The organism is Hyphomonas sp. CY54-11-8 (assembly GCF_000682735.1).
Taxonomy (GTDB): domain Bacteria; phylum Pseudomonadota; class Alphaproteobacteria; order Caulobacterales; family Hyphomonadaceae; genus Hyphomonas.
Genome location: NZ_AWFD01000001.1, coordinates 1 through 53830 on the forward strand (window position 1 = coordinate 1; position 53830 = coordinate 53830).

At 62.5% G+C, this 53830-nt stretch carries 64 protein-coding genes (1 of these 64 cut by a window edge); 37 read left to right on the top strand and 27 right to left on the bottom strand.

Annotated features, from left to right (window positions below; genetic code table 11):
- Nucleotides 1-229: 229 nt before the first annotated feature.
- Nucleotides 230-985 carry a glycosyltransferase family 2 protein gene (locus HY17_RS00005; RefSeq protein WP_034762171.1) on the bottom strand — a complete coding sequence of 252 codons (756 nt, stop codon included), beginning with the start codon at nt 983-985 and terminating at the stop codon, nt 230-232.
- Between the two features lie 58 nt (nt 986-1043).
- On the opposite strand from HY17_RS00005, the gene HY17_RS00010 reads away from it, so the two are divergent.
- Nucleotides 1044-1370: a DUF6614 family protein gene (locus HY17_RS00010; protein WP_034760833.1), complete on the top strand. Its 327-nt coding sequence runs from the start codon at nt 1044-1046 to the stop codon at nt 1368-1370.
- A 6-nt stretch (nt 1371-1376) separates the two neighbouring features.
- Here the strand turns inward: HY17_RS00010 and HY17_RS20340 are convergent, their stop codons facing one another.
- The 4 genes from HY17_RS20340 to HY17_RS00030 all read right to left on the bottom strand — a co-directional run bounded on the left by HY17_RS20340 (nt 1377) and on the right by HY17_RS00030 (nt 3547).
- Entirely contained in the window at nt 1377-1808 is a 432-nt protein-coding gene (locus HY17_RS20340; protein WP_051599444.1) for a hypothetical protein, read from the bottom strand.
- A gap of 91 nt (nt 1809-1899) precedes the next feature.
- Nucleotides 1900-2427: a hypothetical protein gene (locus tag HY17_RS00020; RefSeq protein WP_034760835.1), complete on the bottom strand. Its 528-nt coding sequence runs from the start codon at nt 2425-2427 to the stop codon at nt 1900-1902.
- 72 nt (nt 2428-2499) lie between these two features.
- Entirely contained in the window at nt 2500-2904 is a 405-nt protein-coding gene (locus tag HY17_RS00025) for a hypothetical protein (protein WP_034760838.1), read from the bottom strand.
- A gap of 73 nt (nt 2905-2977) precedes the next feature.
- A complete protein-coding gene (locus HY17_RS00030; protein WP_034760842.1) occupies nt 2978-3547 on the bottom strand; it encodes a TMEM165/GDT1 family protein in 570 nt (189 codons plus the stop codon).
- Between the two features lie 296 nt (nt 3548-3843).
- Between HY17_RS00030 and HY17_RS00035 the strand changes: the two genes are divergently transcribed.
- The 4 genes from HY17_RS00035 to rplS are packed head-to-tail and all read left to right on the top strand — an operon-like array spanning nt 3844 to nt 6076.
- Complete coding sequence (locus HY17_RS00035) at nt 3844-4425, top strand: TetR/AcrR family transcriptional regulator (protein WP_034760845.1); 582 nt, start codon at nt 3844-3846, stop codon at nt 4423-4425.
- 33 nt (nt 4426-4458) lie between these two features.
- Nucleotides 4459-4746 carry a YciI family protein gene (locus HY17_RS00040; RefSeq protein ID WP_034760854.1) on the top strand — a complete coding sequence of 96 codons (288 nt, stop codon included), beginning with the start codon at nt 4459-4461 and terminating at the stop codon, nt 4744-4746.
- A gap of 60 nt (nt 4747-4806) precedes the next feature.
- On the top strand, nt 4807-5532 hold the full coding sequence (gene trmD, locus HY17_RS00045) for a tRNA (guanosine(37)-N1)-methyltransferase TrmD (RefSeq protein WP_034760856.1): 726 nt from the start codon (nt 4807-4809) through the stop codon (nt 5530-5532).
- Nucleotides 5519-6076: a 50S ribosomal protein L19 gene (gene rplS / locus HY17_RS20660; RefSeq protein WP_034760858.1), complete on the top strand. Its 558-nt coding sequence runs from the start codon at nt 5519-5521 to the stop codon at nt 6074-6076. Before trmD ends, rplS begins: the two co-directional genes overlap by 14 nt.
- Nucleotides 6077-6154: 78 nt before the next feature.
- Here the strand turns inward: rplS and HY17_RS00055 are convergent, their stop codons facing one another.
- Nucleotides 6155-7066: a LysR family transcriptional regulator gene (locus HY17_RS00055; protein ID WP_197020203.1), complete on the bottom strand. Its 912-nt coding sequence runs from the start codon at nt 7064-7066 to the stop codon at nt 6155-6157.
- Between the two features lie 91 nt (nt 7067-7157).
- Here HY17_RS00055 and HY17_RS00060 point away from each other — a divergent pair, with 91 nt between their 5' ends.
- The 3 genes from HY17_RS00060 (at nt 7158) to leuC (ending at nt 11707) form a co-directional block, all read left to right on the top strand.
- Nucleotides 7158-8162: an NAD-dependent epimerase/dehydratase family protein gene (locus tag HY17_RS00060; protein ID WP_034760860.1), complete on the top strand. Its 1005-nt coding sequence runs from the start codon at nt 7158-7160 to the stop codon at nt 8160-8162.
- Nucleotides 8163-8204: 42 nt separating this feature from the next.
- Complete coding sequence (locus tag HY17_RS00065) at nt 8205-10205, top strand: PAS domain-containing hybrid sensor histidine kinase/response regulator (RefSeq protein ID WP_051599446.1); 2001 nt, start codon at nt 8205-8207, stop codon at nt 10203-10205.
- Between the two features lie 104 nt (nt 10206-10309).
- Entirely contained in the window at nt 10310-11707 is a 1398-nt protein-coding gene (gene leuC, locus HY17_RS00070) for a 3-isopropylmalate dehydratase large subunit (RefSeq protein ID WP_034760863.1), read from the top strand.
- Here the strand turns inward: leuC and HY17_RS00075 are convergent.
- Nucleotides 11704-12054 (bottom strand): DUF3147 family protein, encoded by a 351-nt coding sequence (locus HY17_RS00075; RefSeq protein ID WP_034760865.1) that lies wholly within the window; start codon nt 12052-12054, stop codon nt 11704-11706. The genes leuC and HY17_RS00075 overlap by 4 nt on opposite strands.
- Before the next feature lie 165 nt (nt 12055-12219).
- Here HY17_RS00075 and cysK point away from each other — a divergent pair, with 165 nt between their 5' ends.
- From cysK to HY17_RS00140, 13 genes are all read left to right on the top strand, one after another.
- Nucleotides 12220-13206, top strand: a complete 987-nt coding sequence (gene cysK / locus HY17_RS00080) for a cysteine synthase A (protein ID WP_034762183.1) — start codon at nt 12220-12222, stop codon at nt 13204-13206.
- Between the two features lie 12 nt (nt 13207-13218).
- On the top strand, nt 13219-14271 hold the full coding sequence (locus HY17_RS00085; RefSeq protein ID WP_034760867.1) for an AraC family transcriptional regulator: 1053 nt from the start codon (nt 13219-13221) through the stop codon (nt 14269-14271).
- Nucleotides 14272-14378: 107 nt separating this feature from the next.
- A complete protein-coding gene (locus HY17_RS00090; RefSeq protein WP_051599448.1) occupies nt 14379-15209 on the top strand; it encodes a sterol desaturase family protein in 831 nt (276 codons plus the stop codon).
- A 71-nt stretch (nt 15210-15280) separates the two neighbouring features.
- Nucleotides 15281-15763 (top strand): hypothetical protein, encoded by a 483-nt coding sequence (locus HY17_RS00095; RefSeq protein ID WP_034760869.1) that lies wholly within the window; start codon nt 15281-15283, stop codon nt 15761-15763.
- Nucleotides 15760-16614: a VOC family protein gene (locus tag HY17_RS00100; protein ID WP_034760871.1), complete on the top strand. Its 855-nt coding sequence runs from the start codon at nt 15760-15762 to the stop codon at nt 16612-16614. The genes HY17_RS00095 and HY17_RS00100 overlap by 4 nt, the downstream gene beginning before the upstream one ends.
- Nucleotides 16615-16624: 10 nt before the next feature.
- On the top strand, nt 16625-17254 hold the full coding sequence (gene leuD, locus HY17_RS00105; protein ID WP_034760874.1) for a 3-isopropylmalate dehydratase small subunit: 630 nt from the start codon (nt 16625-16627) through the stop codon (nt 17252-17254).
- Between the two features lie 31 nt (nt 17255-17285).
- Complete coding sequence (locus tag HY17_RS00110; RefSeq protein ID WP_034760877.1) at nt 17286-17471, top strand: hypothetical protein; 186 nt, start codon at nt 17286-17288, stop codon at nt 17469-17471.
- Complete coding sequence (locus HY17_RS00115) at nt 17468-17764, top strand: putative quinol monooxygenase (RefSeq protein ID WP_034760880.1); 297 nt, start codon at nt 17468-17470, stop codon at nt 17762-17764. The genes HY17_RS00110 and HY17_RS00115 overlap by 4 nt, the downstream gene beginning before the upstream one ends.
- Before the next feature lie 97 nt (nt 17765-17861).
- The gene (locus HY17_RS00120; protein ID WP_034760883.1) at nt 17862-18146 is read left to right on the top strand and encodes a hypothetical protein; all 285 of its coding nucleotides are present in this window, start codon (nt 17862-17864) and stop codon (nt 18144-18146) included.
- Nucleotides 18147-18167: 21 nt separating this feature from the next.
- On the top strand, nt 18168-18476 hold the full coding sequence (locus tag HY17_RS00125) for a hypothetical protein (protein WP_034760885.1): 309 nt from the start codon (nt 18168-18170) through the stop codon (nt 18474-18476).
- A gap of 120 nt (nt 18477-18596) precedes the next feature.
- On the top strand, nt 18597-19649 hold the full coding sequence (leuB, locus tag HY17_RS00130) for a 3-isopropylmalate dehydrogenase (protein WP_034760888.1): 1053 nt from the start codon (nt 18597-18599) through the stop codon (nt 19647-19649).
- Between the two features lie 78 nt (nt 19650-19727).
- Complete coding sequence (locus HY17_RS00135; protein ID WP_034760891.1) at nt 19728-20924, top strand: amidohydrolase family protein; 1197 nt, start codon at nt 19728-19730, stop codon at nt 20922-20924.
- Nucleotides 20925-20966: 42 nt separating this feature from the next.
- Nucleotides 20967-21521 carry a hypothetical protein gene (locus tag HY17_RS00140; protein ID WP_034760894.1) on the top strand — a complete coding sequence of 185 codons (555 nt, stop codon included), beginning with the start codon at nt 20967-20969 and terminating at the stop codon, nt 21519-21521.
- A gap of 12 nt (nt 21522-21533) precedes the next feature.
- On the opposite strand, the gene HY17_RS00145 is transcribed toward HY17_RS00140, so the two are convergent.
- Nucleotides 21534-21905 (bottom strand): nuclear transport factor 2 family protein, encoded by a 372-nt coding sequence (locus HY17_RS00145; protein WP_034760896.1) that lies wholly within the window; start codon nt 21903-21905, stop codon nt 21534-21536.
- Nucleotides 21906-22039: 134 nt separating this feature from the next.
- On the opposite strand from HY17_RS00145, the gene HY17_RS00150 reads away from it, so the two are divergent.
- Nucleotides 22040-23083 carry an aspartate-semialdehyde dehydrogenase gene (locus tag HY17_RS00150; protein ID WP_034760899.1) on the top strand — a complete coding sequence of 348 codons (1044 nt, stop codon included), beginning with the start codon at nt 22040-22042 and terminating at the stop codon, nt 23081-23083.
- Here the strand turns inward: HY17_RS00150 and HY17_RS19040 are convergent.
- A complete protein-coding gene (locus HY17_RS19040; protein WP_051599450.1) occupies nt 23080-24459 on the bottom strand; it encodes a mechanosensitive ion channel family protein in 1380 nt (459 codons plus the stop codon). The genes HY17_RS00150 and HY17_RS19040 overlap by 4 nt on opposite strands.
- Nucleotides 24460-24587: 128 nt before the next feature.
- On the opposite strand from HY17_RS19040, the gene rarD reads away from it, so the two are divergent.
- A complete protein-coding gene (gene rarD, locus HY17_RS00160; protein ID WP_034760901.1) occupies nt 24588-25496 on the top strand; it encodes an EamA family transporter RarD in 909 nt (302 codons plus the stop codon).
- 133 nt (nt 25497-25629) lie between these two features.
- On the opposite strand, the gene HY17_RS00165 is transcribed toward rarD, so the two are convergent.
- Genes HY17_RS00165 through HY17_RS00175 form a run of 3 tightly spaced genes read right to left on the bottom strand, consistent with a single transcriptional unit; the run spans nt 25630 to nt 27890 of the window.
- Nucleotides 25630-26247, bottom strand: a complete 618-nt coding sequence (locus HY17_RS00165) for a LysE family translocator (protein ID WP_034760904.1) — start codon at nt 26245-26247, stop codon at nt 25630-25632.
- Nucleotide 26248: 1 nt separating this feature from the next.
- The gene (locus tag HY17_RS00170; RefSeq protein ID WP_034760907.1) at nt 26249-27352 is read right to left on the bottom strand and encodes a serine hydrolase domain-containing protein; all 1104 of its coding nucleotides are present in this window, start codon (nt 27350-27352) and stop codon (nt 26249-26251) included.
- 16 nt (nt 27353-27368) lie between these two features.
- Nucleotides 27369-27890: a hypothetical protein gene (locus HY17_RS00175; RefSeq protein ID WP_034760910.1), complete on the bottom strand. Its 522-nt coding sequence runs from the start codon at nt 27888-27890 to the stop codon at nt 27369-27371.
- A 130-nt stretch (nt 27891-28020) separates the two neighbouring features.
- Between HY17_RS00175 and HY17_RS00180 the strand changes: the two genes are divergently transcribed.
- The 7 genes from HY17_RS00180 to HY17_RS00210 all read left to right on the top strand — a co-directional run bounded on the left by HY17_RS00180 (nt 28021) and on the right by HY17_RS00210 (nt 33536).
- Nucleotides 28021-28908: a CoA ester lyase gene (locus HY17_RS00180; protein WP_034760913.1), complete on the top strand. Its 888-nt coding sequence runs from the start codon at nt 28021-28023 to the stop codon at nt 28906-28908.
- A gap of 20 nt (nt 28909-28928) precedes the next feature.
- Nucleotides 28929-29276, top strand: coding sequence for an arsenate reductase family protein (locus tag HY17_RS00185; RefSeq protein ID WP_034760916.1), 348 nt, complete (start codon nt 28929-28931; stop codon nt 29274-29276).
- Between the two features lie 92 nt (nt 29277-29368).
- Complete coding sequence (locus HY17_RS00190) at nt 29369-29635, top strand: hypothetical protein (RefSeq protein WP_034760919.1); 267 nt, start codon at nt 29369-29371, stop codon at nt 29633-29635.
- Between the two features lie 30 nt (nt 29636-29665).
- The gene (locus tag HY17_RS00195; protein WP_034760921.1) at nt 29666-30724 is read left to right on the top strand and encodes a MaoC family dehydratase; all 1059 of its coding nucleotides are present in this window, start codon (nt 29666-29668) and stop codon (nt 30722-30724) included.
- Between the two features lie 37 nt (nt 30725-30761).
- On the top strand, nt 30762-31178 hold the full coding sequence (locus HY17_RS00200) for a hypothetical protein (protein ID WP_139068788.1): 417 nt from the start codon (nt 30762-30764) through the stop codon (nt 31176-31178).
- A 51-nt stretch (nt 31179-31229) separates the two neighbouring features.
- Complete coding sequence (dapF, locus tag HY17_RS00205) at nt 31230-32039, top strand: diaminopimelate epimerase (RefSeq protein WP_034760927.1); 810 nt, start codon at nt 31230-31232, stop codon at nt 32037-32039.
- A 186-nt stretch (nt 32040-32225) separates the two neighbouring features.
- Entirely contained in the window at nt 32226-33536 is a 1311-nt protein-coding gene (locus HY17_RS00210) for an acyltransferase (protein ID WP_155843495.1), read from the top strand.
- A 135-nt stretch (nt 33537-33671) separates the two neighbouring features.
- Here HY17_RS00210 and HY17_RS00215 read toward each other — a convergent pair whose 3' ends face one another.
- Nucleotides 33672-34037, bottom strand: a complete 366-nt coding sequence (locus HY17_RS00215) for a GNAT family N-acetyltransferase (protein WP_081812900.1) — start codon at nt 34035-34037, stop codon at nt 33672-33674.
- A gap of 197 nt (nt 34038-34234) precedes the next feature.
- Here HY17_RS00215 and mtaB point away from each other — a divergent pair, with 197 nt between their 5' ends.
- Together mtaB and ftsY are read left to right on the top strand one after the other, a co-directional pair.
- Nucleotides 34235-35512, top strand: coding sequence for a tRNA (N(6)-L-threonylcarbamoyladenosine(37)-C(2))-methylthiotransferase MtaB (gene mtaB / locus HY17_RS00220; protein WP_034760933.1), 1278 nt, complete (start codon nt 34235-34237; stop codon nt 35510-35512).
- Nucleotides 35509-36894: a signal recognition particle-docking protein FtsY gene (gene ftsY / locus HY17_RS00225; protein ID WP_034760935.1), complete on the top strand. Its 1386-nt coding sequence runs from the start codon at nt 35509-35511 to the stop codon at nt 36892-36894. The genes mtaB and ftsY overlap by 4 nt, the downstream gene beginning before the upstream one ends.
- Nucleotides 36895-36899: 5 nt before the next feature.
- On the opposite strand, the gene HY17_RS00230 is transcribed toward ftsY, so the two are convergent.
- The 3 genes from HY17_RS00230 to HY17_RS00240 form a co-directional block, all read right to left on the bottom strand.
- The gene (locus HY17_RS00230; RefSeq protein ID WP_034760937.1) at nt 36900-37115 is read right to left on the bottom strand and encodes a helix-turn-helix transcriptional regulator; all 216 of its coding nucleotides are present in this window, start codon (nt 37113-37115) and stop codon (nt 36900-36902) included.
- Nucleotides 37116-37123: 8 nt separating this feature from the next.
- Complete coding sequence (locus HY17_RS00235) at nt 37124-37531, bottom strand: hypothetical protein (protein ID WP_034760938.1); 408 nt, start codon at nt 37529-37531, stop codon at nt 37124-37126.
- 79 nt (nt 37532-37610) lie between these two features.
- Nucleotides 37611-39350 (bottom strand): amidohydrolase family protein, encoded by a 1740-nt coding sequence (locus tag HY17_RS00240; RefSeq protein WP_034760940.1) that lies wholly within the window; start codon nt 39348-39350, stop codon nt 37611-37613.
- A gap of 98 nt (nt 39351-39448) precedes the next feature.
- On the opposite strand from HY17_RS00240, the gene HY17_RS00245 reads away from it, so the two are divergent.
- Nucleotides 39449-40351 (top strand): DMT family transporter, encoded by a 903-nt coding sequence (locus HY17_RS00245; RefSeq protein WP_233348549.1) that lies wholly within the window; start codon nt 39449-39451, stop codon nt 40349-40351.
- A gap of 57 nt (nt 40352-40408) precedes the next feature.
- Nucleotides 40409-41086 (top strand): inner membrane-spanning protein YciB, encoded by a 678-nt coding sequence (locus HY17_RS00250; protein ID WP_081812901.1) that lies wholly within the window; start codon nt 40409-40411, stop codon nt 41084-41086.
- A gap of 5 nt (nt 41087-41091) precedes the next feature.
- Here the strand turns inward: HY17_RS00250 and HY17_RS00255 are convergent, their stop codons facing one another.
- Nucleotides 41092-41643 (bottom strand): NUDIX domain-containing protein, encoded by a 552-nt coding sequence (locus HY17_RS00255; RefSeq protein ID WP_034760942.1) that lies wholly within the window; start codon nt 41641-41643, stop codon nt 41092-41094.
- A 124-nt stretch (nt 41644-41767) separates the two neighbouring features.
- On the opposite strand from HY17_RS00255, the gene HY17_RS00260 reads away from it, so the two are divergent.
- Entirely contained in the window at nt 41768-42493 is a 726-nt protein-coding gene (locus HY17_RS00260) for a MarR family winged helix-turn-helix transcriptional regulator (protein ID WP_051599456.1), read from the top strand.
- A gap of 15 nt (nt 42494-42508) precedes the next feature.
- Here HY17_RS00260 and HY17_RS00265 read toward each other — a convergent pair whose 3' ends face one another.
- The 5 genes from HY17_RS00265 to ccmA are packed head-to-tail and all read right to left on the bottom strand — an operon-like array spanning nt 42509 to nt 45184.
- Nucleotides 42509-43030, bottom strand: a complete 522-nt coding sequence (locus tag HY17_RS00265) for a redoxin family protein (protein WP_034760944.1) — start codon at nt 43028-43030, stop codon at nt 42509-42511.
- Entirely contained in the window at nt 43027-43191 is a 165-nt protein-coding gene (gene ccmD / locus HY17_RS19790) for a heme exporter protein CcmD (RefSeq protein WP_065382773.1), read from the bottom strand. Before ccmD ends, HY17_RS00265 begins: the two co-directional genes overlap by 4 nt.
- Before the next feature lie 6 nt (nt 43192-43197).
- Nucleotides 43198-43929, bottom strand: a complete 732-nt coding sequence (ccmC, locus tag HY17_RS00270; RefSeq protein WP_034760946.1) for a heme ABC transporter permease CcmC — start codon at nt 43927-43929, stop codon at nt 43198-43200.
- Between the two features lie 20 nt (nt 43930-43949).
- A complete protein-coding gene (gene ccmB / locus HY17_RS00275; protein WP_034760948.1) occupies nt 43950-44615 on the bottom strand; it encodes a heme exporter protein CcmB in 666 nt (221 codons plus the stop codon).
- A complete protein-coding gene (ccmA, locus tag HY17_RS00280) occupies nt 44612-45184 on the bottom strand; it encodes a heme ABC exporter ATP-binding protein CcmA (protein ID WP_233348553.1) in 573 nt (190 codons plus the stop codon). The genes ccmB and ccmA overlap by 4 nt, the downstream gene beginning before the upstream one ends.
- A 239-nt stretch (nt 45185-45423) precedes the next feature.
- On the opposite strand from ccmA, the gene acnA reads away from it, so the two are divergent.
- Together acnA and HY17_RS00290 are read left to right on the top strand one after the other, a co-directional pair.
- Nucleotides 45424-48111 carry an aconitate hydratase AcnA gene (gene acnA, locus HY17_RS00285; protein ID WP_034760950.1) on the top strand — a complete coding sequence of 896 codons (2688 nt, stop codon included), beginning with the start codon at nt 45424-45426 and terminating at the stop codon, nt 48109-48111.
- Nucleotides 48112-48231: 120 nt separating this feature from the next.
- Nucleotides 48232-48894: a DUF1223 domain-containing protein gene (locus HY17_RS00290; protein ID WP_051599459.1), complete on the top strand. Its 663-nt coding sequence runs from the start codon at nt 48232-48234 to the stop codon at nt 48892-48894.
- A gap of 15 nt (nt 48895-48909) precedes the next feature.
- On the opposite strand, the gene HY17_RS00295 is transcribed toward HY17_RS00290, so the two are convergent.
- From HY17_RS00295 to HY17_RS00315, 5 genes are all read right to left on the bottom strand, one after another.
- On the bottom strand, nt 48910-49962 hold the full coding sequence (locus HY17_RS00295; protein ID WP_034760952.1) for a DUF4340 domain-containing protein: 1053 nt from the start codon (nt 49960-49962) through the stop codon (nt 48910-48912).
- Nucleotides 49959-51857, bottom strand: coding sequence for a Gldg family protein (locus HY17_RS00300; protein ID WP_034760954.1), 1899 nt, complete (start codon nt 51855-51857; stop codon nt 49959-49961). The genes HY17_RS00295 and HY17_RS00300 overlap by 4 nt, the downstream gene beginning before the upstream one ends.
- A 1-nt stretch (nt 51858) precedes the next feature.
- Nucleotides 51859-52617, bottom strand: a complete 759-nt coding sequence (locus HY17_RS00305) for an ABC transporter permease (protein WP_233348555.1) — start codon at nt 52615-52617, stop codon at nt 51859-51861.
- Nucleotides 52614-53345, bottom strand: a complete 732-nt coding sequence (locus HY17_RS00310; protein ID WP_034760956.1) for an ABC transporter ATP-binding protein — start codon at nt 53343-53345, stop codon at nt 52614-52616. Before HY17_RS00310 ends, HY17_RS00305 begins: the two co-directional genes overlap by 4 nt.
- A gap of 97 nt (nt 53346-53442) precedes the next feature.
- Nucleotides 53443-53830, bottom strand: partial view of a creatininase family protein gene (locus HY17_RS00315; protein WP_034760958.1) — the 3' portion only. Its footprint extends 368 nt past the window's final position; only the last 388 of its 756 coding nucleotides appear in the window; the start codon falls outside the window, past its right edge; it ends in the stop codon at nt 53443-53445.

Sequence of the window (53830 nt, forward strand, 5' to 3'; positions counted from 1 at the left end):
AGAGCACCGGCTTCGCAACCGGTGTCGCGCCCGGCCCCTCCGCCGCCGCCTCGTGCCAGCACGCCGCGCCCGGCCCCTCAGGCCGCGCCAAAACGGGACACACGCCCGCCGGCCCTGCGCAGTTCAGGCCGCCCGACGCGGACGCAGGACTAAAGCCTGAAAGGCAATGAAGAACACCATGTAGGGACCGTTTATACGACGAGTCCGGCTGGCTCGGTTTGCCCTCGGCTTAACGCTTGTCCGCGCGCGGGTCGTTCCATTCGGCAGCGATGCCATAGCCGCCCCGGCGGACCAGCCAGAACATGCCGATCAGGTCGAAGATCCCTGCGCCAAGCCGCCCGAGGAAACCGTATTTGGATTCCCCGGCCAGGCGCCGGCGGTCGTTGACCAGCTCCTCGCGCACATCCCAGCCCGCGCGTTTGACCAGCGCCGGCAGGAAGCGGTGCATGGAGGCAAAATAGGGCAGGTCCCGGAAGGCCGCCGTACGGATCAGTTTCCAGCCGCAGCCCGTGTCTGTCGCGTCATCTTGCAGGACGAAGCGACGCACGCCGTTGGCGACGCGTGACTGGACCCATTTGAAGCCGGAATCGTTCCGGCTGTTGCGCTTGCCTGCGATGAGGCCGAGCTGGCCCGGTGCGCCCGGTGCGACAATCGCCTTCCACAGGCGGGCCGTATCTCCGGGGTCGTTCTGGCCATCTCCATCCAGAAGTTGGACCCATTCGCCGCGTACAGATTTCAGACCCGTGAAAAGTGCAGCGGATTTCCCGCGCCGCCGAATGTGGCTGAATACAAAAACCGTATCCGGGTGTTTTGCCTTCGCTTCTGCGAGCTCTGCGCCCGTCGCGTCCGACGACTGGTCGTTCACGCAGATGATTTCGAACGGAATACCGGCCAGCTGTTCATGCACCTCGTCGATCACAGGATGCACGTTTCCGGCTTCATTGAAGAAGGGAATGATGACAGAGAGGGCGGGGGTCGCGGCCATATCCTTTCCCGTATAGAAGACTGCGCCTTCCGGCAAACTTATATGCGAGTGATTTGCAATGGATATCTATCACATCTGGTTCGATCTGAAGCCGGGCACCGACGAGCGGGCTTTCGCAAAGGCGCTGCACGCCTTCCTCGACCGGATGAAGTCAGACGGCCGGATCGAGGCCTGGCGGATGATGCGCTGCAAGCTGGGCCTGCGCCCCGATGCGATCCGCGAGTTCCACATCATGATCGAGACGCGTGACCTCGCCCAGCTGGACGAGGCCTTCCGCGCGGCGGCAGCGCGGGAAGGGGAGATCGACGAACTCCACTTCTCCGCCAACGCCATGGTGACGAACGTCAAATTCGGCCTGTTCCGCGACTGGCCGGATTGGGTCTGACGTCTATCAGGCCGGTGCGTAATTGTTCCGTGCCGAAGCGGACAGGACCGTGGCGACATCCGTGCCGGTGTTCAGGTACTGCCGTTCCACCTGCGACAGCTCGAACGGGGCATTCTCGCCATAATGCTTCTGCCAGATCCGGTCCAGTTCCGGTTTGGTCAGTTCAGCGACTTTCTTATCCTCGATGATGTCAGACGCATCGGCCCGGCGGCCGGGCAGGTAGATCGTGTCATTTCCGAAGTCGACCGCAAAGGCGATGATTCCGGGAATCAGGAAGAGCAGGAGCCCGATACCGTCCAGCATCACGATGCTCGGGTCGAGACGCCCGCGGCCTTGCCCCTTGCGTTCCGGATAAAGCAGCGTGCCGCACCCGGTCAGGCTCGCGGCGAGCAGGGTGGCGGATGCCCCGGTGAGGAGCTGGCGTTTGTGTTTGTCCATTTGGGTACCCCTTCTGGTGGCGGCGTACCGCCCTTGGAACCTCAGCCTGAAACGCGCGGGGTAAGAATTGGTTTCGTCCGGCGGAAAGATTTTATGGTTTTCCGGTTGGCTTGCCTGTTGACGGATCAGTCTCCTTGCCCATCCCGGCAATCGCCTCGATGGCTTCCCACTCCGCAACGATCTCGTCGACATAGGCGACGAAGCTTTTGGCGTAGAAAGGTTTGGAGTCCTTCCACCAGTCACGGATGGCGGCGGAGTCGAGGCTGTCACGCAGGCGGGCTTCGGTGCCGCCCCATAATTCTTCCTCGAACACGCCGAAACGTCTGTGCGTGTGCAGAACTTCATAATGGCGGAAACTCGCGGACAGGAAGTTTGTCGCCCGGAGGCGCTCCGGCCGGGACCAGCTTTCCGGCGCGCCCTCCCTGGTGATCAGTTCGGCCAAGTCCGGATTTTCGATGATCCGGCCAAGATTGGTGGACATCATCTGAGCCGAGGTCTGCGCCGCGGCCATCCGCGTCAGCTCCGCATTTTGCTTCAGCTGGATACCAATAAAGACCAGCGTCAGCACAACGGCGGCGGACGCCAGGATATTGGCGATGGTGGCGATGGTGTCGAGCATGGAACGATCCTCCCCAGGACTTGGAGCCATCAAGCGCCAGCCCCGGGGAAAAATCAATTCGGCCGGAAAGGTTCAGGCGGCCTGTGCGTCCGCCGCTTCGTCGGAATAGACATCGTGGCGCAGGCTGGCGCGGATCGCGTTCAGCATCATCAGGCCAAGCCCGAAATAGGCTGCCATCCACGCAAGACGAAATGCGCCGTCATGCAGGCCGCGCATCGTGGCGAGCACGAGCAGTGCCATCAGCAGGATCGAGCTGACAAGGCCGCGGCCAGACCAGACCCGCCATGCGAGGACCAGGATGAGCGAGGTCTCAAGCCCCGTCGTTGCCAGCTGGAAACTTGCCGGGAAGACGGAGGCGGTTCCCAGAAGCCCTTCGAGGAAGAGAATGCCGGCAAAGACAATTCCGGCAATCGCGCCGCCCCGCGCCAGACGCATCACATCCCTGAGGGAGGTGATCTCTGGAAACAATCTGTTCATCCTGATTTCCCCACCGCGTGACTCTACACTTCTACTTTTGATTTCATTGCAGATTCTGTCAATGGCAGTTTGGTCACACCCAGCCCGCTGTCTGGGCCGCCAGCCACACGCCGATGACAATGAACAAGGCCGCCGCAATGAAGCGGACGATATTCAGCGGCACGCGCTCGATCAGTTCATGCCCGAGGAACACGGCCGGCACGTTGGCCAGCATCATGCCCAGCGTCGTGCCGGCGGTGACCCAGACGATCTGGTCGAAACGGGCACCGAGCGCGATGGTCGCGAGCTGCGTCTTGTCACCCATCTCGACGAGGAAGAAGGCGATCAGCGTGGCAATGAAGGCGCCGAAGCGGGTCGGCTTGTCGTCGAGATCGTCCAGCTGGTCCGGGATCAGGGTCCAGAAGCCCATGATCACGAAGGACGCGGCGATGATGTAGCGGAACCATTCGCCGTCCAGAATATTGGCGACACTTGCGCCGACGAGGGCCGCCAGGAAATGGTTCGCCAGCGTCGCCACAAGAATGCCGAGGATGATCGGCAGGGGCGTACGGAAACGGGTTGCCAGAAGAATGGCGAGCAGCTGCGTCTTGTCGCCGATTTCGGCCAGCGCAACGACAGCGGTGGATGTGAACAGGGCTTCCATAAGGGTCAGGTCTCCATGCCGGGCCTTGTTCGAGTCCAACGACATCGCTCCCCACGCCCGGCAAGGCAGGAGGCGACGTCATTGGTCTCGCCCGGACGGTCATGACCGCCCCTTCCGCACCACGGCCCCTCAGCCGAGTATGTTGACACGGAAGCCCGCCTTTCGGCGGCTGGCTACTCCCCAGATGACGAGGTCCGCATAGACGCGATCGGCAGTGGAGGCAAGCGCTTGACGTATTAGGGCAAGTGTCCTAGGAGACTTTCTCGGACAATTGTCCTAATCACGAGGATCTCTATATGGCAGCCACGGACACAAGAGCGCAGATCGTGGAGGCGGCGGACCAGCTGTTCTATGAGCGCGGGTTCGAGCACACCTCGTTCGCGGACATCGCAGCACAGGTGCAGATCTCTCGCGGCAATTTTTATTACCACTTCCGGACCAAGGACGAGATACTGGACGCGGTCATCCGCCAGCGGCTGGAAAACACGCAGGCCATGCTGGACGATTGGGAAGCCGAAGGTGCCGGGCCAGCGGAGCGGATCACGAGCTTCATCCAGATCCTGATCGTGAACCAGTCGAAGATCATGGCGTTCGGCTGCCCGGTCGGGACGCTGACCAGCGAACTCGCCAAGCTCGGCCATCCCTCGCAGGCCGGGGCGGCGGGACTTTTCTCATTGTTTCGGCACTGGCTCGCGCGCCAGTTTGCCCTGATGGGTCATGAAGCGGCCGATGCCGACCGGCTGGCGCTACACCTGCTCGCGCGCAGTCAGGGCGTCGCGACGCTGGCAAGCGCTTTGCGCGATCCGGCGTTCGTCGAAGGGGAGGTGCAGGAGATGTGCAGCTGGCTCGCGGCGCAGACGTCGAGCTGCCTCCAGTAGTTCCAATCCTCTGCATTAAGAAGGACTCGCCCGATGTATGTTGTTTTGCTGAAATTCTCCGGCAACAAGCCGAAAGCGCCTGAATTCATGGACGGGCACAATGCCTGGATCCGGGACGGCTTCGAGGCAGGCGTGTTCCTCGCGGTCGGTTCCCTGCAGCCGAATGCAGGCGGCGGCATACTCGCCCACAACACGACCCGCGAGGCTCTGGACGCGCGTATCGCGGCAGACCCGTTCGTGGCCGAAGACGTGGTGACGGCCGAGGTGCTGGAGATCACGCCCGCACGGACGGACCCCCGCCTCGATTTCCTGAAGGCCTGATCGGCTCCTCTCTGGCGACGCCGAGGTGACGGGACCCTGCAGCTGCGCTAAAGGCAGCCCATGTTCGAGACGAGTTTCATCACATTGTTTCCGGAGGCCTTTCCGGGGCCGCTGGGCGTATCCATCCTGGAGCGCGCCCGCAAGGAAGGCATCTGGGACTGGGAAACCATACAGCTGCGCGATTTCGGTATCGGCAAGCACCGCAATGTCGATGCGCCGCCGACTGGGGGCGGGGCGGGCATGGTGCTGCGCCCGGATGTGGCCGCGGCCGCGCTGGACAGCATCGTCGCCACGAACAAGCACCTCATTTATCTCTCCCCGCGCGGGAAGCCGTTCACGCAGGCGATGGCCCATGAATTTGCTGCCAGCCCGGGGCTGGTCATGTTCTGCGGACGGTTCGAGGGCCTCGACCAGCGGGTCATCGAAACCCATGGCCTGGAAGAGGTCTCGATGGGCGATTTCGTTCTCGCCGGCGGGGAAGTGGCGGCCATGGCGCTGACCGAGGCGGTTGTGCGCCTGCTGCCCGGCGTGGCCGGCAATGCGGACTCTTTAAGTGAGGAGTCCTTCGAGAATGGTCTTCTGGAACATGACCAGTATACGATGCCCAGACAGTGGGGCCCGTACGGGACTCCGGATGTCTTGCTGTCCGGCGATCACAAACGCATCGCAGAATGGCGTTTGAACAGCGCAAAGGCGTTGACAAAACAACGCCGCCCCGATTTATACGCCGCTTACTCCGAAACCCACGATATCCAAGCGCCGGAGACAGGCGATGAACATTATTGAACAGCTGGACGCAGAAGAAGTTTCCCGCGTCCTCGGCGGCAAAGAAATCCCGGCTTTCTCGCCCGGCGACACGCTGGCCGTGAACGTCCGCATTACGGAAGGCGACCGTGAGCGCGTGCAACGCTTTGAAGGCGTGTGCATTGCTCGTTCGGGCGCTGGCGTGAACGAGAGCTTCACGGTCCGCAAGATCTCTTTCGGTGAAGGTGTGGAACGCGTGTTCCCGCTGGTTTCGCCGATGATCGAGTCGATCGAAGTGAAGCGTAAGGGCCGCGTTCGCCGCGCCAAGCTCTACTACCTGCGCGGTCTGCGCGGTAAGGGTGCCCGTATCGCTGAGCGGACCACCGGCCACGGCATCGAGCAGGTCGAGATTGCTGTCTCGAAAACCGAGCGCCGCCGCCAGAAGGATGCCGAAAAGGTTGCCCGCAAAGAAGCCGCTGCCAAAGAGCGCGAAGCTGCTGCCAAGGCGAAAGCCGAAGCAGAGGCCGCTGCTGCCGCCGAAGCTGAAGCCGCTGCAGAAGCTGCAGAGGGCGGCGCTGAGGAATAGTCCTCTTCTGGCCCAGATCTGCTATTGGCAGATGACAAGCGCCCCTGCCGAAAGGCGGGGGCGTTTTCATTTCAGGTATCAATGGAAGCCAAGGCTCGCCTTCGCATGGGCGGACATATCGGTGACGAGGCGGTCGAAGACGAGCCGCATGCGGCGATTGCCGCGCAGATCCTCATGCATCGTGATCCACGTCTCCAGAAAAAAACTCATTTCTTTCGGGAAGAGGCGGACGAGGTCCGGACAGCTCCGGGCGAGGTTCGTCTGGCAGATGCCGATGCCGAAGCCCGCGCGGATCGCGGCGAGCTGGGCGACGTCGTTGTCCGTGCGAAAGGCGAAAATCTCCCGCTTCAGCGGCATGCCGATGTTCTGCAGCGCCTGAAGGCCCGCCGTCTGCCGGTCGAAGCCGACAATGGCGTGATCCTGCAGAGCATCGATGGACTCGGGACGCCCTCGCCGGGCGAGATAATCCTTGTGGGCATACATGGCGAGCTGGATGTCGCCGGCCTTCTGCGCCACCAGCGCGCCCTGGGCGGGCCGGACCATGCGCACGGCGATGTCGGCATCGCGGCGCAAGAGGTCTGACGTTTCGTTCGTCGCGACGAGCTCGAAGTCGATCCCGGGATGATCTGCGCCGATCCGGGTGAGGGTGGGTGGCAGGACTTCCACGCCGATGACCTGGCTCGCACTCAGGCGCACGGTGCCAGCAATGTCCCCGTCTGCGCCTGAGGCGGCTCGCATCATGGCCGCGGCGGAGGCTTCCATGGCCAGTGCATGGGGGACGAGCGATCCGGCCAGATCTGTCGGGGAAAGGCCGTGCGGAGACCGGATGAACAGGGCGCCGCTATCCAGCGCCTCTTCCAGCAGGGTGATGTGGCGGGCGATCGTCGGCTGGGTCAGGCCGCTGGCCCGGGCCGCGGCCGACAGGCTGCCGGTGCGCCAGACACCGAGGAAAGACCGGCAATGGTCCCAGGAGAGGGCGATGTGTTCCACTATTTTTCTATAGCCGATGCAGAATTTATCGCAATTTTCTTTAGCTCCAATCGTAGGCATTTCTACGGGACAGACGCAAAGGAGATGTCCCATGAACCGCTCACGCACAGCTCTCGTCCTCGGCGCCACAGGCGGGGCCGGGTATGAAATCGCCGAAGCCCTCCGCCGCCGGGGCTGGCAAATCCGGGCGCTCAGCCGCCGGCCGGATTATGGCCAGACGCTGCTGCCCTATGCCGACTGGCTGAAGGGCGATGCGATGAATGCGGCCGACGTGGCTGAAGCCGCAATCAACACCGACCTGATCGTTCATGCCGTGAACCCGCCGGGCTACCGCAACTGGCGTGGCCTCGCCCTGCCGATGCTGGACAATACGATCGCCGCCGCGAAGGCCTCGGGCGCGCGGATCATGTTCCCGGGCACGATATATAATTACGGGCCGGATGCCTTCCCGTTGCTCAAGGAAACCGATCCGCAAAACCCGCGCACCCGTAAAGGCGCGATCCGGGTGGAGATGGAAGAACGACTGGAACGGGCTGCCGGGCAGGGGACGCGGGTCCTGATCGTGCGGGCGGGCGACTTTTTCGGGCCGCACAGCACAGGCAATTCCTGGTTCTCGGAAGGCCTCGTGAAACCCGGTCAGCCGGTGAAATCCGTTACCTGGCCCGGGCGGAAAGGGGTGGGCCATGCCTGGGCCTATCTGCCGGACTATGGCGAGGCGGTTGCTGCTCTGATCGAGCAGGACACCGAACTCACCGCTTTCGAGAATTTTCATTTCGCGGGTCACTGGTTCGAGGACGGACACGACTTTGCAGAAGAAGTGCGCCTTGCAGCCGGCGCGCCGGATGCGCCGATCCGGGACTTGCCGTGGCCGGTCCTGCAGTTGTTGTCGCCATTCGTGCGCCTGTTCAGGGAGCTCGCGGAGATGAAATATCTCTGGGATGTCCCCGTCCGCCTCGACAATACGAAACTGGTACAGCGGCTTCGCGCCGAACCGCACACGCCGATCAGGGCTGCCTTGCACACGACGCTCGATGCGATGGGATGCCTGCCCGAGACGATCCGGAGACAGAGCGAACTCAACTTAAGGGATTGTTGAGGGGTCTATGGTCTTCTCCCCTCGGTGGAGGAGCGTCGGACGATGACCGGTGGCGGCAAGCTTGAATTGCTGATGGAGGTGCTGAACCTCCTGCCCAATCCTGTTTCCGTCAAGAATGCGAACCATGACTGGGTCGAGGTCAATGACGCGTTCTGCCGGTTTGTCGGTCTGCCGCGCGAAGACCTGATCGGGCAGCCGGATCGTGAAGTCTTCCCGAACGAACAGGCCGACATCTTCCGGGAAATCGATGACCGTGTTCTGGAAACCCGTACCCAGATTGTGACGACGGAACAGATCTCCAATGCCGCGGGAGATCTGCGCTGGGTCGAATCATCGACATCCTTTTTCCAAGATGCTGCAGGCAGCGCCTTTATCGTGAGTATCCTGACGGATGTCACAGAGCTGAAGAAGCAGGAAGCGGAGCTGGAGGACGCCCGCAAGACGGCGCTGAATGCGTCAAAATCGAAAACGGAATTCCTCGCTAATATGAGCCATGAAATCCGTACGCCCATGAATGGCGTCCTCGGCATGTCGCAGGTCTTGCGCCGGACGACACTCGATGGCGAACAGGTCGAGATCGTCGAAATGATCGAACGGTCCGGCGAAGCCCTGCTCACCGTGATCAATGACATTCTCGACTTTTCCAAGATCGAAGCCGGGAAGCTGGCGATCGATTCAGAACCTTTCTCCCTCTCTGCGGTACTGGACGATGTTGCCGCGCTGCTCGGCTCCGGCGCGAACGAGAAGGGGATCGAGCTGATCACCGACATCAGCCGCGACGTGCCCGATGAAGTGGTCGGCGATGCGGGCCGGATACGCCAGATCCTGACCAATCTTGTGGGCAATGCGATCAAGTTCACGACCGAAGGCCATATCCTCGTCCGCATCGCCGGGTCCGGCGAGAATGGCTACGCTCATCTGGCGATCACGGTGGACGATACCGGCATCGGCATTCCGGAAGACAAGTTGGAGACAGTGTTCCACCAGTTCGAACAGGCGGACGCCTCCGCCACGCGCCGCTTTGGTGGCACAGGCCTTGGCCTTTCGATCTGCCGCAGCCTGGTCGAAGCCATGGCCGGGCAAATCGGTGTGACCTCGACCTTTGGTGTCGGGTCCACCTTCCGGGTCGAGTTGACGTTGCCAATTGCCGATGATGAGCCGCGCCTGTTCCTGGAACCGGTGGAGCGGCCGGATCTCGGCCATGTCCGTGCGCTGGTGATCGACGATATTTCGCTGAACTGCCGGATCTCGGCCAGCCAGCTCGCCCTTTACGGTATCCGGTCAGACCATGAGACCGATCCGCGCGAAGGCCTGCGGCGCCTCGCCGATGCACATAATCGCCGGGAACCTTATGACCTGCTGGTGCTGGACTATCAGATGCCCGGGATCGACGGCCTGCGTGTCGCAAGAATGATCCGCTCCAAGCCAGCCTTCAATCGATTGAAGATCGTGGTCGTGTCCTCGGTGGATTCCCAGGACGCGAAAGACGCTTTCCTGGAAGCGGGGGTCAACGCATTCCTGGTCAAGCCCTTGCGCAGCGGCGCGCTGGGCGAGGCGGTCAGCGCCGTGATCGGAAAGGCCCCGCGGCCCGCCCCGGTGAAAACACCAAAGCCGAAGCCTGTGGCGGCTCCGATACCGGCGCGCGCCTCCGCAGGGCGCATCCTGATTGCCGAGGACAATGAGGTGAACCAGCGGGTGATGGCCGGACTGCTGAACGGGTCCGGCTATGAGCTGCACTTCGCGGCCAATGGGGAGATTGCCGTCGACCTCTTCCGCCAGAACGCCTACGCCATTGTGCTGATGGATGTGTCCATGCCGGTCATGGACGGGCTGGCGGCGACAAGGGTGATCCGGGATTTCGAGGCGTCCGGCGGCAGGGCCCCCACGCCGATTATTGCCGTGACGGCGCATGCCATGACCGAGGAACGGCGGGATTTCCTGTCTCGCGGGGTGGATGCGGTGCTGACCAAGCCGGTCGACAAGGCCGAATTGCTGGAAGCGGTGCAGGAATGGACCGGGCGGCCCGTCCGCAGGGTTGCCTGAACTGCCATCTGACACATTGACGCGATGCCTTGTGTGTTGCACGAGACGCGCTGGCGCGCGCGTTCACGCGCAATATTTTTCTACAAGCAGGGAATTTTCGGCCCATGGCAGGCAAGACACTCTACGACAAGATTTGGGATGCGCATCTGGTGCACACCGATGAGGCGTCGGGGGAAAGCCTACTCTATATCGACCTGCACCTGATCCACGAAGTGACCACGCCGCAGGCTTTCGCCGGGCTGAAGGCTGCCGGGCGCGGTGTGCGCCGTCCGGACCTGACCCTCGCCACGCCGGACCACAACACACCGACCGAGAACCAGGCCGCGGGCCTCGCCGGGGTGAAAGACCCGGAGGCCCGCAACCAGCTCGAAACGCTGATGCGCAATGTGGAAGAGTACAAGATCGAGATCTTCCCGATGGGCGATATCCGCAACGGCATCGTCCACGTGATCGGGCCGGAGCAGGGCCGCACCCAGCCGGGCATGACGATTGTTTGCGGCGACAGCCACACCTCCACGCATGGTGCATTCGGTGCACTCGCGCACGGCATCGGCACGTCAGAAGTGGAACACGTTCTGGCGACGCAAACGCTTCGTGCCCGGAAGATGCAGAACATGGCGATCGAAGTGACCGGCAAGCTGAAGCCGGGCGTGACCGCCAAGGACCTCGCGCTGCACATCATTGCGAAGATCGGCACAGCCGGCGGCACGGGCTGCGTGATGGAGTATCGCGGTGAAGCGATCCAGGGCCTGACCATGGAAGGGCGCATGACGTTGTGCAACCTGTCCATCGAGGGCGGCGCGCGCGCGGGCCTCGTCGCGCCGGACGAGAAGACATTCGCCTATATCAAGGGTCGCCCGTCCGCGCCGAAGGGCGGGGCATGGGAAGTGGCGGAAAGCTACTGGAATACGCTCTACACGGATGAAGACGCCGTGTTCGACCATGTCGTCGAAATCAATGCCGAAGACGTTGAGCCCACCGTCACCTGGGGCACCAGCCCGGAGCAGGGCATTCCGGTCTCCGGCATCATTCCGAAGCCGGAAGACTTTACCGATCCGGTGAAAGCCGCCGCGTGTGAGCGCGCGCTGGACTATATGGGCCTTGAAGGCGGCGTGCCGATCGCGGGCACGCCGGTGCAGCGCGTCTTTATCGGCTCGTGCACCAATTCCCGCATCGAAGACCTGCGCGCCGCGGCAGAAGTCGCCAAGGGCAATCAGGTGGCCGAAGGCGTGCGTGCCATGGTCGTGCCGGGCTCCGGTCTCGTCCGTGCGCAGGCGGAGGAAGAAGGCCTCGACCAGATCCTGATCGAAGCAGGTTTCGAGTGGCGCGAACCGGGCTGCTCCATGTGCCTCGGCATGAACCCGGACATCCTGTCGCCGGGCGAACGTTGCGCGTCGACGTCGAACCGCAACTTCGAAGGCCGCCAGGGCCGCGGCGGCCGCACGCACCTGATGAGCCCGGCCCTTGCCGCGAAAGCCGCAATCACGGGTGTGATCGGCTAGAGCCGGAGGCCGAAGCGCGGGCCGATCCAGCTCATCAGAAGGTAGAGCGCGACGGTCAGGATACAGCCTGCACTGAGCGCCAGCCAGAATGGCCAGCCCTGTTTCAGCAGGGCAGGGATAAACAGGAACATCGGAAGGCTGGGCAGGACATACCAGAATGTGGCGGAGGAATGTTCGGCCATGTTGTGGACATCGGGCTTGTCGCGCCAGAGCCAGATCATTCCCAGAACAGAGACCAGCGGAAGGGAGGCGACCAGCGCGCCGGCACCGGGATACCGCTTGGATATTTCCGATACGATCGCAACGATGATTCCTGAGATCAGCGCTTTCAGAAGTAGATAGGCCATGCGCCTTTGTTCCCATGCGTTGAATGTGTCATGCAATATGCTGCGTTTCATCAGGCCCGTCCAAGTGCCCGTTCGCCTTCCATACCCGAATACTTAAACCGAGCTTTCAGTTGCTTCACGGCCTCGGCGGGCGGATAGTCCCGCAAAACCATGAAGGAGGACGTGATGGCTGGAACTGTTAAACTGCCCGGCGGGGTGACGCTGGATGGCCCGCGCGGGCGCACTTACGCATCCATTCTCGAAACCGTCGGCTCGACACCGTTGGTCGCCGCACCGAAATTTGCGGCAGACGCGGGCATCAAGGCCAACCTCCTCTTCAAGTGCGAGTTCTTCAATCCACTCGCCAGCGTGAAGGACCGGATCGGCCTGAACATGATCCTGGAGCTGGAAGCCGCCGGAAAGATCACGCCTGGAAAATCCGTGCTGGTCGAGCCGACGTCCGGCAATACAGGCATCGGCCTTGCCTTCGTGGCGGCCAATCGCGGCTATCGCCTGATCCTGACCATGCCGGAATCCATGTCGATCGAGCGCCGGCGCATGCTGGCCTTCCTCGGCGCGGAACTGGAACTGACGCCGAAGGAGAAAGGCGTGAACGGCGCCATCGCCAAGGCGGAGGAACTGGTCGCCTCCATTCCGGACGCCGTCATGCCCAGCCAGTTCGACAATCCCACCAATCCGGCGATCCACGAGAAGACGACTGCCGAGGAAATCTGGGTGGATACCGATGGCGCCGTCGATGCGGTGATTTCCGGCATCGGCACCGGCGGCACGATGACCGGCTGCGCCCGCGTACTGAAGGCAAAGAAGCCGGGCCTCAAAATGTTCGCGGTGGAGCCGGAAGACAGCCCGGTCCTCTCTGGCGGTGAACCTGGCCCGCACATGATCCAGGGGATCGGCGCTGGCTTCATTCCCGGCAATGCCGACACGAGCATGATCGACGAAGTGGTGCAGGTCTCGAATGCCGATGCGATGGCGAACGCGCGGACGCTTGCCAAACTCGAAGGCATCCCGGGTGGCATCTCCTCCGGCGCGGCGGCGACGGCGGCCATCAAGGTCGGCAGCCGGGAGGACATGGCCGGCAAGACGCTGGTCGTGATCCTGCCGAGCTTTGCGGAGCGTTACGTCTCGACGGCCCTGTTTGAAGGGCTGTAATCCCGCACGCGTATGCTGCTCATCGACGTTCTGCTTCGATACCCGGCTGTTGCGGTCCTTCTGGTGCTTGCGGCGCTATGCATTCGGGACGGAGGCGGACGGGTACAGGCCTGGCTGGGCGCCGGGTTGACCGTCAGCCTGGCAGCGATGCTGATTGGCACCGCGCCGTCCATCCTGCAACCCTCGTTTCCGGCGCTTGTTGTCGTCCGCCTGATAGACATGCCGAACATGCTGCTCCTATGGCTGTTCGGTCGATCCCTGTTTGATGACGATTTCCGCATCCGCCCCACCGACTGGGGTGTCGCCGCTTGCTACCTGGCGCTGTGGCTGGTCCTCAGACTGTCAGACCTGGGCCTGATCCCGCCAAGGCCTGACTGGATGCCGCTGGGTACCAATCTGTTCTCCGCAGGCCTCGCGCTGCACCTCGTCTGGACGGCGCTTGCGGGACGGGGGGATGATCTCGTGGAAGCCCGGCGGTCCATGCGCCTCTGGTTCGTGATTGCGCTGGCCGGGGCGGCCGGGCTCAACATTTTTGGCGAGGCGCTGTTCAGCCGCGCGCATGACGGGGCGGTTTCGACATTCCGGTCGGCGCTGGTCCTGATCGTGGCGCTCTGGGGCCTGTTCTGGATGACGCGGCTGAGAGCGGAAGTCCTGCTGTTCCAGCCTGCGCCAAAACCTGCGCCGCCGTCCCCTGTCTCGCCGAAGGATGCGGCGCTGCTGGCACGACTGACCCGGTTGATGGAAGAGGATGAGGCCTATACCGAACAAGGCCTCACGATTGGCGCGCTAGCCGAGCGGGCAGGTGTGCCGGAGCACCAATTGCGGGCGCTCATCAATCGCGGCCTGGGTCACCGGAACTTCGCCGCCTTCCTGAACGGCTACCGAATCGCGCTGGCGAAGCGAAAACTGTCCGATCCGGACCTGGCACGCATTCCGGTTCTGACAATCGCCATGGATTCCGGTTTTGCCTCGCTTGCGCCCTTCAATCGGGCCTTCCGGACGATGGAGGGTGTGACGCCGACGGAATATCGCGACGCGGCGCTCGCCAAAGCCGGTCAGAACTGAAAAAACCGGCGCGATTTCGAATTCGATCAGGCTTTTCCAGTCTCGCGGAGACGTAAGGTACCCAAACGCACCATCCTGCGGTCACTTCAGATCTTGAGGAGACCGACATGGATTGGAGTACATTCACGTTTGATCATTTCTTGCAGCGGGCCGGGCACGGCATCGAGTTCGAGATATTCCGCTACTTGCTCGGCACGATGTCGACCTTCGTCATCATCTGGCTCGGCCTGTCACACCTGTTGCGCTACCGGAAGATCCGGAAACCCACCCCGCGCGCCCGCCAGATTCGCAGCGAACTGTTCTGGTCCGCCATGACGGTGCTGGTCTTTGTCGGCATGGACATCATTATCTTTGATGCCTCCGAGCTCGGCATTTTCCAGAAGTATGACGACGTCGCCAAATATGGCTGGGTGTGGTTCTTCGTGTCGATCCCGGTGATGATCATCGCGCACGATACGTGGTTCTACTGGGCGCACCGGTTCATGCACCTGCCGCGCTTCTACAAGCTGTTCCATATGCGGCATCACCGGTCGCACAATCCGACACCGTTCACGGCCTATTCCTTCGCGCCGCTTGAAGCCGTGGTGGAATACGCTTTCGTGCCGGTCGGCCTGATGCTGATCCCGATCCACAACACGGCCTTCTACATCGTGATGATGGTCATGATCTTCAAAAACGCGACGGCCCATTGCGGCTATGAACTGATGCCGAAATCCTGGGCCCGCCTGCCGATGCTGGGCTGGCTGACGTCAGTCACCCATCACGACATGCACCATGAGCGCGCCAGCGGGAACTACGGATTCTACTTCACCTGGTGGGACCGCTGGATGGGCACCGAACACAAGAACTATCTCGAACGCTTCGAGACTGCCGGTGACTGGGCCCGCAAGGCGGACGCGAAGCTCGCGGCCGGCCCGGCCCTTGTCCCGGCGGAATAACGGGCCTCCCCTTGTCTCCGGCGGGGTTTTGTAGAACCCATCTTCAGGATCCCGCCGGAGAGTGTTTTCGTTTGGCCGCCCTGCACACCATCGCCCTTTTCGTCCTCGGCCTCGTCATGCTGGCGATGGCCGCAGGACTCGACGCGATGATCCGGCTGGACGTGTCTGGCTGGGTGCAGTTGCTACTGGCCGGGTTCGGCGTCTATCTCGTGGTCATGTCGTGGTTCTCGCTGCGGTTCGACCGGCGCCGGGTATATGTTCTGGAGACCGGGACGCCCCAGACCGTGCAGTTCGAGATCAACCGGACATCCGACGGGGAGTCGGCGGCGTTCCTGGCGGAAGTGAAAATCGGCGAAGACGTCTGGATCACGCCGCTGCGCATTTCGCGTCGGGTACGGAAGCTGCGCAAGCAGGGCGAACTGGAAGGCGAAGCCTGGCTAGACGGGGAAGGGCGGCTTGTGGCGCTCGCCCATGAGGGCGAACAGCTCCGTGTCATGCCGTTTCCGCGCCGCAAGCGCTTTGGAAGAAAAGACAGAAAGAAGAAAAAGACATGAGCCAGCTCGTCACCGGTCTCGACCATATCGTTCTCGTCGTGCCCGAGATCGACTCCGGCGCGGCGGTTTATGAAAGCCTGCTCGGCCGTCCGCCGGTCTGGCGTGCCATCGCCGAAGGCGGCGCCGCGACGGCGATCTTCAAGGTGGCCAACACCAGCCTCGAACTGATGGCGCCTGCCGGAGAGGGGCCGGTGGCCGACCGGTTGCGGGAGATCATCGAGGCAGAGGGCCCCGGTCTGAAGACGCTGGCCTTCGGCACGGCTGACATTGAGGCCGCGCATCACAAGCTTACCCGCCGGGGCATGCTGCCGACCGAGATTGCGCCGGGCGAGAGCACAAATACGCTGGATGGGGCCACCCGCCGCTGGAAACGTTTCCGCTGCGCGGCCGACCAGACCGCCGGCGTGAAAACCTTCCTGATCCAGCCTGAAACGCCCCTGCCGCCGCAGGTCGATCCGGAAGGCGCGGTCGTCTCGCTCGATCATATCGTCATCGATACGCCGAACCCGGACCGGGCGCTCGGTCTTTATGGCGCACGCCTCGGTCTCGACCTTGCGCTCGACCGCAATGCTCCGCAATGGAAGACGCGCTTCCTGTTCTTCCGCACCGGCGGGCTGACCTTCGAAGTGATCCACCGCCTTGGCGAGACGCACGATCCGGTCGGGCCAGACAGGATCTGGGGCCTGACCTGGGAAGTGGCCGATCTCACCGCGGCGCATGCGCGCCTCACCGACATGGGCTTCAACGTTTCGGAACTGCGCAAGGGCCGCAAACCCGGCTCCAGCGTCTTTACCGTGCGGGATGGCACAATGGGCGTTCCGACGCTTTTCATTGCGCATGAGCCGAAGTAAGAACGCCGCCATGACACCGTTTACTGAAATCACCGGAACCGCTGCGCCGCTGCTCGAAAAGGGCAAGCTCATGTCCAATGTCGACACGGACATGATCATCCCGAAACAGTTCCTGAAAACAACCGAGCGGACCGGCCTGTCGAAAGGCCTGTTCTACGAGTTGAAAACGCTGGCCGATGGCTCCCCGAAACCGGATTTCGTGCTCAACAAGCCGGAATTTTCGAAAGCAGGCATCCTGATTGCGGGTGAGAATTTTGGTTGTGGGTCTTCCCGCGAGCATGCGCCATGGGCGCTGGCGGACCAGGGCATCTCGGTCATCATCGCACCGAGCTTTGCCGATATCTTCCACAATAATTGCTACAAGAACGGCATCCTGCCTGTCCGCCTGCCGGTGGATGTGTGCGAAAAACTCGCGCAACAGGCTGGCGGGTCCAACCACATCTTCTCGGTGGACCTTGAAACGCAGACGGTGACGGCGCCTGATGGCGAGACCTACAATTTTGATGTCGATCCTGGCCGCAAGTCCAATCTGCTGCAGGGCCTCGACGAGATTGGCGCCTCGCTGAAGGCTGAAAGCGACATCAGCAGCTACGAGGCGACCCGCAAGGTCTCCACCCCGTGGCTTGAGCCGGCGGGCTGAGACCCGGCCGGCATTCGAGAAGGGAAACCCGATGCCGGACAGACTGAAACCGATCTTCCTCGTGCTGGGCCTGGCGGGTCTCGGTGCCTGCCACAATGATCCGTTCTCGATAAAGCCGGAAGTGAACGTGACCCTGCCGGACAAGCCGCCGGCAGACGCCACGGCGCCTGAAGACGACGGTGCCTCAGCCCCCGAAGAAAGCGAGCCGGACGCATGATCATCATCGAAGGCACTGTGAGAGTTCCGCCCGAGCGGATTGAAGCTGCCCGTCCGGCCATGGAAACCATGATCCGTGCCAGCCGCGCGGAGGACGGCTGTCTCGACTATGCCTACAGTCTCGATGTGCTGGATCCGGGGCTCGTCCGGGTGACGGAGCGCTGGGAAAGCCGGGAAGCGCTGAAAGCACATTTCGACACGCCGCACATGGCTGCCTGGCGCGCCGAATTTGCCGGTCTCGGGATTACGGACCGGTCCTTACGCCTCTACGAATCCGAGCCGGAACCCATTTGACGCTTCGCGCTTTGGTTGTAGGAAAATGTGACCACGCGGCCATTGCGCCGGGCGCAGGCAGCGGCTACGCATATCGCCCAACAATAAGGATTTGTGCATGAAACGCGTTCTCTGTCTCTCCGCGCTTGGTCTGGCTGCGTTGGCAACAGCCTGCTCGACACCAGCTGCAACCACACAAACGGCTGCCGCCAATGTCGGCCCCAATGGCGAACCGCTCGTCTGCCGCAACATCAAGGTCACCGGTACCCGCTTCCCGCAAAAGGAATGCAAGACCGCTGAGGCCTGGGAGCAGTATGACGCATACACCAATGGCAATGCCAAGGAATCCACGGACAAGTTCCAGCGCATTCAGTCCGGCGCCTCGACCAACGCCGGCGGCTGATACCTGAAGAGAGGGCAAGCAATGAAACACCTTTCAACCGGGCTATCGTCACTTGCCCTGTTCTTCTCGATCGCGGGATGCACGACACCCGTTGCCGGGAGCCCGTCTGATGAAGCTTCCGCGGCCAAGATCGTGACGGCGGAAGGCGAAGACGTCATCTGCCGCAGCATTCCGGTGACCGGCACGCGTTTCCCGGAAAAGATCTGCAAGACGCAGGCAGCCTGGGACGCCTTTGACGATTACACGAACGACAGTGCCAAAGAGCAGACGGACAAGTTCCAGCGTCTGAACTCAGGCTGCTCAACACAGGCGCAGGGAAGCTGCAGCTGAGCTGATCCTTGCTGCGGCGCCTGATCCGGGGCCTGTCTGCGTCAAAAACCATGGGTGACAGCGCGGCCCTGCGGGGGTAGAGCCGCACCCATCGGTTTTGCGTAGCATACAGGCCTGAACATGCATCAGACACTCCTCTTGCTCCCGGGTGACGGGATTGGACCAGAAGTCATCGCCGAAGTCCGCCGCGTGGTGGAAGTCGTCGCGCCTGACCTCAAGCTGGAAGAAGGCCTGGTCGGCGGTGCCTCCATCGATGCGCATGGCGACCCGCTGACGGAAGACACGCTGGCGCATGCACGCCATGCCAGTGCGGTCCTGCTGGGCGCCGTCGGCGGTCCGAAATGGGTCGGCGCTGCGCGGGACAAGCGCCCGGAAGCGGGCCTGCTGGCCCTGCGCAAAGGCCTCGACGTGTTCGCAAATTTGCGTCCGGCCTTTTGCTTCCCGGCGCTTGTGGAAGCTTCCAGCCTGAAGCGCGACGTTGTCGAGGGTCTCGACCTTATGATCGTCCGCGAGCTGACGGGCGGGGTCTATTTTGGCCAGCCGCGCGGCATCGATGAAACCAGCGGCATCCGCCGGGGCTATGACACGGCGGTCTATACCCACCCTGAAATCGAGCGCGTGGCGCAGGTCGCTTTCGAGATCGCCCGCGGGCGTCAGGGCAAGGTCTGCTCGGTCGAGAAGTCGAACGTCATGGAATCCGGCCTGTTCTGGCGTCAGGAAGTCACGCTCGCCCATGCCGAAATGGGCGCGGGCGTGGACCTCAGCCACATGTATGCCGATGCCTGCGCGATGGAACTTGTGCGGGCCCCGAAACAGTTCGACGTGATCCTCGCGGACAATCTCTTCGGCGACATCCTGTCGGACGAAGCCGCCATGCTGACCGGGTCCATCGGCATGCTGCCGTCCGCGTCGCTTGGCGCACCGGGGACACCGGGCCTGTATGAGCCGGTGCATGGTTCGGCGCCGGACATTGCCGGGCAGGGCATTGCCAATCCGTGCGCGGCCATCCTGTCGCTGGAAATGGCACTGCGCTGGTCGCTCGGCCGGGAGAAAACGGCGGATATCCTGTTCGCGGCCGTCGGCAAGGCGCTCGATCAGGGCGCCCGCACGAAAGACCTTGGCGGCAGCCTCACGACCCGCGAAATGGCGGACACCATCATTGCCGCGCTCTGACGGGCTGACCTAAGGGAAAGATTGCCCGTCTTCTTTCTGCGTGAGAGCATTCCCCCAAAAACATGAGGGAGGAATGCCATGTCATACGCCGATGGACGTCTGATCCACGATGCCGACAGCCATTTGATGGAGCCTGTCGATTGTCTCGATCCGTATTTTGAAAAGAAGCTGCTGGACCGGTTCCTGGCCGTGCCGCGCGTGAAGGAACTGCGGACCGCGGCGAAGTCGGACTGGATCCGGGAACGGCTGGACCTGCAACAGGATGCGGCGTTCCGGGCGGAGGCGGACGACAATATCCTTTTGCGGAAGAATTACGATGCGCATGGCGCCTGGCTCCGGCAGGACCGGCCGCACACGCTAGACAAGCTCGGCTTCGCCAGCCAGCTCGTTTTCACCACACATTGCCTCGGTAATTTCGGCCTCGATCAGGGCGACGACATGGAGCTCTGTTATGCCGCTGCTGATGCGCATAACCGGATGATGACGGACTTCTGCAGCATCGACCGCCGCCTTCTGGCTGTTGCCTATGTGCCGCTGGAGGATTTCGACCGCTCGCTCACCACGGCTAAGCTCGCCATCGAACTTGGCGCAAAGGCGCTGATGGTGCCGAGCCGCTGCCCGCAGCATCACTCGCCGAGCCATGTCGCGCTCGATCCGGTCTGGGCGCTGGCGCAGGAGGCGGGCCTTCCGGTCGTGCTCCATGTCGGCGGCGAGACGAAACTCAATCCGATGTACAAAGAAAACGGCCTGCCGCCGGTGCCGGATTTCCATGGCGGCGACGACAATTTCACCTCTGTCTCCTATATGCCGATCCCCGAAGCGGCGATGCAGACGCTGGCAACGCTGATCTTCGACGGCGTTTTTGACCGGTTCCCGGACCTGAAATGGGGCGCCATCGAACTTGGCGCGAACTGGGTGCCGGGCTGGATGCGGGCTATGGATTCGGCGGCCCATGCCTTCATGCGCAATGAGGAGCGCCTTCAGAAACTGACCGCGAAGCCCTCGGAGATTGTCCGCCGCCAGTTTCGCGCCGCGCCCTATCCGCATGAGGACGCCGGCTGGATTGTCCGCGAAGCGGGCGAGGAGATCGCCATGTTCTCTTCCGACTTTCCGCATGTCGAAGGCGGCCGCAATCCGCTGAAACGGTTCGACCAGACGCTCGAAGGCCTGCCGGAACGCGCCATCAAGGCTTTCTATTCCGGCAACTTCATCGACATGATGGGGCAGGGCCTGGCCCCGGACCTGCGCGTGCCGGAACTGCAGCAGTCGGCCTGATCCTTTAAGGGACAGGTCAGCGCCTTAAGGGGGGGATGGTAGATGGCAGACGAAGACCCGTCAGAGACGCGGGAGGCGAAACTCGCCCAACGCCGCGCGCGTGTAGAATACCTCGCCTTCATTGCCCAGATTGTCAGTGCCGTCGCCATCGTCATCTCGCTGATTTTTGTCGGCATCCAGTTGCATGAAGGGAATACGGTCACGCTGCGCAACGAATCCAATGCCACCATGACGCAATGGTCGGCCTTCCGTGCCTCGATCTATTCAGACCGCAACACCGCGAAGGTGTTCCTGGCCGGAATGGAGGGGGCACCGCCGCTGGATGCGACGGACCAGCTGCGCTTTGGCTACATCATGCGTGAACATGCCTGGGCAACGTTCCAGATCTGGGACCGAACGAAACGCGGACTGGTACCGGGCGCAAACTTCGAGGTTGGCGCGGCGCCGGATTATCTGAAAGTGATCTGCACGCCGGGCGGTGCGGTTGTCTGGGCCGAGATCCGTAGCGAGATGCCCGCGCCCTTCATTGCAGACATGGACCGGATTGCAGAGGCTTACGCGCCTGCGCATCATGTAAGCTGCGTTGCGGAAGAATAGGGCGACCCTGAACTAGCTGTAGTCGGCGATCCGGCAGAGCAAATTGCCGCGGAATTCGAAGAAACTCGCGCCGCGGACCTTCACGGTTTCGCCAGCCTTGATGCCGTTCGGCAGGTCGACTGCTGCCTTGCCTTCGAATTCGATCTCGGCGGCAGCCTTGCCGGCGCCTGACACGACATTGATCAGCCGCTGGCGCCGGTAGGAAAAGGCATTTCCGGACAATTCGGCAACCTGGCGCATCATGTCCTTGCCGTCGAGGCGCATGGATCCGCCGGCATTGGAGATGTTTTCGAACACGACATCGTCGGTCACGCAGTCGAGCATGCCGTCAATGTCACGGGCGTTATAGCTTTGAATATAGCGGGCAATTACGTCGTCGAGCATGGGGCTGGGGCCTCCATATGTGTCTCCGGGAGCCCCTTCGGTCTGCCTGACAGGGGACCGGATGGCAACAGGCTTTGCGCATCGATAAGAAATGCGCCATAAGCCCGCCTCGAATTACGAGGAGCGAGAAAGCCATGGGCACACGGATTGCGATTGTCGGCGCGACAGGAAATGTCGGGCGTGAATTGCTGGCCATTCTGGACGAGCGCATGTTCCCGGCGGACGAAGTTTACGCCGTGGCCTCCCGCCGGTCGCTCGGCAAGGAAGTCTCCTATGGCGACCGCACGCTGAAATGCCAGGACATCGAAAGTTTCGACTTTTCCAAGGTCGATCTCGTCCTGATGTCGGCTGGCGGGTCCACCGCGAAACAATGGTGTCCGAAGATCGCCAAGGCCGGCGCCATCACCATCGACAATTCCTCCGCCTGGCGGATGGACCCGGACGTGCCGCTGGTCGTGCCGGAGTGCAATGGCGAAGCGGTGATGGACTACAAGAAGAAGATGATCATCGCGAACCCGAACTGCTCGACCGCGCAGCTCGTGGTGGCCCTGAAGCCGCTGCATGATGCCGTGGGCGTCAAGCGCGTCGTCGTCTCGACCTACCAGTCCGTCTCCGGCGCCGGCAAGGATGCCATGGACGAGCTGTGGAACCAGACGCGCGGCATCTATGTGAATGACGAACCGACGCCGGAGATCTTCCAGAAGGAAATCGCCTTCAACGTGATCCCGCAGATCGACGTCTTCATGGAGGACGGCTTCACAAAGGAAGAGTGGAAGATGCGCGTCGAGACGAAGAAGATCGTCGACGAGAGCATCGAGCTCGTCGCCACCTGTGTGCGTGTGCCGGTCTTTGTCGGCCACTCCGAAGCGGTCAGCGTGGAACTGAATGCACCGATGAGCGCGAAGGAAGCGCAGGACCTGCTGCGTGAAAGCCCCGGCATCATGCTGGTCGATGATCCGGAAGAAGACCTCTACATCACGCCGAAAGAGTGCGTCGGCGACTGGGCGACCTTCATCAGCCGCGTGCGCAAGGACCCGACCGTCGAGAACGGCCTGATGTTCTGGTGCGTCTCCGATAACCTCCGCAAGGGCGCGGCGCTGAACGCGATCCAGATCGCCGAGGAGCTCCTGAACCGCGGCGTCATCAAGCCGGAGAAACAACCGGCTGTGACGGACTAGTCCGTCTCCGAATCAAATTTCGCTTTGCGGGTCTCGACGGTGACGTTGAGGCCCGTTGCGCTTTTGAGATGAAGGTCGCGCTGCGGGAAGGGGATCTCAAGTTCGTATTTCTCCAGCGCCGTGTGCAGCGCCCAGTTATAGTCGGCGACGACGCGGGCCGGGCGGCTGACGGCAGCATCGGTTAGCCAGACGACGAGTTCGAATTCCAGTGCGCTGTCTCCGAACTTGGTCAGCCAGACCTGCGGCGTGCGGCCCGGCATGCCTTTCAGCGTCCACTCGACTTCCTCGGCGGCCTCGAGGCCTGCCTTGCGGACCAGTTCCTTGTCTGACCCATAAGCCACACCGAACGGCACACGCACGCGGCGGCGCGCTTCGCGATGGGTCCAGTTGATGACCTGCGCCTTGATGAACTCCTCGTTTGGCACGAGGATGTCGACATTGTCGTTCGTGGTGACGAGGGTGGAGCGGATATTGATCTCCCGCACAAGACCCGTGACGCCGGACTGAAGTTCGATGAAGTCGCCGACCTTTACAGACTTTTCGATCAGGATGATCAGGCCCGACACGAAGTTCGAGAAGATTGCCTGCAGACCGAAGCCGATACCGATGCCCAGCGTACCGGAGAGGATGGTCAGGGCCGTCAGGTTCACGCCCACAACCTGCAGCGCAATCAGGATGGCGATGATGATGAAGGCAATCTTCAGCACCTGGCCGAGCAGCCCGGCCATGGACGGTGTCAGCTTTTTTGAACTGCGCAGCTGTGCCTGGGCCGCGTCGCCCGCAATCCGGCCAAGCCAGAGGGCGAAGGCGGCGACCGCGAGGCTGGTCAGCAGGCGCAGGATGGAGAACTTCACCCCGCCGAGTTCGATGATGGTGGAATCGAGCGACTGCGTCACCGGCTGCAGCAGCCGCAGGATGTAGAGTGCCGCGATCAGCCAGGCGAGCAGGGCCAGCGTGTTCGCCACCATCCCGTCACGGATGTTCGATGTGATCAGCCGCACGATGATCCAGGCATTGAGCAGGCTGGCCGCGACGCGCAGGATCTCGTTGCGCAGGCCGAATTGCTCAAAGGCCGGGATCGTGACCCAGAGCAGGAGCGCGGTCACGACCGGCCAGACAATCCGGGCGGAGGAAATGGAGGCGTGGAACAACACGTCCGGCCGCTCGCGGCTGGCAGCCAGTTTCTTCAGCCTTGTAACAGGGACGCGAGACAGGAAAAAGCCGGCGATCCCTGCAATGACGATTGCCAGGAATTGCCAGAGCGAGGCGTAGGAAACGAACTCGGCGGCCAGCTTGACCAGATCATCCTGGATGGAATGAAGCACATCCTGGAACTTCAGCGAGTTCAGCAGGGACGGGGATGTTTCTTCTTCCATCGGGCGGGCATATCTCCGGGCGTTACGTGACTGTTTCTTCTTGAAATCTAGACGATGCGCGGCTCAAGGCAACCAAAGCCGGATTTCGTGACTATCCAAGGGGCAGCCGTGTTGATACAGCGCGGCGCATGTCTTCAAGCCAGCGTTTCGGATTTTTTGTCGGCCTGACGGCCTATTTCATCTGGGGCAGCCTGCCGCTGTACATCCGGGCGATGCGTCATGTCCTGCCGCAGGAATTGCTGGCGCACCGGGTCATCTGGTCCGTGCCGACCGCCGTGGTGCTAATCGCGCTGGCCGGGAACTGGCGGGATATCCGCGTCGCTTTCCAGCGGCATACGGCCAAATGGCTGCTGCTTTCCGGCCTGATCATCGGGCTGAACTGGGGCGTGTATATCTGGGCGGTGAATGCCGACCGGACGATCGAGGCTTCGCTTGGCTATTTCATCAATCCACTGGTGAGCGTGCTGTTCGGCATGGTGTTCTTTGCCGAGAAGCTGCGCCCGGCCCAATGGGCATCGGTCGGAATCGCGGCGGTGGGGGTTGGCGTTGTGACGTTCGCTTACGGGCATGTGCCGTGGATTGCCCTGTTCCTCTGCATGAGTTTTGCGTCCTATGGCGTCATCCGGAAGAAGGTCGCGGTCGACAGCCGGGCAGGGTTCCTGATGGAAGTCGTCGTGCTTGTCCCTCTGGCGGTCGGCTGGCTTGTCTGGTTCGTGCAGCAGCCGGATGGCCGCCCGATGGGGCAGGGCGGATGGGATATTCCGCTGCTAATGGCGGCGGGTCCGATCACGGCCTTCCCGCTGATCCTGTTCGCGCTGGCGGCCAAGCGCCTCAAATTGTCGACCATCGGCATGATGCAATATATCGGGCCGAGCATTCAGTTCCTGATCGCGGTCTTCATTTTCCGGGAGCCATTTGGCATGACGCTGGCCATCGCGTTCGGCTTCATCTGGCTGGCGCTGGCCGTGTTCACCGTCGATTCCATGGTAGGCGAGGCAAAGGCCCGCCGGCTGGCCCGCGCGGCGCGGCCTGCCTGATAGCGGGACAAAAAAGCCCCGGAGCCAGGGGAACAGGCACCGGGGCGTATCAGTTTCTGACAGATAGTGATGGGTTTCCTATCTGAGGCCGTATCCTGCAATAAATGCGCCAGATCGCGAGACACAGGACAAATCAGGCGCGTGAGGTGGACATCGCGATCCAGAGCGCCACGACAGCGAGCGCGAGGCCAAAACATATCCGCGCAGCAAATGAGGCACGCCACTTTTCCAGAACTCCGCCAAGTCCATCCGCCACCAGGACGATGGTTACATGGACAATCAGGGAGAGGAGGATGTGCAGGCCGCCGAGCGCCAGGATCTGCAGCCAGAGATGCCCGAGCCGTGGATCGGCGAACTGGCCGACGACCAGAAGGTAGAAGACCAGCGCCTTGGGGTTCAGCAAATTGGCGATCAGGCCGCGCCGGAAGCCCGCCAGCTTGTTCGCCATGGCGGGCGGCGCCGAGCCGTCGTCGCTGAAGGCTTCCCAGGCGAGATAGAGCATGAAGGCCACGCCGCCCCAACGCAGTGCTTCGTAAAGCGTCACCGATCCGGCGAGGAGGGCAGAGAGGCCCGTCGCAGCCGCCAGCAGTTGGATGGCGAGCCCGAGCGTAATCCCCGCCACCGCCTTCATGCCATGTTGCCGGCCAGCGCGCGCCGACAGGGTGGCGAGCCAGCCCATGTTCGGGCCGGGCGTCAGTTCCACGGCCAGCATGGCAACGATGAAAGCAGGCCAGTCGAGCGAGGCAAACATGTCAGAGGGCTGCGTAGACGGCTTCGACGAGGCGAACGGCGCGCGGATCCCCGACCAGCACGTTCGATTGCCGGTTCATGACATAGGCGCAGGTCAGTTCAGCATCCGGATCGGACACGGCCATCGACCCGCCCCAGCCGGAATGGCCGAGTGTGGCCGGGTTTGGTCCGAACAGGCCGTGCGTGTTCAGCATGATGCCGGCGCCGAAGCTGGTCTCCAGCGGCAGCACAAGATCGGGTCCGTGGGTGCGCGGGCGTATCAGGTCTTCGAAGATGCCGTCGCGCAGCTTGCCGCCGCCATTGCGGGCATAGTGATGGTAAATCGCGCCAACGCTTTCGGCGGTGCCATGACCGTTGGCGGACGGAATTTCGATCTCGCGCCAGATGGCGCCGCCCCGGTTTGGTGCGGACCATTTGTAGACGAAGGCCGCCTTCCGGTAGTCGTTCAGCTCACCAAGGTCTGCGAGGGCGCTCGGGCGTTTGATGTCGGCGCAGCGGCCATGTTCGCTGGCGGGCAGGCCGATATGGAAATCCACATCCCCGAACATCGACTTCAGTGTCGTGCCGAGCGTTTCTCCGCTGATACGGCGGGCGATCTCCCCGGCGATGTAGCCCCAGGTCAGCGGGTGGTAGCCGTGCGCCGTGCCCGGCGGCCACATCGGGGCAAGCGCTGCGATGGCAGCCGCGCAGGCGGGCGGGTCCAGCCAGAGTCCGGGGTCGATCTCTTCCGGGAAACCGGGCAGGCCGGCCTGATGGCTGAGGGCCTGTCCGATCGTGACAGCCTCTTTTCCGTTCGCGGCAAATTCCGGCCAGATGGACGCGACCGGGGTTTCATAGCCATCCGGCAGCGTGTCGACGAGGGAGGCGAGGACGAAGGCGGCGATGCCCTTGGTGGTCGAATAGACCGGCACCAGCGTCTCGGCGCCCCACGGCACAGATTTCTGCCGGTCGGCCCAGCCACCCAGCAGCGAGGCGACCAGCTCGCCCCGGTGATAGACGGCGAAGCCGGCGCCCAGTTCGTCCATATCTCTGAAGTTCGCTTCGAACACGTCACGGACGTTTTCGAGGCCAGCGGCCGTGAAGCCGGAAATCGGGAAGTCAGTCATGCCCCGGCCATACGGCCTAATCCGCGCTGTTGTCGAGGCTGTTTGCTGCCTGTTTCACCGCCCGCGCATCATCCATTTCCTGCAGGAAGTCTTCCAGCTCGATCTGCCATTCGAACACTTGCCGCAGGCCGAATTCCGTCTCGCCCCGGAACTCCTGCTGCAGGCGGAGGCACACGACCTGTCCGAACCATTTCTCTTCGGCAAAGGCTGTGGTGTCCCGGTAACCGGCATTGTGTGTGTTGGCGATTTCCAGCGCTTCGATGCGCGAAAAGTCCGCCATCTCATGGCAGGACACATAGCGAAGCGCGCGGCATGCATTCTGCGGTCCTTCGCAATCGCTGAGCGTTACATCGAAAGCCTGGCCAAGCATCTCCCCGGTCAGCACCGGGTGGCCGTCCTCGTAAGAAATTTCCATGGCTTCGGCGCCATACTTCGCGAGTTCGTCGCGCAGCTGGTTGGCCGTCACCAATTCGGCAAACGCTGGCGGGGCGAGGGTTGCAGCCATCAGGAGGAGAGAGAGCGTGAAGCGCCGGGCCATGGAAGCCTGCCGATGTGTCTGGACTGAAGGCCCGAGCTAAACGGTTTTCCATGTCTGAAGCAATTGCCGCAGTTGCACCCGCAGCAGTGCGAGGCGATAGTCCGCGCGCTTGAAAAGGGATTGAACGACCATGGCTTCACAGACGCACCGCCCGCGCCGCTCCTGTCTCTACATGCCCGGCGCCAATGAACGGGCCCTGGAAAAGGCCCGCGGCCTGCCGGCTGACACGCTGTTGCTGGATCTGGAAGACGCTGTTGCACCGGACGCGAAGCTTACCGCGCGCGAAGCTATCCTCAGCGCCGTGAAACAGGGCGGATATGGCTACCGCGAGATTGTCATCCGCATGAACGGGCTCGCCACCGAATGGGGCGCCGATGACTTGAAAATGGCGGTTTCCAGCGGCGCAAAGGCCGTTTTGGCGCCGAAGGTCGAATCTGCTGCCGATATTCACGCGCTCGACAAAGCGCTGACCGAGGCGGGCGCACCTGCCGATTTCGGCCTCTGGGTGATGATCGAAATGCCGAAAGCGATCCTGCATATCGAGGAAATCGCCGCCACCGCCGCCGAGACACGCCTCACCACTTTCGTGATGGGCACCAATGACCTGGCCAAGGAATACCGGGCCCGGATGACGCGCGATCGGATCGCCTTCCAGACAGCGCTGCAGCTGACCATCGCGGCGGCCCGCGCCTATGGCGTCACCGCCATCGATGGCGTCTTCAACGACATCAAGGACGAGGACGGCCTGATCTTCGAATGCGAACAGGGCCGCGACCTCGGCTTTGACGGCAAGACGCTGATCCACCCGTCGCAGCTGGACACCGCCAACCGTGTCTTCGCGCCGAGCCATAATGACGTCGAACAGGCGAAAGCCGTGATCGAGGCCTTCGCCGACCCGGCCAATGCCGGCAAGGGCGTGCTGAAAGTGAACGGCAAGATGACCGAGCTGCTCCACTTGGAAGAAGCCCGCCGTACCGTCGCCATGGACGAGGCCATCCGCGCCTTCGAAACGGCCTGAGCGGGGAAGGGTAGAATCTGATGAGCTACACCATTCTGCACAATCCGAACTGCTCGACCTCCCGCAAGGGGCTGGACCTGCTGAAGGAAGCAGGTGTCGAGCCTGAGGTGCGCAAATACATGAACGCCACCGAGCGGCTTTCGGTCGAGGAACTGAAAGACATCGCGAAAATGATGGGCGGCGTCTCCCCGCGAGCGTTCATGCGCGCCAAGGATGCGCCCGCCGCCGGGATCGATGCGGATTCCAGCGATGAGGCGATTTTCGAGGCCATGGCGGAGAACCCGAAGCTGATCCAGCGCCCGATCGGCATCAAGGGCAAGAAGGCCGTCCTCGGCCGTCCGCCGGAAGACCTGCTTAAACTCGTCTGAGACCTGCGAAATCGGACCAAATCGGCCTGATTCGATCAAATTTCATCGATTTCTGTCGCCACATATAAGCCATTCGGCGCGAGACTGGCGTCATGATGACGATGACCCTTCTCGCCGTGGCGGCCATGTGCCTTGCCTTTGCCGGTTTCTGCTTGTTCGGCCTGCCTTACATGATTGCGGGGCCGCGCGTGCTGGACCAGCTGCGCGGGCGCCTGACGGACAAGGCGCTGCTGGCCGGCCTGGTAACTGCGGCGATTTCGCTGGTTTGGGTGCTTCAGGCGTCTCCGGCCTTGATTTCACATGGGCCGAGCGTGCAGGTAGTCGCCGATCAGATGACGGGCGGCAGCTGGCAGGTCTAAGCCGGACGCAGCCCCGCAAGCGAGGCTGCCATGACCGCACAGACCAAATCCAATCCCGGCAATTATTTCGAAGATTTCTCGATCGGCATGGAGCTTGTCCATGCGACGCCCCAGACGGTGACGGAAGGCGACATCGCGCTCTACCGGGCGCTGACCGGGAACCGCTACGCCCAGTATTCCTCGGCAGAGTTCGCAAAGGCTGCCGGCCTGCCGGGCCTCGCCATCGACCCGATCCATGCATTCCACGTCGTGTTCGGCAAATCCGTGCCGGACATCTCGCTCAACGCCGTGGCGAACCTTGGCTATGCCGACGGCCGCATCCGCCGTCCGATCATGCCGGGCGACACGCTGAATACCGTGTCCGAAGTCATCGGCATGAAGGAAAACTCCAACAAGCGCACCGGTGTCGTCTGGGTCCGCACGCGCGGCTTCAACCAGAATGGCATCGAAGTGATGTCCTTCGTGCGCTGGGTGATGGTGAACAAGTGGGAAGAGGACGCCGCTGTGCCGCCCGCCCATATTCCGGACCTGCCGGACGCCGTGCCGGGCAGCGAGCTCGAAGGCTTCGCCCCGATGGAGGACTGGGACTTCTCGCTCGCGGGCTCGCCCTACGGCTATGAAGACTATGAGATTGGCGAGAAGATCAATCACGTCGACGGCATGACGGTGGAAGAGGCCGAGCACCAGATTGCGACGCGCCTTTATCAGAACACCGCGAAAGTCCATTTCGACGCCCACGGCCAGAAATCTAGCCGCTTCGGCAAGCGCCTCATCTATGGCGGCGTGGTGATCTCGATTGCCCGGTCGCTCGCCTTCAACGGCCTTGCCAATGCGGGCCAGGTGCTGGCCATCAATGCCGGCACGCATGCCAGCCCGCTTTTCGCCGGTGACACGATCTATGCGTGGAGCGAAGTGCTGGACAAGACAGAGCTGTCTGACAAGGCAGGGGCCCTGCGCCTTCGCCTCGTGGCTGTGAAGGACCAGGACCCCGGCGCCTTCGCCTACAAGACCGGCGACGGCAAATACGCCGACGGCGTGCTGCTCGACTTCGACTATTGGGCGGCCATTCCCAAGCGCAGCGGCCGTTGATCTTCCGGAAGGGCGGCCCCGCGCCTATATGCACGCCATGAGCGGGTATGGCCCTTTTGACGGATTTACACTGGTGGCCATCGCGCTTGCGGTGATCCTGTCGGCCCTGGTGAGCCTGATCGGCACATCGGGCCGCAAACGGAACATTGCGCTCGGCGAGGCACAGGTCGGTGATCTCGCCGAGATGACCGGTATCCGGGATCCCAAACGCCTGCAGGAAGTCTTCGGTCCGCCGGATATGGGCCGCGTCTGGCGCAGCGTAACCTTGCTGGACGTTCGCCGCGCCCGCACGCCGGAAGGCTGGCTGATGTCGTCAGACCTGGTCGACTATGCCTGTATCGCCGCGGCAGTGACGGCGCTGATGGTGCCTTTCCGGCTGATGCCAGCAATTCTTTTGCTGGCGCTTGCCATTCAGGTTGCGGGCTGGATCGTCTCGACGCGGCTGCCGCGATAGGGCAATAGAGCCCGCTACGCAGAATCCTGAAAACCGGAGCCGGATGCGCACATGAAGATCTGGAAGATGAACGGGGCGGGCAATGCATTTGCCATTTTTGACGCCCGGTCTGTGCCGTTCTCCCCGACGGAGGACCAGGTGCGCCAGCTGGCAGAGGAAATGAAAGCCGACCAGGTGATCGCGCTGGAGCGTGACGCTGCCCGCGACGTGTTCATGCGTATCTGGAACCGGGATGGCAGCGAAGTCTCGGCCTGCGGCAATGCCAGCCGCTGTGTCGGCCGTCTCCTTCTGGACGAGACCGGCAAGGACAAGATCACCATCCAGACCGAGGCCGACATGCTGCGCGCCTTCCGCGCCGAAGATGGCCTGATCACGGTGGACATGGGCTCGCCCCTGATGGGCTGGGAAGACATTCCGCTGGCGGAAAAGATGGATGTGCGGGGCGTCGACGTTAAAATCGGACCGATGGATAACCCTATCCTGTCGCGTCCGGCAGTTGTTTCCATGGGCAATCCGCACGCGGTGTTCTTCGTGTCCGATGTGGACGCCTATGACATCCCGGCGCTGGGGCCATTGGTGGAATGGCACCCGTTGTTTCCGGAAGGCACCAATGTCGGCTTTGCGCAGGTGATTGACCGGAACACGATCCGCCTGCGCGTCTGGGAGCGCGGGGCAGGGCTGACCAAGGCCTGCGGTACCGGCGCCTGCGCGGCGCTTGTCTGCGCGGCGCGTGCAAAGCTCACCGAACGCAAGGCGAAGCTGATCCTCGATGGCGGGGAATTGCTGATCGAATGGCGCGAAAGCGACGACCGGGTCTACATGACCGGCCCGGTCGAACTGGAATTCGAAACCGAAATCTGAGCTTGGTGGAACGGAACCCGGGTGGGGCGGTGCCAATGGCATGGCATCGCCGTGCATCCGTGTTTCAAATTTGACCATTGGTTGCAGTAATCGGCCAATCGTTTCGATATCGAGTCGATTCCATCTTGAGGGGGCAATCATTAGTTGCTTTAACGTCTGTTCGGACGGCAAGTATTGCGGTCTGGGGTGGGAACTTCGACAAACTGCTTCGCGCGATATCGCGCTTTTCAGGCATCGTTGCGTTCCGAGTGTAGAATACACCTCCGGGGGGAAGAGATGCGTTTACAAGCGCTCGATGGATGGCGTGGCCTCGTAGCGGTCCTGGTCATCCTGTTTCATGTTTATGTGTTGCACACATTCTTTCTGGCGGAGTGGCTGCGATATCTCGCGCCTGTCCTTGAATTCTTCTTCATCGTCAGCGGTTTTGTCATGGCGCTCGGCTTTGGCGACAAAGTCACCGACACGAAGAGCTTTGTTGGCTACATTATCAGGCGGGGTGGGCGCGTCTGGCCGATACACCTCGCAATGATTGGCTTGCTGCTGCTTATCCCACTGCTACGCTTCATCATGCAAACGCCGGGCGACCTTTTCTCCGGTCAGCTTACGCTTGAGTCCCTGCCGGCTCAGTTGCTGATCCTGCAAACCTGGACTCCTGAATATGCCATGACCTGGAACTATCCGTCATGGACTCTGTCCGGCGAAGTGTTCGCTTATTTCCTGATGGGTATCCTTGTGTGGGTCGCGCGAAAGGAGCCTCTGCGCTGGGTGCTTGGTCTGATGATTATCGCGGTTGCCGGCACGTTTTTCTACAATGCGATGATGAGCTCGCCCAACTACAATACCGTCACGGTATCGCGTGCGGTGACAGGGTTTTTCTTCGGCTTCCTGCTTTACCATGCCTGGCGCCGCTACCCGCTGACGAATGTGCGGGTTGCGGCTGTGTTGGAAGTGGTGGTCGTGATCGCGTGCTGCCTGCTCTTCCAATGGCACCCGGACGGGCTAGCCTATTTCCTTTTCTATCCGCTGTTTGCGGCATTGATCTACGCCTATGCTGGCGACAACGGATTGGTGTCGCGTTTTATGTGCTCGTCCCCCCTGCAGTGGTTGGGGAAGTACTCCTTTTCCATCTACATGTTCCACGGCGTGGTTTCTAAATGGATCATGATCGCTGGCCGTTTCATTGACGCGCGCACGGAACTGCCGCTGATACGCGCTGTGGAAGCGCCGTCCGTGGTGCATACCGTTAATGTGATCGACCTGCCTCAGCAGTGGATGAACGATCTGCTTGTGCTTGCCTATGTGATTGTCGTTTTGGTCGGTGGCCGGATCATTTACTCGCTCGTTGAGGCGCCTTCCCGGGATTACTTCAAGGATCTGTCGATCCGCATGATGAAGCGAATGGCGGCAAAGGAAGCGGCAAAACAATCGGAAATCTCCGGCGGTGTCGCGCCGGTTGCGGCTGCGGCGGCGCCGGAAGCCCCGACCCAGCGCCCCTGATTCTGCGCGATCGCCGCTCTGAAATCGCATGACCCTCGATGGCGAGGAATTGCTGATCGAATGGCGCGAAAGCGACGACCGCGTTTACATGAACGGTCCGGTCGAACTGGAATTCGAATCGGATATCGAAGGTAGTCAGATTCGGCGCCAAACCATCCGCACATCAGGCATTTTTTCTTCGTTCCGCTGGCCATCCGTGAGTTCCACCTGTTCGAACCCGAATCGAACATAGAAGGCGCGTGCCGTGTTATTGCGCTGGAATGTCCAGAGCTGCAGAGTGCTGGAAGCCGCTTGGACCCGGCGCAGCAATTGCGAGCCGGTACCGTCTCGCCAGGCATTTGGTGCCACATAAAGGTGATTCAGCCAGCCATCCGCATACGCGACGAACCCGGCCACCTGGCCCAACTTGTCAGCGACGATTACGGTCTGGCTGGGTAAGACCTGGTCGTGAAAGAATTCGAGGACTTCGTGTGGTGAATGGATGACGGGCAGCCAAGGCATTGCCGCTGCACGCGAAGCCCTGTGAAGCCTTGCAATGGCCGGCGCATCTGACACGGACGCTTGTCTGAACAGCAATGGATTTGCCTCGCCTGAACTGGCGATACTGTAGTCTCTTTTTGTGCTTCCTAGAGCCCCTAACTGGTCGAATACCTTGATTCCCGACCCATCCGGCGCGATGTGCGCTGCACGAGAACGCCATGACGGACCCGAAAGCCCCCTCCAGCCCGACGCTTATTACGCTCGGATGCCGCCTCAACTCTTATGAGTCCGAGGTGATGCGCGGCCATGCGGCTGATGCAGGCCTCTCTGATGCGGTGATCGTCAACACCTGCGCGGTGACGGGGGAGGCGGTGCGCTCCGCCCGGCAGGCCATCCGCCGTGCGGCGAAGGATCATCCGGGCGCGCCCATTCTCGTGACCGGCTGCGCTGCCCAGATCGACCCCGACATGTTCGCCAAGATGCCGGAAGTCACTCGTGTGATCGGCAATCATGAGAAGATGAAGGCCGAGACCTGGAAGCCGGTAGACCTGCTCGGCGGGCACGAGAAAGTCCGCGTCAACGACATCATGTCGGTGAAGGAAACCGCCGCCCACCTGATCGACGGTATGGACGGGCGCGCGCGGGCCTATGTTCAGGTCCAGAATGGCTGCGACCACCGCTGCACCTTCTGCATCATCCCTTATGGCCGCGGGAATTCCCGCTCTGTCCCGGCGGGTGAAGTGGTGGACCAGGTCCGCCGCCTCGTGGAGACGGGCCATTACGAAGTCGTGCTGACAGGCGTGGACCTGACGAGCTGGGGCGCGGACCTTCCGGGCACGGCGCAGCTCGGCAATCTGGTCCAGCGCATTCTGAAGCTGGTGCCGGAGCTGAAACAGCTGCGCATTTCCTCCATCGACGCCATCGAGATTGATGACGCCCTGTTCGAGGCGATAGGTGAGCCGCGCCTTGCGCCCTTCATGCACCTGTCGCTTCAGCATGGGGACAATCTCATCCTGAAGCGGATGAAGCGCCGCCATTCGCGCGATGATGCGATCGCGCTGGCAGAGCGGCTTCGCAGCTTGCGTCCGGATATCGCACTCGGTGCGGATATTATCGCTGGGTTTCCTACAGAGACTGAGGCTCATTTCGAGAACTCAGTCCGTCTTGTGGACGATTGCGGCCTCGCCTTCCTGCACGTCTTTCCCTACAGCCCGCGCCCCGGCACGCCGGCCGCCCGGATGCCACAGCTGGAGAAGGCCGTTATCAAGGAGCGCGCCGCGCGGCTGCGGGAAGCGGGCGAAAACGCCCTCAAAACCCACTTTTCGCGCCATATTGGGGAAATGCGGGAGGCTTTGGTCGAGCGAGGGACCGCGGCTCGCCTGGCGGACTTCACCCCGGTAAAACTGTCGCGCGACCCCGGCCAAGCTGGACGGCCCGTGCGGGCCCATATAACCGGGCATGACGGCAGGCAGCTGATCGGAGAAATAGACGCATGATCCTCTGGTTCGGGAAGAAAAAGAAAAAAGAGGAGATGCAGGCGGCCGGTGCGGAGATGGCGTCGCCGGAGCTGTCGGCGGAAGAGATCGCCGCGAAAGAAGCTGTCGAAGCCGAAGCGGCCAAGGCCGCTGCCGAAAAGGAAGAAATCGAACGCATCGTCGCCGAGGCCAACAAGGCCTGGGAAGAGCGTCAGGCCCGCGAAGCCGCCGAGGCCGCCGCTGAAGCAAAGCGTCTCGAAGAAGAGGCCCGCCGGGCAGAGGAGGCTGCGGCTGCGGCAGATGCCGAAGAAGCCGCCCGTCTGGCTGAAGAGGTCGAGAAAGCCCGCAAGGCGCGGGAAGAACGCGCAGCCCAGCAGGCCAAGGCTGAGGCCGAGCTGAAACTGCTGGCCGACCGGCGCGAGGCGGAACGCCTTCGCGCCGAAGCCGAGGCCGCCGCCCGCGCGGCCATGGAGGCGGAAGCTAACAATCCGGGCTTCGTCGCCAAACTGGGGCAGGGCCTGTCGCGCTCCTCCTCCCGTCTGACGGAAGGCCTCGCCGCGCTTGGCCGCCGAAAACTCGATGACGACACGATTGAGGAGCTGGAAGACCTTCTGATCACGTCCGATCTCGGCTCCAAAGTCGCGGCCCGGGTGACGAAAAACCTCGCAAAAGAGCGGTTTGACCGCGAAATCAGCCCCGAAGAAATCAAACTCGCTCTCGCCAGCGAAATTTCGGACGTGTTGAAGCCGCGCGAAAAGATTGTCGATTTCTCCGAAGGCTCCAGCCCGCGCATCGTGCTGTTCGTGGGCGTCAACGGTTCCGGCAAGACGACGACGATTGGCAAGATCGCCTCGAAACTGAAAGAGCAGGGCGCGAAGGCCTTGCTGGTGGCGGGCGACACGTTCCGCGCCGCCGCGATTGAGCAACTGACCGTCTGGGGCGACCGGGCCGGGATCCCGGTCATGTCCAAGCCGACTGGCGCCGATGCGGCGGGCCTTGTCTATGAGGCCATCGAAAAGGCGAAGGCGGACGATCTGGATCTCGTCCTGATCGACACCGCCGGACGCTTGCAGAACAAGACCGAGCTGATGTCGGAGCTCGAAAAAGTCGTCCGTGTCATCAAGAAGCTGGACCCGACGGCGCCGCACGATGTGATCCTCGTCCTTGATGCGACAGTTGGCCAGAACGCGCTCAGCCAGGTCGAGGCCTTCCGGAATACGGCCGGCGTGACGGGGCTCGTGATGACGAAGCTTGACGGAACGGCGAAAGGCGGCGTTCTGGTTGCGATCGCCGAGGCGTATGACCTGCCGATCCACTTCATCGGCATAGGTGAAAAGGCAGAAGACCTCCGCCCATTCAGTGCGGAGGCCTTCTCGAAAGCCCTCGTGGGGGTCAGCACCTAAGCGATTTATTCTGCTGCTTCGGCGGATTCAGCCTCATCATCGAATATCTCCTCAATGCTGCGCCCGAACAGGCGGGCAATGGCGAAGGCCAGCGGCAGGGACGGGTCATACTTCCCGGTTTCGATGGCGTTGACGGACTGGCGGGATACATCGAGCCGGTCGGCCAGTTCAGCCTGGCTCCATCCTTTTTCCGTACGTAGAATGCGGAGAATGTTCTTCATACCCAGCTTTACACCGTCCGGCCAAAACATTCCGGCAGGCGCGCCAGGCCGAAGGCAAAGAAGAATACCGGTCCGAACCAGAACACCTCGATGTCGCCGATCACGTCGAAAATCTGCAGGAAACCGACCAGAAACAGGAGGCCGGAGGTGATGAGCCCCGCATCCCGCAACGCTTTCAGATACCGCATGCGCGTATATTCATCCGTTTCATCGGTCTGGCGACGGATGGCGTAAAGGACGATGAAGAGCGGCAAGGTCGCGGCAATCGCGCAAGCGGCATTCAGCCAGTCCGGCGCCTTGTCATCATCGATCAGAAATTTCGTACCGAGAATGATCGCCACGTATACGGCCATCATCGGCCAGAACAGGAAACGATATCGGCGGTTTGCTGTGCGGAATCTGCGGGGCTGGGCCATGAGAGAGCTCCTATTGTCAAGTTACCCTGACAATATGACAAGCAAGCTTTACTTTGTCAAGCGAACTTTACAAGTATCCCTATTCCGCAGCAATCGCTGCAGTTTGCAGGCTCTGGGCCCCGCGTACCATCCGGCCGGGCCTGGCGCCGGTCGGGTCGCCATCCCGGTGAGTGATCTCGCCCTTCAGGATCGTCGCGGTGTAGCCGGACGCACGCTGCATCAGGCGTCGTCCACCGGCGGGCAGATCGTATTGCACTTCCGGCAAGTGAAGCTTCAGGTTTGCCAGGTCGATCACGTTCAGATCCGCCCGGTAACCGGGAGCGATCACACCGCGGTCGTGCAGGCCCATCCATTGGGCGGTGTCCTGCGTCTGGCGCTTCACGAGGAATTCGATCGGCAGTTTCGGGCCGCGCTGGCGGTCCCGCGCCCAATGGGTCAGCATCGTCGTCGTAAACGAGCCGTCGCAGATCATGCCGACATGCGCGCCGCCATCGGAGAGGCCGGGCAGGGTGGCGCGGCTCTCCATCATGGCGCGGATCGGTTCGAGGGATCCTTGCGAGTAGTTGAGGAAGGGCAGGTAGAGCACGCCTTGGCCATCCCGCTCCAGCATCAGGTCGAGCGCCATGGCCTCCGGGCTTATCCCGCGTTCCTTGGCCATATGCTCCAGTGTGCTTTCCGGGCCGGGCTCATAATTCACCGGATCCCGCAGCTGGAACATCTTGCCGAAGCTGCGCAGCATGACTTTCAGGAACGGATTGTCCGAGGCGGGCTCTTCCGACAGCAGCTTTTCGCGAAAGGCCGGGTCGCGCAGGGCGACCACACGTTCGGCCAGCGGCTCCTTGGCTATTGCCGCATAGGACGGATGCGCGCTGAACGGATTCATTGTCAGTTCGAGGCCGAGCAGCACACCCACCGGGCGCGGCGCGACCTGTGCCCGCATCGGCAGGCCGTCATTCATCGCGGTCTCGATTGCACCCAGCAGGGCGCGCCAGCCTTCCGGCGCCACATCGGCCTGCGCCAGCGAAACAGATAGCGGCCGGCCGGAGGCCTCGACGATCCGGCGCAGCATCGCGGCCTCTTTTTGCGGATCGTTGAAGTCCGACACGAACTGCAACACGCCGCGGTTCGCTTCCTTCAGGCCTTCGGCGATGCCGATCAGTTCGGTTTCGCTGGCCGTCAGCGTCGGGGTCGGCTGGCCGTCGGACGTGCGATGGTTCAGCGTCCGCGACGTGGAAAAGCCGAGCGCGCCGGCGATGACGGCCTCTTTCGCCAGCTGTTTCATGGCAGCGATGTCTTCAGCGCTCGCCTCTTCGCGGTTCGCGCCGCGTTCGCCCATCACATAGACCCGCAGGGCGGCATGCGGCAGCTGGGCGCCGATATCGGTGTCGAACTGGCGGGTCGACAGGAAATCCAGATAATCCGGGAAACTCTCCCAGCTCCACGGCAGGCCTTCGGCGAGCACGGGGAAGGGGATGTCCTCGACGCCTTCCATCAGGCGGATCAGCCGGTCATGGTCTTCCGGGCGGCAGGGCGCGAAGCCGACGCCGCAATTGCCCATGATCACAGTGGTGCAGCCATGCAGGGAAGAGGGGCTGATCGCTTCGCCCCAGGTCGCCTGGCCATCATAATGCGTGTGGATGTCGACAAAGCCTGGCGTCACGACCTGTCCGCGCGCATCGATCTCCTCGATGCCCTTTCTGGAAACCTTGCCGATTGCGGAAATGTGACCGCCGGAGACCGCCACGTCGCCTTCGAACGGTTCGGCCCCGGTGCCGTCCACGATTGTCCCGCCCCGGATAATCAGGTCATGCGTCGCCATGATATTCTCCCTCGTCTTTCCCGGCACGATGCCAGAGCGGACGTCCGCGAGAAAGACTGACCGCACGTCAGCAGTTTAAAGGGTTCGGAAACTCAGGCATGAGACGGGCCGTCCTGCCGCCTTCCGGGAACCCCATGACTGCCTCTGAAATACTCCCCATCAGTCTCTGCCTCCTGTCGGCGATATCCCTGGCGACGACCAATGTCCTGGTAAAAGGGGGCGGGGACATTCTGACGGGCCGGATGATTGTTCAGGTCACGGCAGCCCTGATTGTTCTGCCGTTCGCGTTCTTCTTCCCGCTGCCGCCTTTGAGCACCTTGCCGCTTCTGGCGATCTCCATGGTGTCTCACTGGTTTTATCAGGGGTGCCTGATCCGGGCGATGCACCGGGGCGACCTGTCGCTGGTCTACCCGGTGATGCGCGGGCTGGGGCCTCTGGCAACGGCGGTGTTCGCGACATTCCTGCTGCAGGAACACCTCGCTCCGATGCAGCAGGTCGGATTGTTCTGCGCGTCCTTTGCCATCCTTTTCTTTGCCCTGCCGACGGCAGCAACGCGGGAAGGGCGGAGCCTCGACCGTCGAGCCCTGTTCTGGGCCGTGCTGACCGCGGTCGGGATCGGGCTTTATGCCGTGAGTGATACGCGTGCCGCGCGGGCGATGCCGCACCCGATGACATTCGTCATCATCCTGTTCCTGTTCGACTGGGTCGGCGTGACGGCAGTCTTCCTCTGGCAAAGGCGCGGACGGTACATGAAAACGATCCGCCCGCAGTTCCGTTCCGGCGTCATCGGCGGGATTGTCGGATGCCTGTCCTACGGCATGGCGATCTTTGCCTACACAATGACCGATGCGGCCATGGTGACGGCCTTGCGGGAAACTTCCGTCGTCTTCGCGGCGGTGATGGCAGCCTTGTTCCTGAAGGAGAGTTTCGGTGCCCGGCGCATCGTTGCCGCCTCCGTTCTGGCCACCGGGCTTGTCCTTATGCAGGCCGGTGCAGCGTGAGACTCGCCGTATGCGACATTTCGTGCGACAGCGGCTTTAACAAAACCGCAAGCACGCATGGTGCGTAGGAAGTATATGAGTGAGTTCGATCAGAAGACAGTGACCCATCCGGGTGATGCCCCGCAGGAGGCGAACGTCAAGGACGCCGCCGCGCGTGCCGGGGGAATCTGGACAGAGCTCGGCCCGACGCTGGCCTTTATTGTCATCTACAATGTCATGTTGCGCTTTCCGGAAGAGGGGCTGTTTTCGAAGGAAAACGCGCTCTTTTGGGCCACGGGCGTGCTCATTGTGGCCACGGCCGCAGTGATCATCATGAAGGTGATCCGTAAACAGAGAATACCGCCATTCCTGCTCGTTTCATCAAGCCTTATCGGTGTTTTCGGCGTTCTGGGCATCGCGTTTCATTCAAAGCTCCTGCTTTTCCTGAAGCCGACCATTATCAATCTGATGTTTGCTGGCGCGATTTTCGGCGGTCTCGCCGTGGGCCGCAATATCTGGAAAATGCTGTTCAACGAGCTCTTTCACCTGCCGGACTATGCCTGGCGCGTCCTCGCGATCCGCTGGGGCCTATATTTTATAGCGATGGCGATATGGAACATCGTCGTGTGGCAGGCGTTCGGTGAGGCCGCCTGGGCCAACTGGAAGATGGGCAATATCGTCATCGGGTTCGTGTTCGCCATGGCCAATGCTCCCTATACCCTGAAGCATATGAAAACCCAGCCCGATGAGCGCTGACTCGCCTAATGGGTGAGCTTTTCAGTTCCCGGAGGGTTGGCGAACGGCGGGAAGGCAGGCAGGTGCCGGGTTTCGGCATAATGCGTCAGCGCCCAGATCACGGTCGGAAAGGCGAGTTCTGACCAGGGGATGTCCTTCCAGTCGAACAATCCGACTTCCTCGCTCTCCGGACCTGCAGAAATGTCAGAAACGAGTTCCGCCCGGAACATGACCTGAACCTGCGCAATGCGGGGAACAGAGTAAACGGCGAGTAACTGCTGGATCCGGATGTCCGCGCACGCTTCTTCCTGCGCCTCCCTCCGTGCACCTTCCTCGACCGTTTCGCCTTCTTCCATGAAGCCCGCCGGGAGCGTCCAGTAACCTTTTCGGGGCTCGATTGCGCGCCGGCAGAGCAAGATCTTCCCGTTTTTGGTCACAACGGACCCCGCAACGATTTTCGGGTTCACATAGTCGATAAATCGGCAATGGGCGCAAACCCGGCGCAATTTATCGTCTCCTTCGGGCGTTTCCACGTGAAAAAGGGGCGAAATGAAAGGATTCGATAATTGATCCGTCATCTGTTGTTATCCAATCGCGTTCTAAGAGAGGGGTATTGATCCGCACACGGGCCTCTGCTTTAGGGGGCTTGTGGGTGGGTCGGCCGCCGAACTAGTTAAGTCATCCCTCGAAAGGTAAACCAATATGTCATTCAATCTCAACGCTTCGCCCAGCCATCTGCTGCATCGTGCTCAGCAGGCTGCTGCAAACCACAGCGCCAAGGCGCTCCGCTCCGCCGGCATCACGCTGCGCCAGTTCTCGCTGCTCGCAGCCCTAGACGGTAATGAAGGCGCCAGCCAGTCCGATCTCGTCAATGCCACCGGAATCGACCGTTCGACCCTGGCCGATATGGTCGCCCGTATGGAAACCGGTGGCCTGATCAAGCGAGCCGCTTCGAAAACCGACGCCCGCGCAAAGTCCGTCTCCCTGACGGCAAAAGGCAAAAAAGCCCTCGATAAGGCCCTTCCGGCTGTCCAGGCTGCTGACGCTGCCCTGTTCTCCGGCCTCGCCAAAGTGAAGCAGGACGCCCTGATGTCCGGCCTCGTCGGCCTGACCGAAGAAGAAGCCAAGCCGGCTCCGGCACCGAAAGCTGCTCCGAAGGCCGCTGCACCGAAGAAAGCTCCGGCGAAGAAGGCTCCGGCCAAGAAAGCTCCGGCTGCGAAGAAGGCCCCGGCCAAGAAGCCGGCTGCCAAGAAAGCCGCTGCACCAAAGAAAGCTGCTGCTGCAAAGCCGGCCGCCAAGAAGGCCGCTCCGAAAAAAGCCGCTCCTAAAAAGGCTGCACCGAAGAAAGCCGCTGCTGCTGCAAAGGCACCGGCCGTGAAAAAAGCGCCGGCCAAGAAGCCGGCCGCTCGCAAAGCCAAGAAGAAGTAATCTGGCTTAAAGGGTTCAGGGGCGGGGCGCGCTGAGCGCCTCGCCCACCCGTTTCACCGAGTCAGCGTCCAGCGGCCCGGAAATATGCTCCAGAATCTCGCCATCGGCTGAGATCACAAAGGTTTCCGGCACACCTGTCAGGCCGAAGTCCAGTCCGCCCTGACCATCCGGATCCATCACGATATCGGCGTACGGATTGCCAAGCTCCTCAAGGAACTTGCGTCCATTGGCCGGTGTATCCTTGTATAACACGCCATAAACCTGCCCCGGATGGGCCTCGGCCAGCGCCGTCAGGCGCGGATGCTCAGCCTCGCACGGGGCGCACCAGCTGGCAAACAGGTTCACCGCGATCGTTTCCCCGGTGGGTGTGGGGGCAAAACTCAGCGTACCGCCCTCAAGCCGCTCGAAGCTGCGGTCCGGCGCAGCGCGGGAGATGCGTTCGAAGTCGCCTTTTTCCGGATGGGTGAGTTCCCAGCCCGCAAGGCCCGCAAAAAGCACAAGCGCCGTGACCGGAATGGCGGCAAGCCAGCGTTTCATGCTGCGTCATCTCCGCGCAGGCGCGCTTCGGCCCGCTGCATTTTTGCCTGCGAGGCTTTCGCCCGTAGGGTGACGATCAGGATGGTCAGGCCCAGGCCGATCGCGCCGATGCCGTAGCAGGCCCAGATGAAGACGGCATTCTTGTCGAAATCCGGCATCATGATCCCTCAGCCCTCCGCCATCAGTTTCGCATTCGCCTGCGCCGTGCGCCGGTCCCAGATCTCGGCGCGCATCAGCGTCTGGGTCAGGCCGGCGAAGAGCAGGGTGTGGCCAAGGCCGCTCGCCAGCAGGGGCCAAAGGTAGACCGCGGCCATTTTCGGTCCGTCTGCGGTGAGAACGCTCGAATCCTGGTGGAGCGAGGTGAAGAGGTCCACGGAGAATTTGATGAGCGGCACATTGATCGCGCCCACCATGGCGAGAATGGCGCCGGCACGGGCGGCTTTCTGGCGCGTGTCCATGGAGGCGCGCAGCGCCATGTAGCCGAGGAACAGGAAGAACATGAAGAGGACCGACATCATCCGTGCATCGTCCCATTGCCACCAGGTGCCCCAGGTCGGCTTGCCCCAGATCGATCCGGTCGCAAGGCAGATCGCCGTCCACACGGCGCCCAGCGGGGCGATAGATTTTGCGGCAATATCCGCCACTTCATGACGCCAGATGAACCAGATGAAGCTCATCACCGCCATCGCCATATAGCTCGCCATGGCCAGCCAGGCAGCGGGCACGTGGATGAACATCACACGCATGATGTCCCCGCCCTGATAGTCGTCCTTCGGAACCATCCAGAGGCCCTGCCACAGGCCCCAGCCGATCAGCAGAACGGCCAGCGCATAGCAAAGGGGCGCCAGCCAGTTCGACAGGCGCATAAAACGGAGGGGATTTGCGAACCAGGAAAACATGGAAATGCGATACCGCTCCCTCAGTCTGCCGCCAAGCGCAAGGCTGCAGCCATGGCGAATGGCGCGACGGCCAGGGCGAACAGGGTGGAGGCCGCAAGGAACAAGGGCGCGCTTTCGCTGCCGGGGCCATGGGTCATGGAGAGCGCTCCGAAAATGGCTGTCGGCACATACAATGGCAGGGCGATGAGGCTGATCAACAGGCCGCCGCGCCGCACCGTCGCCGACAGGGCCGCGCCGACACCGCCCCAGAAGTAGAAGGCAAGCCCGCCGAGGGCGTAAAGTGCTGCGTTGCGCAGCAGGTCTGTCGAAGCCTCGGCCTGGAACATCAGTGCCAGCAGCGGGGAGAGCAGGGCCAGTGGCAGGCCCGCGGCCAGCCAGTGCGCGAACGTCTTCGCCCCCGCGATGGCAGAAGCAGGGGCCCCGGTCTGCAGCCAGAGGTCCAGCGCCCCGTCTTCGGTGTCCGCCTGGAAGATCCGCTCCAGCGTGACGAGGCTGGAGAGCGCGAGCGCCACCCAGAGAATGCCGGGTCCGACAGCACGCAGCGTCTGCGGGTCCGTCCCGATGCCGAGCGGGACCAGAACAGCGGCGCCCGCAAAAAAGCCGAGCGGCAGCAGCGCCCCAGCGCCGCCTGCCCAGGCCTCACCCAGTGCCTGCCGGAAGGCAGAGAGGATCGGAGCAGGCCTCACAACACGACCTCATTGGTCGGCACGAAGCCGGATTCGCCATGAATGGCCGCAATCATGCCGCCACCGGACTTCAGATGATCCTCGATCAGTTCCAGCACCAGGTCCCGGCCTTCGGCATCGAGCGCGGTATAGGGTTCGTCCAACATCCAGATCGGCCGCTTCTCCAGCAGAAGGCGGCCAAGGGCCGTGCGGCGACGCTGCCCGGCAGAGAGATAGCGGGCCGGCACATCAGCCGGGCGTTTCAGGCCCATTTGGACAAGCACTGAGTCCAGATCAGAATCCGAGCCCCAGGCCTTGGCCCAGAGTCCAAGATGTGTACGCGGGGTCTCGTGCGGCTTCAGGCCTTCGCGATGGGCGAACCAGTGATGCAGGCCGTTGCGGGTGACCTCGCCTGCTTCAGGCCGGGTCAGCCCGGCCAGAATGCGCAGCAGGGTCGTCTTGCCTGCGCCGTTCGAGCCGCGCAGGACGAGGCTCTCTCCCGGCGCCACCGATAGGCCGACGCCGGTAAACAGCACCCTTTCGCCCCGAATCATGCCGAGGCCATTGGCAGAGAGCAGGGGCTCCGTCACGCCGCGCCGCACCCGTTTCCGCGCCGGGAATGGCGCAAATGAAGGGAAAATGGCGCATGTGGGCCCATCAGGATCTCCTACCTGCCTGTTAGAACGCACGTTTTATCGGTTCAGGCGCTGCAGGATAGTCCCTTTGTCCCAATTGCGTCAGCGCCTCCAGCCTTATATGAGACGGGCACGCGCCGCCCATTCCGCCCGGCGGCCCCGGATTCACATCTTAGACGCGAGGTTCCCCTCCCATGCCGTCCCTCGACAGCTTTAATTCCAAACGCACGCTCACCGCTGGTGGCAAGACCTACACCTACTTCTCCATCGAGGCTGCCGCCGAGAACGGACTTGGCGATGTTTCCCGCCTTCCGGCCTCGCTGAAAGTGCTGCTGGAAAACATGCTGCGCTTCGAAGACGGCAAGACCGTCACCAAGGACGACATTCTCGCGTTCAAGAAATGGCTCGACAACAAGGGCAAGGATGATCACGAGATCGCCTACCGTCCGGCCCGCGTGCTGATGCAGGACTTCACCGGCGTTCCCGCCGTGGTCGACCTTGCCGCCATGCGCGACGCCGCCCAAAAGCTCGGCGCCTCGGCTGAAGCCATCAACCCGCAGGTCCCGGTGGATCTCGTCATCGACCACTCGGTCATGGTCGACAGCTTCGCCGGCCCGGACAGCTTCAAGAAAAACGTCGAAATCGAATACCAGCGCAACCAGGAGCGCTACGAGTTCCTGCGCTGGGGGTCGACCGCATTCAAGAATTTCCGCGTCGTGCCGCCCGGCACCGGCATCTGCCACCAGGTGAACCTTGAATATCTCGGCCAGACCGTCTGGACGAAGGAAGAAGACGGCGAAACCGTTGCTTACCCGGATACCTGCGTCGGCACCGACTCCCACACGACCATGATCAACGGCCTGTCCGTGCTCGGCTGGGGCGTCGGCGGGATCGAGGCTGAAGCCGCCATGCTCGGCCAGCCGGTCTCCATGCTGATCCCGGAAGTCATCGGCTTCCGCCTTGACGGCAAGATGGCCGAAGGCGCCACGGCAACCGACCTCGTGCTGACGGTCGTGCAGATGCTCCGCCAGAAGGGCGTTGTCGGCAAATTCGTCGAATTCTATGGCCCGGGCCTCTCGAACCTGACCCTCGAAGACCAGGCAACCATCTCCAACATGGCCCCGGAATACGGCGCGACCTGCGGCTTCTTCCCGGTCGACCATGACACGGTGAAATATCTCAGCAACACCGGTCGCGACGCGGACCGCGTTGCCCTTGTCGAAGCTTATGCCAGGGCACAGGGCTACTGGCGTCCGGAACAGGCCGAGCCGGTCTTCACCGACACGCTGGAACTGGACCTCAGCGCCGTTGTGCCGTCCATCTCCGGCCCGAAACGCCCGCAGGACCGCGTGCTCCTCTCCGAAGGCGACATCGCCTTCGCCGAAGCCATGTCGAAAGAATTCGGCAAGGCCTCTGACGCTGCTGAGCCGGTGAAAGTGGAAGGCGAAGACTACACCGTCACCCATGGTGACGTGTTCATCGCCGCCATCACATCCTGTACCAACACGTCGAACCCGTCCGTGCTGATCGCTGCCGGCCTCGTGGCGAAGAAGGCGAACGAACTGGGCCTGACCCGCAAACCTTGGGTGAAGACGTCGCTCGCGCCCGGATCGCAGGTCGTGACCGACTATCTCGACAAGGCCGGCCTGACCGATGACCTGAACGCGCTCGGCTTCAACCTCGTCGGCTATGGCTGCACAACCTGTATCGGCAACTCCGGCCCGCTGGATGCGCCGCTGGCGAAAGCCATCGCGGACGGCGACCTCGTGTCCTGCTCGGTGCTCTCGGGTAACCGGAACTTCGAAGGCCGGATCGGCCCGGACATCAAGGCGAACTATCTCGCTTCGCCGCCGCTGGTCGTCGCCTATGCCATCGCCGGCACGCTGCGCAAGAACCTGACCAAGGATCCGATCGGCACCGACAAGAATGGCAACGACGTCTACCTGAAAGACATCTGGCCGACCTCGCACGAGATTGCCGAGATCATGGCGAAGGCCGTGACGCCGGAAATGTTCGCCGAGCGTTATTCCGACGTCTTCAAGGGCGACGAACACTGGCAGGGTATCGAAGTTTCCGGCGGACAGACCTATAGCTGGCCGCCTGCCTCGACCTATGTCCAGAACCCGCCTTACTTCGAAGGCATGACCCTCGATGTGGACGCGCCGACGGACGTGAAAGACGCCCGGGTCCTCGCCGTCTTCGGCGACTCGATCACCACCGACCACATTTCGCCGGCCGGTTCGATCAAGGCGTCCAGCCCCGCAGGCATTTACTTGCAGGAGCATCAGGTGTCGGTCCTCGACTTCAACTCCTACGGCTCGCGCCGCGGCAACCATGAAGTCATGATGCGCGGCACCTTCGCCAACATCCGTATCAAGAACCAGATGGTGCCGGGCGTCGAAGGCGGCGTGACGGTCCACTATCCGGACGGCGAACAGATGGCGATCTACGATGCCGCCATGAAGTACGAAGCCGAAGGCACGCCGCTAGTGATCTTCGCCGGCGACCTCTACGGCAACGGCTCCTCGCGTGACTGGGCTGCCAAAGGCACCGTCCTGCTCGGCGTCCGCGCCGTGATCGCAGGCAGCTTCGAGCGGATCCACCGCTCCAACCTGATCGGTATGGGCGTCCTGCCGCTGGAGTTCGCAGAAGGCGAAAGCGCCAAGGCCCTTGGCCTGACCGGCAAGGAGCAGGTGACCATCGAAGGCATCAATGACATCAAGCCGCGCCAGTCGCTGGAAGTGAAGATCACCCGTGAAGACGGCACGACCTTCACCGCCAACACGGTGGTCCGCATCGATACCGAGAACGAGCTGGACTATTACCGCAATGGCGGCATCCTGCACTACGTGCTGCGTAACCTGGCCCGCGGCGCTGCCTGAGACCGCTGACCGGAACATAACAGTCAAAACCCCCGCAGCAGGCGCTGCGGGGGTTTTTTGCAGCCCTCACACCGGTGTGATTGTGTTGTCAGCGCATGGGTGATCTATACAGGAACCGTCATGAAACGCCTGCTCGCAGCCCTTTTTGTCTTGTCTCCTGTCGCCGCACCCGCCGCCATGGCGGAGTCGCCGACCCTGATCGAACTGTTCGCATCCCAGAATTGCCGGGCCTGCCCGAAGGCGCATGCGACCTTGAGCGAGGTCGATGCGGCACGTGACGATGTCCTGATCCTGACCTGGTCGGTGGACTATTGGGACTATCTCGGCGGCAAGGACCCGATGGCCATGGGCGAGTCCAAGGAACGCCAGCGCGCCTATGTCGACCGGTTCAAACTGCGCGGGCCCTACACGCCGCAAACCGTATACAACGGCGTTGAGCAATGCCCCGGCAACAAGCCCAGCAAGGTGGACGCGGCCATTTCCAAGGCCCGCAAGGAAACACCGGAAGGCGTGAAGCTCGTCCGCAAGGGCGATGGTGTGGAGCTGAGCGGCAAGGCCAATGGGCTGACCGACATTTGGTATGTCGACTATCTGGATGGCGCTGACAACACGACCGACATGGTTCATCCGGTGACGCAGGTCACCGCACTTGGTCCCTGGCTCGGTGGCCGCACGCAGATCACGCTGCCGGCGTGCGCTTCGCATTGCGCCGTGATTGTGCAGGAAGCCGGCTTCGGCCCGGTGCTCGCCACGATGCCGCTGGACCCGCCACCGGGCCAGTAGGATGGGACAGTAGGCCTACTGCGCCTCTTCCGGCGTCTCCGGCACGGCAATTTCCGGCGGGCGGACGATTGAGCTGACGAGCGGTGTGAAATCGTTCCAGTCGTATTCGGATAATTCGAACGCCCAGCCTGTGGCCTTGTCATTGATCGTGCTGCCACGATGCGCGCCTTCGCCCGCCTCGACCGCCCGGAGTGTGACGAAGAAGCCGTCCGGTTCACGATAGGCTTCCACTTCCACTTCCAGCCCATCATGCGTCTCCGTGATGTGACGGCCCACGGATTTGGTCATGAGGTCCGCGGCAGGCTTTACCCCGATCGCCTGGAAGCGGCTGAGCGCCAGTGCGGGCGTGGAGGCGGCGAGCCGGCTGATCAGCCGGAAATCCTGATAGGGCGGGCCCGGACGGAAGCTGCGGTCGCTCGTGCCCACGGCGCGCTGCAAGTAAAGGCTCTCGCCATACCGGTCGAACAGGCGGACGGCCGAGACGGCATCCGGGCTGATGTCGAGAATGTCGAGGTCCAGCCAGGCATCCGCATTGTAGAGCGGCGGCAGGTCGCCGCTGACCTGATAGGCCTGCATTTCGTCCGGCCGTCGGGCATAGAGATGCTCGCCCTTGCGGCCGGTGATGATGGCGGCAGTGACCTCGCCATCGCCATTTGCCAACTCGATCAGGGCGCCGGTGCCACCTTCGCGCGGATCGCCAAGACCAACGCGGTTCAGCTTGCCCGGATCGCGCGTGCGTGCTTCGCCCCAGGTTAGTTCGCCAAGGCCGGTGGCAAGGTCCGCCAGCCGGTCGGCGCGGACGGGATAGCCATGCGTGCCTTCGAGCGTCCAGCCATCGACACTGTTCAGCAGACGGTAGGATTCGTCGGCCAGCGTCACGCGGATTTCTGCGGCTTCGGCGCGGATTTCGGCAAAGTCCGGCAAGACGGGCTGTCCGGTCCGCCCGGTCTGGGCGGGCCCGCCCTTGAAATCGAGATTCACGAGCACGGCCAGAAGCGCCAGCACGGCGGCGGCCGCACCGAGGATTTGCAGGCGTTTGCGGCGCTCGCGCTGGCGCAGTTCGGTCATGACTCCCTCCGCGCGCGCACTTGCTGGCGGCGCCAGACAAGCAGGCCGGCCAGCGCGATCAGGATCGGCCCGCCCCAGATATTGATCGCCTTCAGCGTGGCCTCCATCCGGTCGATATCGCGCCGGTAGTCGCGTTCGATCGTGCGGAGTTCCCCTCGCAGGGAAACGATCCGCTCGCGCAGCTGAGCGAGTTCGGTACGTTCGTCATCGGTCAGGTCAGCGGAGTCGTCGCCTTCGAAGAAGCCGTCGGTGGAGCCGATGGCCTGCAACTCTTCCAGCCGCCCCTGTGCTTCGTTGAGGCTCGCTTCCAGTTCGGCCTGTTGGCGGAAATACTTCGCTTCAGCGGTGGCGCGCATGTCATCGATCCGTTTCATGGGCCGCAGGCTCGGCGCGCGGGACCGAAGCCGCGAAAGCTCGCCGCCGCCGGCCAGTGCATCCAGCGCGTTCAGCACCAGCGCGCCATTGTCCGCCACCACAATGTCCCGACCCGGCACGATGTAGAAATCGTCCGCGATGAAGTCGACGTCGGCGATGAAGACAAGCTCGGCGTCTGTTTCGCTGGCGGAGATATGGGGCGGTGCATTGGCGGCATCGGCTCGGGCAATTTCTGCCATGACGGGGTCGGACGGCTCGTCCAATGCCGGGGCACCGGCCGGGAAAGCCGTTGCCAGATGCCCGGAAAGTCGCGCGGCCAGCACCAGCGGGCCGGGCTGCGTCTGATAGGATTTCAGCGTGTCTGACGGGGTGATATCGCGCACGGCTTTTTCGGCGTCGATGTAAGAGGGGCTGGGGCCTGTCTCGATCAGCGGAGAGAAAGTCATGGAGGTTGGTAGTTCCGAGACGACCAGTGCGCCGGGCGCGCCGAAGTTCACCACGCGCGTCAGGTCTGCCGTGATCAGATCGTCCTGATTCATGTCGCCGGCTGGTGCGCCAATGAACAGGGGATGGGCCTGTTCCTCGATCCGTCCGTCGCCGGTGTCGACCGGCACAGGCAAGGCCCCGGCCGCATCGGCCACCGCATCATGCGACAGGGTGATGCCCCAGGATTCGCCGAGCTTGCCGAGATCGGAGCGTGCTTCGGCGTCCGACATGTCGAACAGGCCCTGTCCGACAGCGGTCTTCGCCGCGGGATCGACGAGGAAGACCGCCCGGCCCTTGCGCAGAACGAACTGGTCGATCAGCCATTCCTGACGGTCTGACAGGGGCGGCGGATGCGCTACGAGCAGCACGTCGAGATCGGCAGGCAGGGACTGGAACTGGTCCGAAATCGGAACGATCTCGAAGGACCGGTCGATATCCGCCAGCAACGTATAGCCACCCTGTCCGCCCGGCGCAGACATACCCGGCAGCGTTGTCAGGATGCCGACGCGCGGCGGATCCGGATCGTCCAGCCGGGAGATCATGCGCGTCAGATCATATTCAAGCGACACTTCGCGTTCCGGTGCCAGGAACGGGATCACGCGCTGGTCATCGATCGTGTTGTGCCCGATGATGCCGAAATAGAGCGGATCGTCGCCATTCGTGTCGATGGCGGTGATGCCTGCCGCAAGCGCTTCGTCCTCGGCAGGGGAGAAGGGGGTCGGGTCGATCTCCCGCACGCGGACATATCCGCCGGACTGGGACTCATAGGCTTTCAGCAATTCCCGCACGCGGGCGGCGTAGGCGCGGACGGAGGGATAATCCTGCGCGACGCTGCGCGAATAGACGAGCGTCACGTCCACCGGCTCGGTAATGTCCGACAGTTTCTCCCGCGTCGCCTTCGACAGCGAGTAGAGATGGTTCTCGGTAAAATCGATCTGCGCGCCGGTCAGCACTTTCTGCGCCAGCAGGTTTCCGGCCACGAAAATAACAGTGACCAGCGCCGTTGCGATCAGGAGGTAGTGCTTCGACTTCATCTCAGCCGAGCCTCTGCCGTGCGGCCCAGAGGCCGTTGAGGATGGACCAGAAGGCGGTGAAGCCGAGGAAGAACATGACCGAGCGGAGTTCGAGCACGCCGCGCTGGGCGCCTTCGAACTGCGTCAGGAACGAGAATTGGGCGACAAGGTCGGCAAAGCCGGTCCCGAACACGGCCTTCACGGTGGAGAGTACCAGCGGCCAGCCTGCGGCCGTGAAGGCGAAGGCGATCAGGACGCTGATGACGAAGGCCGTCACCTGGCTGCCTGTCAGCGCCGAAACGGCTGACCCAATGGAAAGATAGGCGCCCGCCATCAGGAAGCTCACCAGATAGGTCAGCGCAATGGCCGTATTGTCCGGCCCTCCAAGGTAATTCACGGTGATCCACATCGGAAAGGTCAGCAGCAGGCCGACGCCCGCCACCGTCCACGCTGCACACAGTTTGCCGAGCACCAGGCCCGGCATACCGAGCGGCAGCGACAGCAGGAGTTCGTCCGTGCCCGCGCCCTGTTCATCCGCCCAGAGGCGCATGGCGAGCGCCGGCAGGAAGATCATGTAGAGCCACGGGTGCCAGACGAAGAAGGTTGCAAGGTCGGCAGTACCAGTGTCGAAAAACCCGCCCGCTTCCCAGGTGAACACGCCAAGGGCGAGCAGGAACACCGCAAGAAAGACATAGGCCATGGGCGTGGCGAAATAGGCGCCAAGCTCCCGCCGGTAGGTCGCGCCGAAGCCGCCCATCTGCTGGCGAAGGAACTCCATCATCTTGCGTTCGCCTCGGCCTGGTCGGTCAGGCGCATGAAGGCGCCTTCCAGCGATCCGTCATCGGATTTCTTCGCCAAGTCCGCCGGTGTGCCGTCGGCGACCACGCGGCCCCGGTCGATCACGATGGCCCGCGTGCACAAGGCGGGCACTTCGGTCAGCGTATGGGTCGAGATCAGGATCGCCTTGGTTGGCGCCATGCGGGCGATGAGGGCCCGCACGGCGCGCTTCTGGTTCGGGTCGAGGCCGTCGGTCGGCTCGTCCAGCAAGAGGACCGGCGGGTCGTGCAGAATCGCCCCGGCAAGCCCTACCCTGCGGCGATAGCCCTTGGAGAGCGATCCGATCCGCTGGCCCGCGACGGTCGTGATGCGGGCATCGGCAATGGCGCGCTCGACGGCATCCTTGCGTTTCGTCCGGTCGATCTTCCGGGCGGCGGCCATGAAGTTCAGGAATTCCGGCGGCGTCATGTCTTCGTAGAGCGGCGCGCCTTCGGGCAGGTAGCCGAGGGCCGCCTGCGCCTGCCGGCGGTGGGAGACGATGGACTTGCCATCGATCAGCGCATCGCCCGCATCCGGCTCCAGCACACCGGCGATCATCCGCATGGTCGTGGACTTGCCCGCGCCATTGGGCCCCAGAAAGCCGAGCACCGTGCCTTTCTCGAGCGTGAAGGATACGCCCTGCACGGCGCGCTTGGCGCCAAAGCTTTTTTCCAGACTGCGAATGTCGAGCATTCTCTGGTTCAGACGCCTCTTATCATGAGAGATTCTGATACCGTCCTTGGCCGCATCTGGCCAGAGTCCGGAAAATTACGCTGTCAGTAAGGTTGGGTTACGCCGCGAAGCGTTTCACCTCGTCCAGAACTGCAGTAGCGGCGGCTTCGACGATCTTCTGGCCGTCTTCCGCGCTCGACTGGGTCGGGTCTGACCCGATGCGGCCATCCGGAAAGTCGCGGCGGTACTGGACCGCGTCGCCGATCTTGCCGTTTGGCGCGATTTTCGGGCTCATCTCGACTTCCGGCCGCGCGCGGTCCGGATAGCCGAAATAGGTCACCGACACTTCGGACGCCGTCGCGTGGCTGCCATGGCCGACGGGATAGAGCTCATTGCAGAGCTTCATGACCGGCGAGAAATCCCACCAGTTGCGCAGTTTCAACGTCAGGCCGGGGCGGTTGTCGGCGCCGCGCGGGTCAAAGCTGCGCCGCGCATGGATCTCGGAG

Coding starts and splice junctions, on each gene's coding strand:
- HY17_RS00005 (WP_034762171.1), bottom strand. CDS start 985: ATGGCCGCGACCCCCGCCCTCTCTGTCATCATTCCCTTCTTCAATGAA.
- HY17_RS00010 (WP_034760833.1), top strand. CDS start 1,044: ATGGATATCTATCACATCTGGTTCGATCTGAAGCCGGGCACCGACGAG.
- HY17_RS20340 (WP_051599444.1), bottom strand. CDS start 1,808: ATGGACAAACACAAACGCCAGCTCCTCACCGGGGCATCCGCCACCCTG.
- HY17_RS00020 (WP_034760835.1), bottom strand. CDS start 2,427: ATGCTCGACACCATCGCCACCATCGCCAATATCCTGGCGTCCGCCGCC.
- HY17_RS00025 (WP_034760838.1), bottom strand. CDS start 2,904: ATGAACAGATTGTTTCCAGAGATCACCTCCCTCAGGGATGTGATGCGT.
- HY17_RS00030 (WP_034760842.1), bottom strand. CDS start 3,547: ATGGAAGCCCTGTTCACATCCACCGCTGTCGTTGCGCTGGCCGAAATC.
- HY17_RS00035 (WP_034760845.1), top strand. CDS start 3,844: ATGGCAGCCACGGACACAAGAGCGCAGATCGTGGAGGCGGCGGACCAG.
- HY17_RS00040 (WP_034760854.1), top strand. CDS start 4,459: ATGTATGTTGTTTTGCTGAAATTCTCCGGCAACAAGCCGAAAGCGCCT.
- trmD (WP_034760856.1), top strand. CDS start 4,807: ATGTTCGAGACGAGTTTCATCACATTGTTTCCGGAGGCCTTTCCGGGG.
- rplS (WP_034760858.1), top strand. CDS start 5,519: ATGAACATTATTGAACAGCTGGACGCAGAAGAAGTTTCCCGCGTCCTC.
- HY17_RS00060 (WP_034760860.1), top strand. CDS start 7,158: ATGAACCGCTCACGCACAGCTCTCGTCCTCGGCGCCACAGGCGGGGCC.
- HY17_RS00065 (WP_051599446.1), top strand. CDS start 8,205: ATGACCGGTGGCGGCAAGCTTGAATTGCTGATGGAGGTGCTGAACCTC.
- leuC (WP_034760863.1), top strand. CDS start 10,310: ATGGCAGGCAAGACACTCTACGACAAGATTTGGGATGCGCATCTGGTG.
- HY17_RS00075 (WP_034760865.1), bottom strand. CDS start 12,054: ATGGCCTATCTACTTCTGAAAGCGCTGATCTCAGGAATCATCGTTGCG.
- cysK (WP_034762183.1), top strand. CDS start 12,220: ATGGCTGGAACTGTTAAACTGCCCGGCGGGGTGACGCTGGATGGCCCG.
- HY17_RS00085 (WP_034760867.1), top strand. CDS start 13,219: ATGCTGCTCATCGACGTTCTGCTTCGATACCCGGCTGTTGCGGTCCTT.
- HY17_RS00090 (WP_051599448.1), top strand. CDS start 14,379: ATGGATTGGAGTACATTCACGTTTGATCATTTCTTGCAGCGGGCCGGG.
- HY17_RS00100 (WP_034760871.1), top strand. CDS start 15,760: ATGAGCCAGCTCGTCACCGGTCTCGACCATATCGTTCTCGTCGTGCCC.
- leuD (WP_034760874.1), top strand. CDS start 16,625: ATGACACCGTTTACTGAAATCACCGGAACCGCTGCGCCGCTGCTCGAA.
- HY17_RS00110 (WP_034760877.1), top strand. CDS start 17,286: ATGCCGGACAGACTGAAACCGATCTTCCTCGTGCTGGGCCTGGCGGGT.
- HY17_RS00115 (WP_034760880.1), top strand. CDS start 17,468: ATGATCATCATCGAAGGCACTGTGAGAGTTCCGCCCGAGCGGATTGAA.
- HY17_RS00120 (WP_034760883.1), top strand. CDS start 17,862: ATGAAACGCGTTCTCTGTCTCTCCGCGCTTGGTCTGGCTGCGTTGGCA.
- HY17_RS00125 (WP_034760885.1), top strand. CDS start 18,168: ATGAAACACCTTTCAACCGGGCTATCGTCACTTGCCCTGTTCTTCTCG.
- leuB (WP_034760888.1), top strand. CDS start 18,597: ATGCATCAGACACTCCTCTTGCTCCCGGGTGACGGGATTGGACCAGAA.
- HY17_RS00135 (WP_034760891.1), top strand. CDS start 19,728: ATGTCATACGCCGATGGACGTCTGATCCACGATGCCGACAGCCATTTG.
- HY17_RS00140 (WP_034760894.1), top strand. CDS start 20,967: ATGGCAGACGAAGACCCGTCAGAGACGCGGGAGGCGAAACTCGCCCAA.
- HY17_RS00145 (WP_034760896.1), bottom strand. CDS start 21,905: ATGCTCGACGACGTAATTGCCCGCTATATTCAAAGCTATAACGCCCGT.
- HY17_RS00150 (WP_034760899.1), top strand. CDS start 22,040: ATGGGCACACGGATTGCGATTGTCGGCGCGACAGGAAATGTCGGGCGT.
- HY17_RS19040 (WP_051599450.1), bottom strand. CDS start 24,459: ATGGAAGAAGAAACATCCCCGTCCCTGCTGAACTCGCTGAAGTTCCAG.
- rarD (WP_034760901.1), top strand. CDS start 24,588: ATGTCTTCAAGCCAGCGTTTCGGATTTTTTGTCGGCCTGACGGCCTAT.
- HY17_RS00165 (WP_034760904.1), bottom strand. CDS start 26,247: ATGTTTGCCTCGCTCGACTGGCCTGCTTTCATCGTTGCCATGCTGGCC.
- HY17_RS00170 (WP_034760907.1), bottom strand. CDS start 27,352: ATGACTGACTTCCCGATTTCCGGCTTCACGGCCGCTGGCCTCGAAAAC.
- HY17_RS00175 (WP_034760910.1), bottom strand. CDS start 27,890: ATGGCCCGGCGCTTCACGCTCTCTCTCCTCCTGATGGCTGCAACCCTC.
- HY17_RS00180 (WP_034760913.1), top strand. CDS start 28,021: ATGGCTTCACAGACGCACCGCCCGCGCCGCTCCTGTCTCTACATGCCC.
- HY17_RS00185 (WP_034760916.1), top strand. CDS start 28,929: ATGAGCTACACCATTCTGCACAATCCGAACTGCTCGACCTCCCGCAAG.
- HY17_RS00190 (WP_034760919.1), top strand. CDS start 29,369: ATGATGACGATGACCCTTCTCGCCGTGGCGGCCATGTGCCTTGCCTTT.
- HY17_RS00195 (WP_034760921.1), top strand. CDS start 29,666: ATGACCGCACAGACCAAATCCAATCCCGGCAATTATTTCGAAGATTTC.
- HY17_RS00200 (WP_139068788.1), top strand. CDS start 30,762: ATGAGCGGGTATGGCCCTTTTGACGGATTTACACTGGTGGCCATCGCG.
- dapF (WP_034760927.1), top strand. CDS start 31,230: ATGAAGATCTGGAAGATGAACGGGGCGGGCAATGCATTTGCCATTTTT.
- HY17_RS00215 (WP_081812900.1), bottom strand. CDS start 34,037: ATGCCTTGGCTGCCCGTCATCCATTCACCACACGAAGTCCTCGAATTC.
- mtaB (WP_034760933.1), top strand. CDS start 34,235: ATGACGGACCCGAAAGCCCCCTCCAGCCCGACGCTTATTACGCTCGGA.
- ftsY (WP_034760935.1), top strand. CDS start 35,509: ATGATCCTCTGGTTCGGGAAGAAAAAGAAAAAAGAGGAGATGCAGGCG.
- HY17_RS00230 (WP_034760937.1), bottom strand. CDS start 37,115: ATGAAGAACATTCTCCGCATTCTACGTACGGAAAAAGGATGGAGCCAG.
- HY17_RS00235 (WP_034760938.1), bottom strand. CDS start 37,531: ATGGCCCAGCCCCGCAGATTCCGCACAGCAAACCGCCGATATCGTTTC.
- HY17_RS00240 (WP_034760940.1), bottom strand. CDS start 39,350: ATGGCGACGCATGACCTGATTATCCGGGGCGGGACAATCGTGGACGGC.
- HY17_RS00245 (WP_233348549.1), top strand. CDS start 39,449: ATGAGACGGGCCGTCCTGCCGCCTTCCGGGAACCCCATGACTGCCTCT.
- HY17_RS00250 (WP_081812901.1), top strand. CDS start 40,409: ATGGTGCGTAGGAAGTATATGAGTGAGTTCGATCAGAAGACAGTGACC.
- HY17_RS00255 (WP_034760942.1), bottom strand. CDS start 41,643: ATGACGGATCAATTATCGAATCCTTTCATTTCGCCCCTTTTTCACGTG.
- HY17_RS00260 (WP_051599456.1), top strand. CDS start 41,768: ATGTCATTCAATCTCAACGCTTCGCCCAGCCATCTGCTGCATCGTGCT.
- HY17_RS00265 (WP_034760944.1), bottom strand. CDS start 43,030: ATGAAACGCTGGCTTGCCGCCATTCCGGTCACGGCGCTTGTGCTTTTT.
- ccmD (WP_065382773.1), bottom strand. CDS start 43,191: ATGATGCCGGATTTCGACAAGAATGCCGTCTTCATCTGGGCCTGCTAC.
- ccmC (WP_034760946.1), bottom strand. CDS start 43,929: ATGTTTTCCTGGTTCGCAAATCCCCTCCGTTTTATGCGCCTGTCGAAC.
- acnA (WP_034760950.1), top strand. CDS start 45,424: ATGCCGTCCCTCGACAGCTTTAATTCCAAACGCACGCTCACCGCTGGT.
- HY17_RS00290 (WP_051599459.1), top strand. CDS start 48,232: ATGAAACGCCTGCTCGCAGCCCTTTTTGTCTTGTCTCCTGTCGCCGCA.
- HY17_RS00295 (WP_034760952.1), bottom strand. CDS start 49,962: ATGACCGAACTGCGCCAGCGCGAGCGCCGCAAACGCCTGCAAATCCTC.
- HY17_RS00300 (WP_034760954.1), bottom strand. CDS start 51,857: ATGAAGTCGAAGCACTACCTCCTGATCGCAACGGCGCTGGTCACTGTT.
- HY17_RS00305 (WP_233348555.1), bottom strand. CDS start 52,617: ATGATGGAGTTCCTTCGCCAGCAGATGGGCGGCTTCGGCGCGACCTAC.
- HY17_RS00310 (WP_034760956.1), bottom strand. CDS start 53,345: ATGCTCGACATTCGCAGTCTGGAAAAAAGCTTTGGCGCCAAGCGCGCC.